This window comes from Cypionkella sp. (genome assembly GCF_028290025.1).
GTDB lineage: Bacteria > Pseudomonadota > Alphaproteobacteria > Rhodobacterales > Rhodobacteraceae > Cypionkella.
In genome coordinates this window covers 1-56,856 of sequence record NZ_JAQGKQ010000051.1, presented here as the reverse complement: position 1 = coordinate 56,856, position 56,856 = coordinate 1, and the positions used below count along the sequence as shown (strand labels likewise).

The window sequence follows — 56,856 nt, the reverse complement described above, 5'->3', positions numbered from 1 at the left end:
CGGTTGTGCTTATTCTGCTGCCGACCTATCTGGTGTTGAAGCAACCCAATCTTGGCACCGCGGTGATGCTGATTTTGGCCGGAGCGGGCGTGATGTTCGCTGCCGGCGTCAGCTTATGGTATTTCGGCGCGGTCACCGCCCTCGGCGGCGGCGGTATCACTGCAGTGATCATGTCGGAAGGCACGCCGTGGCAGTTGCTGCACGATTACCAATACAAGCGCATCCATACCTTTCTTGATCCATCCGCTGATCCGCTTGGCACTGGCTATAACATCATCCAAGCCAAGATCGCTTTGGGATCAGGTGGCTGGGCAGGCAAAGGCTTTATGCAGGGCACCCAAAGCCGGCTAAACTTTCTCCCAGAAAAGCACACCGACTTTATCTTCACCACCTTGGGCGAAGAGTTCGGCTTCATCGGCGCGATTTCGTTGCTGGCACTTTACACCCTCGTCTTGGTGTTCTGCATCATCGCCGCGATCCAGAATAAGGACCGCTTCAGCCAGCTGTTGATCGTCGGCGTGGCGATGAACTTCTTCCTGTATCTCGCGGTGAACCTTGCGATGGTGATGGGCATGGCTCCGGTGGTGGGCGTGCCGCTGCCGCTGCTGTCCTACGGCGGCTCGGCGACCCTGGTGATTTTGCTGGCCTTCGGCTTGGTGCAAAGCGCTATTGTGCATAGACCGAGGTAGCCCGATGAAACGCCACGTCCGCTTTGTAATAGCCTTTGTCATCGGTGCCGTCGTGGCGTTGCTGGTGCAACTCACGCCACTCTCGTTTGAATTGCGTGTGCTGGCAGCGGCGAACGCGTTTTTTGTCAGTTACTTGGTGATGATGCTCCACTTCGCTGTCACCACTACCCCGGATGAACTGCGCAATCATGCCGAACAAACCGATGCCGGAGCGGCGGCGATTTTGTTATTCGCCGTCGTTGCTGGCGCGATCAGCCTAACCTCTATCATTCTGGTGCTGAGTGCGCCCAATGATAGCAGCTCGGCGCGGTTTCTGGCGTTGGGCTCGGTGCCGCTGGGTTGGGCTGCGGTGCATGTGCTAGCAGCGTTCCACTACGCCTATCTGTTTTACCAGCCCCGCGACAAAGACGCCCCAGCTGGTTTGGATTTCCCCGGTTGCAAAGAGCCCGGCTCTTGGGATTTTTTGTATTTCTCCTTCGTCATCGGCATGACGGCACAGGTCAGCGACGTCACCACAACTTCGCCGGAGATGCGCAAAGTCGTGCTGTTGCATTCCGTAGGCTCATTCTTCTACAACACAATCATTCTGGCGCTGGCGGTGAATGCTGCGGTAACCGGTGCAAGCTGACGCAATTTTCTCAGGAGCCTGCGATGACCCTCACCGTGTTTTTTTCTGCCCCCGCCGTGTGGGAGGAATATCGCACCCTGCTGCCGCAACTGCTTGCCGATGCGGGCATTGACGCAGATGTTGTCATCGACGCCCCCGACCCTGCGATCGTAGACTACATCATCTACGCGCCCTCTGCCCCATTGCAGGATTTCACCCCGTTCACCAATTGCAAAGCCGTTCTAAGCCTGTGGGCCGGGGTCGAACGCATCGTCGGCAACCAAACCCTGACTCAACCTTTGTGCCGCATGGTCGATAACAGTCTGACCGAGGGCATGGTGGAATGGGTGGTAGGTCACGCCCTGCGGCATCATCTTGGCATGGACCGTCACATCATCAATCCCGACCATGTTTGGGACGCGACCTGCCCACCGCTGGCCCGCGAACGTAAGGTAGCGATGTTGGGTATGGGCGCGTTGGGCTCGGCCTGCGCCCAAGCCCTCGCCGCGTTGAACTTCCGCGTCGTGGGATGGAGCAGGACTGACAAAAAGGTGACCCCGGGCATCCCGGGTTATCATGGCGCTGAAGGACTAGAGAGCGCCTTGCGCAACGCCGATATCGTGGTGACTTTGCTGCCGAAAACCCCCGAAACCGAAAACCTGTTAAACGCCGAGCGGCTGGCGATGCTGAAGCCCGGCGCGTTCATCCTGAACCCCGGACGTGGGCCGCTGATTGACGACGAAGCCCTGATCGCGGCACTGGACTCGGGCCAAGTCGGCCACGCCACGCTTGACGTGTTCCGCATTGAGCCATTGCCGCAAGATCACCCGTTCTGGAGCCATCCCGGCGTCACCGTCACCCCGCATATCGCAGCCGATACCCGCGCAACCGGGGCTGCGAAAGTGTTGGTCGAAAACATCAAACGCGGCGAGGCTGGCCTGCCGCTTTTGCATGTGGTGGACCGCGTTTTCGGTTACTAACCAAACGGAAATCGCACCCTTGCGACGTTTCTGGTGGATCAGCACGGCAAGCGTCGGGAACAGGCAAGACCTATCCACGACACGCCGCCAGCCTAAAGTCAAAACAGGGGCCAGCATGACATATCTCTCCGGCGCATTTTTGATCATTATGGCCGGTGTGCTGTGGTCAACCCAAGGCTTGATCATCCGGCTGATCCCCGAGGCCGGACCTTGGGCGATCATGTTCTGGCGCTCTGCCGGGATGCTGCCTGTGCTCGGCATGTGGATAGCTTTCACCGCGCGCGGCAGTTTCTGGGGCGAAATACGCTCGGTAGGCTGGTCAGGAGTGCTCGGCGGCTGCGGCTTGGTCGCGGCGTTTGGTGGTGCGATCTATGCGTTTCAGACCACCAGCGTCGCCAATGCCGTGCTGCTGTTCGCGGCCTCACCGTTCTTTGCCGCAATTTTGGGCCGTGTTTTGCTGGGCGAATGGGTAAGCCCGCTGACATGGTTTGCGATTGTTCTGGCGGCTTTGGGCATTCTTGTAATGGTCGGCGGCGGACTGGCAGGCGGTGCGATGGACGGCAATATCGCGGCACTCGGATCAGCTTTGGGCTTTGCGATTTTCACAGTGGCTTTGCGCTGGGGCAAGCTCGCCAACATGATGCCTGCGGTGGCACTAGGCGGCCTGTTTTCGATGATCGCAGCTGCCGCAGCCCTTATTCTACTCGGCCAACCCGTGCTTGTCCCACTACCCGAAATCGCAATCTCCGCCCTGATGGGAGCCATAACGCTAACCGGCGGCATGTTGCTTTACACCCTCGGCAGCCGAGTCGTCCCCGCCGCACAATCAACCCTTTTGTCACTGGTTGAGGTTCTGCTGGCCCCAGTCTGGGTGTGGTTACTGCTGGATGAGACAGTATCGCGCGGCACCCTGATCGGCGGAGCCGTCCTGATGGCAGCGGTATTGCTGAACGCCTACGGCGGACGGTTTCAACGAGCACCCGCCACCGCGCCGCCCTCAGCGTTCAGCTAGGCGAAACGGACGCCCAAACATTGCAAAACACCGCTAAACCGTCTCACCGATGCCTGCGAAAAAACCTCGTCCGCGCGTACAACTCCTCCAGCCGTTTCATCCGGCCCTCGGTGACATCCCACGTCAAATCTTGCACCGCTGCCAGCAAAGTCTCAACCAACACCATCAGCGACACGTTGCTATCCCAAGCCGAGGGTGCCTCAATATGGCAGGCCAAGGTGTGCCGCGCATGGGTTGAGGCCGGGGAAATCCAGCGATCAGTGATCAGCACGATCTCCGCCCCGCGTTCCTTCGCCATTTCCGCCACTTGCAGCACGGCGTTTTCATAGCGGCGAATGTCGAACACCAACAGCACATCCCCCGCCTGCATATCCAATAACGCCGGTTGCCAAGTCGAAGAACTATCCGACAGCAGCGTCACCTGCGGCCGCACAATCGTCATCAGCGAGGTAAAGTAATCCGCCATCGAATGCGTAATTCGCCCGCCCATCGCAAACACATGCCGCGCAGGGTCGGCGAGCAACACCGCTGCGGCATCAAACCCCGCATGGTCGATCTGCCCCAAAGTGGCTTGCAAGTTCGCCATCACCGCATCGGCAAATCGGTTGAGGATATGACTATCCGGCACCCCGCCCGCCCAGCGATCATGCTTTGCCAAAGGCGAAATCAACATCGCCTCGACCTCGCCACGCAAAGCCGCCTGAAAATCGGGATAGCCCTTGTAGCCCAGCTTTTGCGCCAACCGCACCACCGTAGGTGTCGAGACCAAAGCAGCTTTCGCCAGAATAGTAATCGAGCCCAGCGCCGCCACCGGGTAATGCGACAGGATATGCGTTGCCAACTGCCGTTCGGCCCGCGTCAAATCCGGCATAGCGCCGCGCAGTTGCTCGTCCAGCGGCAGTGTCGCATCCATCGCAATCTCCCCCCGTGTCCTTCCAATGCTATCGCAGATTGTGCGATTTGGAAAAGATTGTATCAGCGCCGCCCCACAAGAAACATTCTTGACAGGAATGCCGCAAAGGGTGAGCCTGAACTCAATTAAGCGTCGTATCCGAGGCTGACTCGCGGGATACAACCCACAACGAAAGTCAAACCAACCGTGACACAACCCGAGCAGTTTTTGCCGGTCATTGAGAATGAAACGGCGACAAGCCGGATCATTTTGGTTTGCGAACACGCCTCAAACTTGATTCCCCCTGCCTACAACGATCTCGGCCTGACCCTCGCCCAGCGCCAAGCGCATATTGCTTGGGATCCCGGTGCTTTAGCCCTGTCGCGCAGGCTGGCACAGCGACTTGATGCGACCTTGATCCATGCCCCGGTCAGCCGTCTGGTCTACGATTGCAACCGCGCGCCAGATATGCCCGGTGCGATGCCAGCACGCTCAGAGGTTTACGACATTCCCGGCAATGCCACGATCTCGGCGTCCGAGCGGTTGGCCCGCACCGAAGCCGTCTATCTGCCGTGGGCTGCTGGCCTGCACGCCCTGATCGCCAAGCGCATCGCTTTGGGGCGTCACCCGGTGCTGATCACCATCCACTCTTTCACCCCGATCTTTCACGGCAAACCTCGCCACCTCGAATTTGGCGTGATCCATGATGCCGATCCGCATCTTGCCGTGGCCATCCTTGATGCCGCGCATAAACTCACCAGACTGCACGCCGATCTGAACGCGCCTTATTCGGCGGCGGATAATGTGACGCATACCTTGCGCCTGCAGGCGACACCTTACGGTTTGCCCAACGCGATGCTGGAAATTCGCAACGATCTGATCGCAGCACCCGCGTCGGTTAATGCGATGGCGGATCAACTCGCCCCAGTGCTGAACATGGGTCTGGTCGAGATACAGCGGCAGGCCAAGGCAAGCTGACGCCACAAGTGTACCGAAAGAATATCTCGCTGGGGCCTTAGCCCCAAAATGAAAAGACCCCGCAACAGACGGGGAAACCATCAGTGGAGATCCCGGATATGCCCGGCAATTTAACGCTCGAAGACTTGAAAACCGCAGTCAAGGCGGGTGAGATTGATACCGTTCTGGTGGCTGGCATCGACATGCAAGGCCGCCTGATGGGCAAGCGTTTTCACGCCGCGTTCTTTGTTGAAAGTGGCTGGCAGGAAACCCATTGCTGCAACTACCTGTTGACCGTCGATATGGAAATGAACACGGTGCAGGGCTATAAATCGTCAAGCTGGCAGACCGGATATGGCGACTATGTGTTGAAACCGGATATGTCAACGCTGCGCCATATTCCGTGGCTGCCGGGCACGGCTTTGGTGTTGGGCGACACGCTGGACCACCACGGCGTTGAAATCCCGCACTCCCCCCGCGCGATCCTGAAAAAGCAAGTCGCTCGCGCCCGCGCCTTGGGGTTCGAGCCGATGATGGCGACCGAACTGGAGTTTTACCTGTTCGAAAACTCCTACGAAAATCTGCGCGACGGCGGCTTGCGTGATCTGAAACCGGTCAGCAATTACAACGAAGATTACCACATCTTCCAGACCACCAAAGAAGAAGACGTGATGCGGGCGATCCGCAACGGGCTTTATGGTGCAGGCATCCCGATTGAGAACTCCAAAGGTGAAGCCGATGCGGGGCAAGAGGAAGTCAACTACCGCTACTCTGACGCTTTGGACACCGCCGACAACCATGTCATCGTCAAAAACGGCATCAAGGAAATCGCCTTCACCAAGGGCAAATCCGTGACCTTCATGGCGAAATACGATCACCGCAAGGCCGGGTCGTCCAGCCATATCCACCAAAGCCTGTGGACCAGCTACGGCGAGGCCAGCTTCTTTGACCACGACGACAAGCACGGCATGTCGGCGACGATGAAGCATTTTCTTGCCGGTCAACTCGCCCATGCGCAAGAAATCACCGCCTTCCTCGCGCCCTACGTCAACAGCTACAAACGCTTCACCGTCGGCATGTTTGCGCCCACCAAAGCCGTTTGGTCCGCTGATAACCGCACCGCAGGCTTCCGCGTCTGCGGCGTGCACACCAAGGCCGTGCGGGTCGAATGTCGCATCCCGGGCTCTGACGTGAACCCGTACCTCGCCTGCGCCGCCTTGCTAGCCGCAGGTCTGGCGGGCATTGAAGCCAAGATGGAGCTGGAGCCGGAAATGTCCGGCGATATGTATAACACCGCCGGCATCCGCGAAATCCCTCACAACTTGCGCGAAGCGGCAGCTTTGCTAAACACCTCCAAAATGCTGCGTGAAGCGTTTGGCGACGATGTGGTGGAGCACTACCACCACGCCGCTCAGTGGGAGATTTCGGAAACCGACCGCGTTGTGACCGATTTTGAAGTGCAACGCCTGCTCGAACGCGCGTAAAGCTGGGGCGGGCATCCCCCGCCCTCGCCGTGCTAGCCGAATATTTGGCAGAGTGAAACCTGCCCCTCAAGGAACGACAAGATGAAACCGATACAACTGATTTCGCCGGTCGACGGCTCGGTCTATGCCGAACGCATGCCGCTGTCGCTGGATGCAGCCAAAGCCGCCGCCGCCCGCGCGAAAGCTGCGCAAAAGGCGTGGGCCGCGCGTCCGCTTGCTGAACGCATCGCGCTGGTCAGAGCCGGTGTCGAAAAGCTGAACGCAATGAAAGACGTGGTGGTTGAGGAAATCGCTTGGCAAATGGGTCGCCCCACGCGCTTCGGCGGTGAGTTTGGCGGCGTCAACGCCCGCACCGAATATATGTCCGAAATCGCCGCCGAAACTCTCGCCCCGCAAATGGTTGAAGACAGCGATAAATTTCGCCGTTACATCGCCCGCGATGCCTTGGGTGTGGTCTTCATCGTCGCCCCGTGGAACTACCCCTACCTGACCTCGATCAACACCCTCGTCCCGGCCCTGATCGCAGGCAACACTGTCATTTTGAAACACGCGAGCCAAACCATGCTGGTCGGCGAGCGGATCGCCGAAGCCTTCCACGCAGGCGGCATCCCGGCAGATGTTTTCCAGAACGTCGTGCTAGATCATGCCACCACCGAGCATCTGATCGCCAACCGTGCCTTCAACTTCGTCAACTTCACTGGCTCTGTCGGCGGCGGTCAGGCGATGGAGCGTGCGGCGGCTGGCACCTTCACGCCTTTGGGCCTCGAACTCGGCGGCAAAGACCCCGGCTATGTTCGTGCCGATGCCAATCTAGACGCCGCTGTCGATACGCTGATGGACGGCGCGATGTATAACGCGGGCCAATGTTGCTGCGGTATTGAGCGGATCTATGTCCACGAATCCCTTTACGATGCCTTTGTCGAAAAAGCCGTTGCTTGGGTGAAAACTCTCAAACTTGGTAACCCCTTCGACGCCGATAGCACCCTCGGCCCGATGGCCAACAAACGTTTCGCCGCCGTGGTGCGCAGCCAAATCGCCGAAGCTATCGCTCAAGGTGCCAAGGCCCTGATCGACCCCGCCCTGTTCCCCGCCGATGATGGCGGCGCCTATCTTGCCCCGCAAATCCTCGTCAACGTCGATCACTCAATGCGGGTGATGATGGAGGAATCTTTCGGCCCGGTCGTTGGCATCATGAAGGTGAAAGACGACTCCGAAGCCCTCAAACTGATGAACGACAGCCCCTACGGCCTAACCGCCTCGGTCTGGACCGAAGATTATGAAACCGCCGAAGCCTTGGGCCAACAAATCGAAACTGGCACCGTATTCATGAACCGCGCCGATTATCTTGACCCGGCCCTGTGCTGGACTGGCTGCAAAGACACCGGGCGCGGCGGCTCGCTGTCTTATCTCGGCTTTCACTCGGTCACGCGGCCGAAATCCTACCATTTGAAGAAGGTGTGACCGATGACTTCTGTGCAATCCCATAGCGTTCCCAACCGGAACTGGTCCTACCCCACGGCAATCAAATTCGGCGTCGGCCGGATTTCCGAACTGGCCGAGCATTGCGCGGCCGCTGGCGTGAAAAAGCCGCTGTTCGTGACCGACAAGGCGCTCGCCTCGCTGCCGATCACCGCCGAGGCACTGGCGATCCTGAAGGCACATGGCCTTGGCACAGCGGTATTTTCGGAAGTTGACCCGAACCCGAATGAAACCAACATGGCCGATGGCATCGCCGTCTATCTCGCAGGTGGACATGACGGCGTGATCTGCTTTGGCGGCGGCTCTGCCCTCGACCTCGGCAAAATAATCGCCCTGATGGCACATCAGCGCAAAGATCTCAGCGTTTGGGATTTGGAAGACATCGACGATTGGTACACCCGCGCCGATGCGGGCAAAATCGCGCCAATCATCGCCGTGCCAACCACCGCTGGCACCGGTTCCGAGGTCGGTCGCGCGGGCGTTTTAACCAACTCGGTGACGCATAAGAAGAAGATCATCTTCCACCCGAAACTGCTGCCAGTCGTCACCATATGCGATCCGGCCCTGACCGTCGGGATGCCGAAATTCATCACCGCAGGCACCGGTATGGACGCCCTTGCGCACTGTCTGGAGGCGTATTCGTCCCCGTTCTACCACCCGATGAGCCAAGGCATCGCCTTGGAAGGTATGCGGCTGGTGTTTGAAAATCTGCCGAAAGTCTACGCCAACCCGAACGATCTCGACGCCCGCGCCCATATGATGTCGGCGGCGGCCATGGGGGCTACCGCGTTCCAAAAGGGTCTCGGCGCGATCCACTCGCTATCCCACCCGATCGGCGCGCTTTACGGCACGCACCACGGCACCACCAACGCCGTGGTCATGCCGATGGTGCTGGATATGAACCGCGCCGCGATTGAAGATCGCATCAACGCCGCTGCGGCTTATCTCGGCATCAAGGGCGGTTTCGACGGCTTCCGCGCCGCCGTGATGGATCTGCGCAAAACGCTGAACATCCCGGAAAACCTCACCGCGCTTGGCGTCACCAACCCCGATCTCGACCTGCTGACCGAGATGGCGTTGGAAGACCCGTCCTGTGGCGGTAACCCGGTGGTGATGACGGCCGAGAACACCCGTGCGCTGTTTGAAGCCTGCATGTAACTTGAAAAGCGGCGGTTTATGGCGATAACCGCATCAACCGCCGCTTCACTACGGACGCAAATATGACCCAGCACCTCTCCACCGAAATCGCCATCCTTGGGGCTGGAGTTGTCGGTCTGGCCATTGCAGAGGCTCTGACGGCGGAGGGTCGTGAGGTGATGCTGGTCGATCCAGGTCAGCCCGGCATGGGCGCAAGCTATGGCAACGCTGGAACCATCGCTGATTACGCGATGATGCCGGTCGGCAGCCCGGACGTTCTGCGCAACCTGCCGTCGTTGTTGCTGGATAAAAACTCCCCACTCGCCATTCGCCGCGCAGCCCTGCCCTCACTCATGCCGTGGCTCGCGCGGTTCGCGCTGCAATCCTTGCCCACAGCGACCCGTCGAAATGCGGCGGCGATTGCGGCGTTGGTGGCGGATGCTTGCCCCAGTTGGCTCGCGCTGGCCGACCGGATCGGTGGGGCTGCGATCATGCAGCATAAGGGGTGTTTGTATCTTTATGAGACCGCCGCTGCGTTCAAAGCCGCCGAGGCTGACATGGCGTTTCGGCGCACGCATGGCATCACGGTGGAACTGATCTCACCGCAGGCCCTTGCGCTGATGGAGCCGGGTTTGCCTGCGGTCGAAGGTGGCGCTGCGTTCTTTCCGAGGGCGGTGTTTCTGTCTGATCCGGGGTTGATGATGCAGACTCTCGCGGCGCATGTTGGCAAGCGGGCCGAGTTTGTGCGGGGTGAGGCGCGCAGTTTGATGCGGCAGTTTGATGGCATCGTGGTGGAGGGGCCGAACCTGCGGCTGCGGGCGCGAAAGGTGATCATCGCGGCGGGGGCGCATTCAAAAGCACTGGCGTTGCAGGCCGGGGATAAGGTGCCGCTGGATACGGAGCGGGGCTATCATGTCGAGTGGGACATGGCGGCACCCCGGCTGACCCGGCCTGCGTGTCCGACCTCACGCGGGTTCTATCTGTGCCCGATGAGTGGCCGTCTTCGGGTCGCGGGAACAGTGGAACTGGGCGGGCTGACGGCTTTGGCCTCGCCGCATCGGATCAAAAAACTAGTTGAGGGCGCGCGGGCGATCTTTCCTGATCTGGGCGAGCCTGATCGGGAGTGGATGGGGTTCCGCCCATCCATGCCGGAGTCGGTTCCGGTGATCGGGCCAAGCGGTTCGGGGGCGGATATTATCCATGCTTACGGGCATGGGCATATCGGCCTCACTCTGGCCCCGATCACGGCGAGATTGGTGGCGGATTTGGTGGCGGGTAGGCCAGCGGAGTTGGATTTGACGCCCTATCTGCCGGGACGGTTTTGAGGGGCGCCACGCGTGGGCAGTCTTCCAGTTGAACAATATCAATGGGTTACAAGCTCCACTTAAGGAAGCGTTAACACTTCAGCGTATTCGCCTCGCAAAAAGCCGCCCCGGTAAGGAGGCGGCTTTGCAGAAAAGCTGTTGGCTTAGTTGAAGTAGGTCGAAACGAACGGCTGCACTTCGTGCCAGCCTTCCCACATCATTTTCAGCGCCACATAGACGATGATCGCGAGGCCGACATAGGCAATCCAGCGATGCTTGTTCAACAGACGCGCGATGAACGTCGCGGCAAGACCCATCAGCGCGATCGACATCACAAGGCCGATGATCAATACGGTAGGATGATCCTTGGCGGCCCCGGCAACGGCGAGCACGTTATCAAGGCTCATCGAAATATCGGCGATAACGATCTGCCAAGCGGCCTGCGCGAAGGTTTTCGGCGGAGCACCGGAGGCAACGTTGCCATCCGCGTTCAAATCGCTGTCGGTCAGTGATTCCTCGGCCATGTTGTCATTGCCGTGGCCTTGGCGCAGCTCACGCCACATTTTCCAGCACACCCAGAGGAGCAAAATACCGCCCGCCAGCAGCAAACCAACAATCGCCAGCAAATGCGTGGTAATCAGAGCGAAGCCGATCCGCATCACGGTGGCGGCAATAATACCAACCAAAATCGCCTTGTTACGTTGATCTTTTGGCAAGCCCGCAGCGGCGAGACCGATCACGATGGCATTGTCGCCAGCCAAAACAAGGTCAATCCCCATGACCTGTAGCAGGGCGATAAAGCCCGGATAAGTGAAAATTTCCATGACCGTCCCGGTTGGTGTTGTTGTTGCGGGCTAAGTAAGGGCTTGGGGCAACGCTTTCAATGCGGTGATAGCATTTTTTGCTCTATCCGACACGTTCGCCGCGTTCATTCAAAATCATTTCGCCATCTTCTTTGTAAAGCGGGCCGGGCGGAAGCCGTTCCAGCAGGTCCAGAACCAGCTCTGACGGGCGACACAGCCGCGTGCCTTTCGGTGAACAGACCAAGGGGCGATTGACCAAAACCGGGTGCAGCAGCATGGCCGCCAAGATAGCCTCCTCACTGACACTTTCATCCATCAGGCCAAGTTCGGCGGCCGGGGATTTGCTGGTGCGCAAAGCTTGGCGCGGCGTCAGATCGGCTGCGGCAAACAGCGCCAAAAGCTGCTGGCGGGTCCAGCCGGTTTGCATATACTCGATCACCACCGGCTCCGTGCCGGATTTGCGGATGATGTCCAGCACATTGCGCGATGTGCCGCAGTCAGGATTGTGATGGATGACAATGCTCATGCGGTTTCCTTTGCTGAAAATAGCCAACCCGCCAGCAAGACTGCAAGGCCCGCACCGATAAGTTCTGCCACAATAAAGATCGGCACATCCTGGGGCCGAATACCAGCAAACGTATTGGTGAAAGCGCGGGCGATGGTGACTGCGGGGTTGGCGAACGAGGTCGATGCGGTGAACCAATAGGCCGAGGTGATGTAAAGCGCCACCAAGGCAGGAACGGCCTGCGGGCGGGCGCTTAAGCCTCCGAGTATGGTGACGATCAAACCGAAGGTTGCCACCAGTTCTGAAAAGGATTGCCCAGTGCCTTGTCTGATCTTGGTTGAGACTTCAAAAATCGGCAGATCGAACATCGCATGGGCGGCGAAGGCTCCGACAAGGCCACCCGCAATTTGAGCCATCATGTATCCGAGCGCAGTGGTCGGTGAGATTTGTCGCAACAGCGCGAAGACCATACTGACGGCAGGGTTGAAATGCGCGCCTGAAATCGGGCCAAGCAGCGAAATCAGCACGAACAACATCGCGCCAGTGGCCAAAGTATTACCCACAAGCGAAACCGCGTCGTCCGCAGAGAGCGTATCGGCCATGATGCCCGATCCGATAACGGTGCAGACAAGGGTAGCTGTGCCGAGAAACTCTGCAGCAAGGCGGCGCGGTAAATCTGGCGAAAGCATCAACGGCACCTCGGACAATTGGCTCAAGAGCCGACAAGTGTGACGATGCAATGGCCGAAGTTTGTAACGGAATTGTAAAGCCGCGCGTCGGCTTTCTACAACATCCCCGGCACGACCAAATCCGGTGGCCTATGTCCATCTGCAAACGTCTTAATGTTGATGATGACCTTTTCGCCCATCTCTATCCGGCCCTCAATGGTGGCGGAACCCATATGCGGCAGCAGCACGACGCTGGGATGGTCGCGTAAGGTTGGGTTGATCTCGGTGCCGTGTTCATAGACGTCGAGGCCCGCGCCGCCGATCTCGCCTGCCTTTAGCCCCCGCGCGAGGGCGTTTTCGTCGATCACCTCGCCGCGGGAGGTGTTGATGATCACCGCCGTTGGCTTCACCAGTTTCAGCCGACGCGCGTTCAGCAGGTGGAAGGTTGACGGCGTATGCGGGCAGTTCACCGAGATGATATCCATCCGGGCGATCATTTGATCGAGGCTTTCCCAATAGGTCGCCTCTAGTTCGGCCTCCACCTCTGGCCGCACACGTTTGCGGTTGTGGTAATGCACTTGCAGCCCAAAGGCGCGGGCGCGGCCGGCGACGGCTTGTCCGATGCGGCCCATACCGAGGATGCCCAAGCGGCGACCGCCCAAACGTCCGCCTAGATTGGCCATCGGCGACCAACCTTGCCAGCCGCCCGCCTGCATCGTCGCCAGCCCCTGCGGGATGCGGCGGGTGACAGACAGCATCAGCGCAAGCGTCATGTCGGCGGTATCTTCGGTCACTGTACCGGGGGTGTTTGAGACCAAAATCCCGCGTTGCCGGGCGGTGGCGACGTCGATATGATCAACGCCCGAGCCATAATTGGCGATCAGTTTCAGCTTGTCGCCTGCCTGCCCGATCAGCGCCGCATCAATCTGATCGGTGATCGTCGGCACCAGCACATCGCAACGGCGCAGCGCGCTCGCAAGCTCATCCCGGCTCATCGGAGTGTCAGGGTCGCGCAGATCTACGTCGAACAATTCCTTCATACGAGTCTCAACAGACTCCGGCAAACGTCGCGTCACGACAACGTTTAGGCGTGTTGCGGGCATGGAGGCCTCCCTGCACTTCCAAATCAGCGTATTGAGTGGCAAGGTGGCCTCAAGCGGGGCGACGCACAAGCCCCCGTATGTCATGGGGCGCGGTGGGATGAACAGGAAGCAGTTTTTGGCGGGGATGGCGGCGGCTTTGCTGGCCGGTTCGGCACAGGCGCAAGAAGAATTGCCGATAGCGCCTGCGGTCGATAGCAAAACCCCGCGCGATCCGAATAAGGGGCCGGTGACCAACCTGCCGCTGCCGCGTTACGTCAGCCTGAAGGGGCGAGAGGGTAATGTGCGGCGCGGTCCGGGGATGACGCACCGGATCGACTGGGTGTTCACCACCGCAGGGATGCCGTTGCGGATTACGGCGGAATATGATCGCTGGCGGCGGGTTGAAGATTATCAGGGCATGGGCGGCTGGATGCAGTTTAACCTGCTGTCAGGCTCGCGTTCGGTGCTGATCACGCAGGATATGGCGGAGTTTCGCGACAACCCGGATGGAGCCTCGCGGGTGTCGTTTCAGGCCGAGGTCGGGGTGATCGGCAAGCTGTTGGAGTGTAGTGCAGACTGGTGCCGGGTGAATGCGGGCGGTGAAAAGGGCTGGATTCTGAAATCGGCTTTATGGGGCGTCGATCCGGGCGAAATTATCGACTAGCGCTTGCGGGGGCGTTGCAGCGGCGTTAAGGCGCGGGCCAACATCAGCGAGGATCAGATGAGCGCACCCGATAATATGAGGCTGAACATCTCGGCGAGCCTCGCGTCGGTGGCGATTGCCGGGGTGATGGTGGCGCTGAAGCTTTGGGCGTTTGGCGCGACAGGGTCGCTGGCGGTTGCGGCATCGCTGGCCGATAGCGCGATTGATCTGATGGTGTCGCTGGGCGCGATGGCGGCGCTGATTTATGCAGCCAAACCCGCCGATGAGGATCACGCCTTTGGCCATAGCTCGGCTGAAGATCTGGCGGCGTTGGGGCAGGCGTTTTTCGTGCTGGTCTCGGCGGGGGTGATCACTTGGGCGGCGGTGACGCGACTGCTGACGCCGGGCGATGGGCATTTGGAGCGTGAGGGGCCGGGAATGGCCGTGATGGGCGTGTCCGTGGTGCTGACGCTGGGGCTGGTGTGGTGGCAGGGCCGCGTCGCCAAGCGCACTGGCAGTCGCGTGGTGGCGGCGGATCGGCTGCATTACATGGGGGATTTGCTGCCCAACATCGGCGCCTTTGTCTCATTATGGGCATCGCATAGTTTCGGTCTGGGCAGCATCGACTCGGTGGTGGCTCTGGGCGCTGCGGGCGTGTTGGTGATCGGGGCTGCGCGCATCGGCAAGGGCGCGTTTGACGCGCTGATGGACCGGACGGCGGATCCTACGATTGTGGACGGCATCGCAAAGATCGCGGCGGAATGGCCGGGCGTGCATGGCTACCACGACCTGAAAACCCGCACCGCTGGCAGCAGGGTCTTCGTCAACCTGCACATAGAGCTTGATGGCAGCCAGTCGCTGCATGAGGCTCATGCGATTGGTGCAAGCCTGCGGCGGGCGATTTTAGAGGCTTATCCGCAGACCGATGTGATCATCCACAAGGACGTCACGAAAGACGAACGCTGAGTTTGGCGCAGCTTGCAGACCGTTGTCTAACCTGCCCCAGTATCAACCTTCGCGGCACGCATTGGCCGCAAGCAACCGGCTTGGCCAACGTGCAGCCCAATTTATAACCGCAGGCGACGCAAAGATTTTATCTCGGTTTGCGCCAAAAGCGACGCCGTTGTGGCTATTGACGGCTTTGTGACCCGGCCTACTTCCACTAGGCTTACCTTAAGGTCACCCTAGGCGTTTGCGGCAGCTTTGTGGGCTCCACCGTTTCAGCTGGCCCGCACGGCTTGCAACCTCCGATACTCCGCTTCATATTAAAACGAATTACACAGCCGTATAACAAGAAAGCCGACATGCCGGATCACCGCCGCCCTTATCGTCGGGAAACTGAGGAACGCCGCCGCGAGGATCTGATCGCAGCGGCGCTTGATCTGGTTGCCGAAGGCGGACTGCACGCGGCGACCGTGCGTGCTATCGCCGACCGCGCCGGGGTGACCCCGGGCTTGATCCGGCATTATTTCACCTCGAAGGAAGAACTGACTCGCGTGGCTTATCGCCGCCTGATGCAACGGATGACGTCGGACAGTGCGGCGGTGCTGCTGGATGCGCCGGATGATCCGGTAGCGCGGCTGGCGAGCTTTGTGGCGGCCTCGGTCAGTGCTCCGGTCGCAGACCCGGTGGCGCTTGGCTTATGGGCGGCTTTTCTGCATGATGTGCGCCGCGATGCCTCGATGCGCGCGGTGCATACCGCGATGTATTTGGATTTTCGCGACATGCTACAAGGGCTGATTGCCGCCCTGCCCCGCGTCGCTTCGGATGCGCAGTTGCGCACAGAGGCTATTGCTTGCAACGGCGTAATTGACGGGCTTTGGATGGAAGGTTCCATCTTGGCCGAAGCCTTCGCCGTCGGCGAAATCATTGCCATCGCACTTTCCGCGACAGGCTCTATCCTGAATGTTGACCTAACTTCCGCCTACAAGCCAGATCGGAATATCCCATGAGATACGCAGCCATCACAGAACGTCTTGCCCATTTGGGTGGGGCGAAATGGGAGGTGCATGCGCGCGCCAAAGCCATGCAAGCCGCAGGCATCCCGGTTATTCAGCTAACGATTGGCGAGCCTGATGTAGCCACTCCAGCAGCATTGATTGCCGAAGCGCAGCGGTCAATGCGGGCCGGGCGTTTGGGCTATTCCAACGGGCGTGGCGAACTCGCGTTGCTCGAAGCCTTGGCGGCGCGCTATACGGTCCGCACCGGGCGGCCGATCTCTACCGAGCAGATCGCTTGCCTGCCCGGCACGCAAACGGCACTTTACACCGTGCTGCTCACCCTGACCGGCCCCGGCGATGAAGTGCTGGTCGGCGATCCGCTTTATGCGACCTACGAAGGGCTGATCGCCTCAACCGGGGCTACTGTTGTGCGGGTGCCGCTGCGGGCCGAAAACGGCTTTCGGATGCAGGCCGAAGATGTCGCCGCCCTGATCACGCCGCAAAGCCGGGTGCTGTTTTTGAACACGCCGCACAATCCGACCGGGGCAATCCTGACCACCGAAGATATCGCCGCACTTGGCGATTTGGCGAAACAGCATGATCTGTGGATCGTCAGCGACGAAGTTTATGAAGAACTGGTGTTCCAGGGCGGTCAATTCGCCTCACCCTTCGACAATGCAGATCTGGCGGATCGGGTGGTGGTCGCAGCCTCAATCTCAAAATCTCACGCAGCGCCGGGGTTTAGGTCAGGTTGGTGCGTTGGGCCAGAGGAGTTTTCGGCCCGCCTGTTGCCCGTCTCGGAAACCATGCTGTTCGGCAACCAACCGTTCATCGCCGATATGACCGCGATGGCGGTGTCGCAAACTTCAGAAGTGGCGCGCGGCATGGCGGAGCGCTTTGCCCGTCGCGCGGGGATGATTTATCAACGGTTGAACGGCGTGCATGGCCTGCGGGTGCATCGCCCGGACGCGGGCATGTTCACCGTGATCGACGTGAACGTGACGCAGTTAAGTGGTGAGGCTTTTGCAGGCGCGCTGCTGGCCGAGGAAAAGGTCGCGGTGATGCCGGGCGAAAGTTTCGGCGCGGCACTGGCGGGTTGGATCAGGGTCAGCCTGACGCAAGATGACAGCCAGATCGCCGAGGCTTGCGATCGCATCATCCGCTTTACCGCGCGCAAACAGGGAATAACGGCATGAAAACGGTTGGCGAACGTCTGGTTGAAGGTCTGGCGGCGCGCGGAGTTGAGGTGATTTTCGGCATCCCCGGCGTGCACACGGTTGAGATGTATCGCGGGCTGTCGGGCTCGCCGATACGCCATGTCACGGCGCGGCACGAGCAGGGCTGCGCCTTCATGGCCGACGGCTATGCGCGGGTGTCGGGCAAGCCGGGGGTGGCTTTGGTGATCACCGGGCCGGGGATTTTGAACGCGTTGACCGCGATGGGGCAAGCTGCAGCGGATTCGGTGCCGATGCTGGTGATCTCGGGTGTCAACCGGCGGGATTCACTGGGCTTGGGTCTGGGGATGCTGCACGAACTGCCCGATCAGGCGGCGATGGTGCGGCCTTTGTGCCCGACACGGCAAATCAAGGATGCGTCCGAGGTGGGTGAGGTTTTGGATTGGGCGTTTGCGACGATGGCAACCGGGCGTCCCGGCCCGGTGCATATCGAAGTGCCAACCGACGTGATGCCGCTGGAATGTGATGCTTTGGCTGCCCCCGCTCCGTTGCCCGTCGCGTCGCTGCCCGATCTGACGGCGGCGGTGGCAAAGCTGAATGCGGCGAAATCGGTGGTGATCTTGGCGGGTGGCGGTGCGCGCGGGCAAGAGGCCGCGTTACAGGCGTTGGCCGAAAAGCTCGATGCTCCAGTGATCCAGACGGTGAACGCGCGCGGCATGATGTATGCGCATCCGCTGGTGGTGCCCGCCTCGCCTTCGCTGGATGCACCCCGCGCGTTGATTGCGCAGGCGGATCAGGTGCTGGCGATTGGCACCGAGTTTGGCCCGACCGATTACGACATGTATGTGCGCGGCAATTTCCCGGATGTGTCGGGGATGATCCGGGTGGATATCTGCTCAAAGCAACTGGCGCGGCACAAGGCTGGGGTTGCGCTGCATGGCGATGCGGGGGCGGTGATGGCCGCGTTGCTTCCGCTGGTTGCGGTGAAGCAGGCGGACGGTGCGGCGCTGGCATCGAACGCTCGGAAAGCTGCGCGGGCGGAACTGGGCGAGTTGGATGTGCTGATGCCGGGGCGGTTGGAGATGGTGGAAACCATCCGCTCTGCCATGCCCGGCGCGCTGATCGTCGGTGACAGCACGCAGGCGGTCTATGCGGCGAACCTTTATTACGACCACGACCGCGCCGGCGGCTTTTTCAACGCGGCCACGGGATTTGGCGCTTTGGGCTTCGGTCCCGGTGCGGCGGTAGGTGCGGCTTTGGCGGCCCCCGGGGAGCAGGTGATCTGCCTGATCGGTGATGGCGGCTTGCAGTTCAGCCCCGGTGAGTTGCGCACGGCGGTCGATGAACGCCTACCGATCACCTATGTCGTCTGGAACAACGCAGCATTTGGCGAGATCGCCGATGCGATGCGCGGTGCCAACACCGAAGTGATCGGCTGCACGCCAAGCCCGCTGAATATGGAGCCGTTCGCCGCCGCCTGCGATCTGCCCTTCGCCAGCGTGGCACTAGATCCCGAAGAACTGCACGCCGCATTGATCCAACCGCACAACGGCCCAAGGATGATCGAAGTCCGCGTGGCACTGTAATTTCAGCATCAATTCCAAATGGGGCGCGCGACGGTCGCGCCCCTTTCTTTTGATCAAATTTCTTGGCATAAGGTCGCAAGCCACAAAAGGTGCCGCCCATGTCCGAAACTCTTATCGCGGGTATCCGCCCCGAACGCCTCGAAAAGCTGCGCGCGCGAGAGGCGAAACGCTTTGCACAAGGCCGCCCGAAAGCCCGCGCGGCGCTGGATGCGGGATCAGATGTGTTCCTTGACGGCGTGCCGCTGCATTGGATGAAAGACTGGCCGATGCCGCATCTGCCGTTGATCGCATCCGCCAAAGGCGCACGGATCACCGATATTGACGGTTACGAGATCGACGATTTCTGTCTCGGCGATACCGGCAGCATGTTCGGCCACTCGCCTGCGCCCGTCGCCAAAGCCATCCGCCGCCAAGCCTCGCGCGGGCTGACCTATATGCTGCCCTCGGAAGATGCATTAGAGGCGGGCCGCCTGCTGACCAAACGCTTCGGCGATTTCCGCTGGCAGATCGCCACCACCGCCACCGATGCCAACCGTTTCGCCATCCGCGTCGCCCGCGCGATTACTGGCCGCGCGAAGATATTGGTGTTCAACGGCTGTTATCACGGCACCGTTGATGATGTGATGGTGGAGCTTTCGGGTGGCATTACGCAAAACCGCGAAGGCTTGCTGGGGCAAATAGCCGACCTGACCCTCGGTGCTATAGCCTGCGAGTTCAATGACTTGAGCGCCGTTGAGGCCGCACTCGCCAAAGGTGACGTGGCCGCCATCCTGACCGAGCCTGTGATGACCAACTCCTGCATGGTCCTCCCCGACCCCGGCTTTCACGACGGGCTGCGGACGCTGTCGCTGAAATACGGCGCGCTGTTGATCATGGATGAGACGCATACGATCTCCACCGGGCTTGGCGGCTATACCGGCGTGCACGGCCTTGCGCCTGATATGTTTGTCGTCGGCAAATGCGTGGCAGGCGGGATGCCCACCGCCGTCTGGGGTCTGACCCCGGAAACCGCTGCGCGCTATGATGCTGCGAATTCGGCCCGCGCGCCGGGTCATTCCGGCATGGGCACCACGCTTTCGGCCAATCCGATGCAATTCGCCTGCCTGAAAGCCACCCTCGCCGACGTGATGACCGCGAAAAACTACGCTCATATGGAGACGCTCGCGCAACGCTTGGCGCAGGGTCTTGGCAAATCCATCGCCCGCCATAACGCGCCATGGCATGTCGTCCGCGTTGGTGCGCGGGTGGAGTTTATCTGCGCCCCCGGCCCGCTGCACAATGGCTCCGAAGCCGCCCTCGCCCACCAACCAAGCGTCGAATCCGCGCTGCATGTCGCTCTGCTCAACCGCGGCTGCCTGATCGCGCCGTTCCACAATATGATGCTGATCAGCCCCGCCACCAAGAAGCGCCAAGTCGATCGCCTGATCGCCGCCTTTGACGAAACCCTGTCCGAATTGTTTTGAGAGAGCCATGCCTGATTCCGTGACCAACACCACCAGCCCCTCTGGCTCTACCGTAACTGAGGCCGAAGCCTTCCTCGGCGCCCACCCCGAAATCGAAGCCTTTGATATCGTGCTGCATGATGCCAACGGTATCGGTCGTGGCAAGATTATTCGGCGGCATGAGCTGCTGAGCATGTTCAAATCCGGTCGGCATCTGCCGATCTCAATCTTAGGTTTGGATATCTGCGGCGAGGATGTGCATGAGACCGGGCTGATTTGGGATCAAGGCGACGGCGACCGTCGCGCTTGGCCGTTGCCCGGCACGCTACGCCCGATCCACGCCAGCAAACCGCCGCGCGGCGAAGTGCTGATGTGCGTCTATAACCTCGACGGCTCGCCGATGAGCTCTGACCCCCGCCACGCTCTGCAACGCCAAGTCGATGCCTTGGCCGCCGAGGGTCTGCACCCCGCAGGCGCGTTCGAGTTGGAGTTCTTTCTGCTGGCCAATGAGCGTGGCCCCGATGGCAAAATGGTCCCCGCCCGTGATGTGCTCGACGGTCGCCGCAACTCCAAAACTGACGTCTATTCGGTCGATCAGTTGCACGGCATGTTACCGCTGTTTAACGATGTCTACGCCGACGCCGCCAAAGCTGGCATCAAAGCCGAAACCCTGATTTCCGAATTTGCCCCCGGCCAATATGAGCTGACGCTGCACTACCGCGAAGATGTGATGCAGGCGGCGGATGATCTGGTGCGGCTGAAACGCATGGTGCGCTACCACGCCCGCCAACACGGTGTGACCGCTTGTTTCATGGCGAAACCGAACGAAGATTACGCCGGTTCGGGGATGCATTTCCACGTCTCAATGCTGAATGATGCGGGCAAAAACATCTTCATTGAGGCGGTGGAGGGCCAATACAACGACGCCATCCTGCACGCCATCGGCGGCCTGCGCGCCACAATGGCCGAGTCGATGTTGATCTTCGCACCGCACGCAAATTCATGGCGGCGCTTTGCCTCCAACTCCTACGCGCCCGTCAGCCCGACGTGGGGCGTCAACAACCGCTCCGTCGCCCTGCGCATCCCTGCAGGCGATATCCGCGCCCGCCGCGTTGAGCATCGCCCCGCAGGCGTCGATGCCAACGCCTACTTAGTTGCCGCAACCGTGCTGGCCGGAGTGCGCCACGGCATGAGCAACAAGATGGACCCGGGGCCGGAAACCACTGGCAACGGTTATACGGATACTTCCGATGCGCCACCGATCCCGGTCGATTGGAGATCAGCGATTGAGGCCGCGAAGGCGTCGGACTTCCTGAAAGCCGCCCTAGGTGAAGACATGCACCGCACCTTCACCGCGATCAAAGCCGCAGAATACGCGCGGGTGATGCGGACGGTGTCAGAGGTGGATTTCGACCTGTATCTGCATACGGTATAGCGTCCCGCTTAAGGTCATCCTCTCTGCTCAAATATCCCCGCCGGAGGCATCCTCCGCTTTGCGTCCGCGCGGCCCTAGCTTTGCCGGAACCGACATTCCCGCACGCAAACCGGATGCGCCGCGCGGATAGCTTGGGCGATCAGCGCCGGGATCTCTGGGCGCAGGCCGAGCGCGGGCAGCAAGGTTCCGCTGAAACCTGATCGCGCCAAGGCGGCGGGGATATCGGTGGTGACGTGGCCTCCGGCTGCGGCGAAGAACGGCAGGCAAATTGCGTCGGGGCCGAGGTTTGTGATCTCTGCCAGTTGAGGCGATTGGTCGATGAAGCCGACCCTGACGTCGCAGCCCAGCTCGTCGCGGATTTTGGCGGCGACGTGGCGGGCTATGTCAGACGGAACCGGGCTTTTGAACGAGCCATGCGCGGCCAGCAGGATCGGGCCTTTCCGTGTTTCTAGCGCCTCGGCGGCAACTTTGACGGCCAATTCATGCAAGGCGGGATCGCAGCCCAACGGCTCCAACACCTGCCAGCCGACCGCCCCCACAGTTTGCAGGCGGGCGGGGAGATGGGTGCGGGTGAACCAGCCACCCGCCATGAACAGCGGATACAGCAGGCCGCCCTGCCCCAGCTTCGTCACCACCCGCCCTAGCGCCTCGGGTTCGGCGAGGGTGGCGGAGGCTACGATTTGTCCAGGTAAATGCGCTTCGACTTTGGCGGCCAAGCCAGCCAGTTCCGCCGCTGCCGGAGCGGGGTCTGAGGGTTGGCCATGGGCTACTATAATGACGGGGGGCAAGGCGGCGGACATCGGGCTTCCTTTGTTGCGGATAGACTAGAGCAAGGTCAGCGCAGGGCAAGGGCTTTGGCCGGACATAGGGCCGCGTCCATGCGTGGACAAGGTCGGGCTTCATATGATTTCAATGGCTTATCTATGCCTCATTTAGACTTTGTTAATCTTCCGCCACCTGCTTGCCCCATCAAAACCCCACCGCCGCACTTGACACTCCGCCACCTTGAATGCCTGATACGACCGATCAAAACCGGGATTTCGATGACTGATATGCGGACAGATACGCGCTTGGGCGAGGTGCTGTCCTCTGCCCCTCCTGTGCTTACCGATGCCGAGGCGTTGAGCCTTGCGCGCCAGCATTTCGGCATCACGGGCGCGCTCAAACGGCTGACGTCCGAGCGCGATCTGAACATCCGCATCTCAACTGCGCAGCAAAGCTATGTCTTGAAACTCGCCAACCCCGCCGAGCCTGCCCAAGTCACCGATCTGCAAACCAAGGCGCTGCTGCGCCTCGAAACCTCCGGCCTCCCCGTGCCAAAAGTGATCCGCACCACCACCGGCGCGACCGAGGTTTTCACACTGCACGGCACCCTGCGGCTGCTGACCTACCTCGAAGGCACCCCGCAGCACTTGACGCCACGGACCCCGACGCAAGCCCGCGCAATGGCCACGATGGCGGCACGATTAACGCTGTCTTTACAAGGCTTTACGCATCCGGCAGCGGGCTATGTGCTGCAATGGGATATCAAGCAGGCCAGTGCTTTGCGGCCAATGCTTGCGACGGTTCCCGATGATTTGCAGGCGCTGGCGAGGGCAACTTTAGACCGTTTTGACGCGATTGCGCCCGAACTGCAAAGCCTGCGCTGGCAAGTCGTCCATAATGACCTGAACCCGCATAACGTGCTGGTATCGCCTGATAATTCTGATGTTATCGCGGGCGTTCTCGATTTTGGCGATATGGTGCATACGCCGTTGATTTGCGACGCGGCGATTGCGGCGTCTTATTGCATCGACCCCGCCCGCCCGCTGGAAAGCCTGCTCCATTTCGCCCGCGCTTATCATGCGATCTTGCCGCTTACCAAGCCAGAGGCGTTGCTGTTCCCTGACTTGGTGGCGACGCGGATGCTGACGACGATCACCATCGCCTCGGCCCGCGCCGCCCGCTACCCGGAGAACGCGCCCTATATCCTACGCAATGTCGCGACCGCGCGGCAAGGCTTAACCGCGCTGGCAACCATCCCGAGCCCTACCCTGCTTAACACCTTGGAGACATTATGAAAAACGACGGAACCATGGTGAACGCCTACGTGCCGGGCAAGGGCGATTTGTCGGATGCCGATCAGGCTTTGGTGGCGCGCAGGGCAAAAGCCTTGGGGCCAGCCTACCGCTTATTTTATGAAACTCCGGTGCATTTGGTGCGTGGTGAGGGCGTTTGGCTGTATGATGGCGACGGCAACGCTTATTTAGATACATATAATAATGTGGCTTCGGTGGGCCATTGTCACCCGGCAGTCGTCGCCGCGACCGCAAAGCAAGCGGCGATTTTATCGAGCCATACCCGCTATTTACACGAAGTGGTATTGGATTATGCCGAGCGGTTGCTCGCGACTTTTCCCACCGAATTAAGCCATGTGATGTTCACCTGCACCGGGTCTGAGGCGAACGATCTGGCGTTTCGGATTGCCCGCGCGCATACTGGCGGCACCGGGTTTATCGTGACGGAAAATGCTTATCACGGCGTGACTTACGCGATGGCGGGCATGTCGCCGAGCTTGGGTGACGGCGTGGCTTTGGGCGAGCATGTGCGCACCGTCCGCGCCCCCGATCCGCTGAGAATGGCGGGCGATTTGGGTGCTGCTTTTGCGGCGGAAGTGCAAGCCGCGATTGACGATATGCTGCGGCATGGCATCAAACCTGCCGGGCTGATTGTCGATACAATTTTCTCGTCGGATGGAGTTTTTGAGGGTCCAGCGGGGTTTTTGGCGCCTGCCGTGGCGGCAATTCGCGCCGCTGGTGGGGTGTTTATCGCCGACGAAGTGCAGCCGGGTTTTGGCCGTTGCGGCGATACGATGTGGGGGTTCCAGCGGCACGGGGTCGTACCGGATTTGGTGAGCCTCGGCAAGCCGATGGGCAACGGCTATCCTGTGGCAGGGCTGGTGATGCGGCCCGAAGTGATCGCAGCGTTTGGCGCAAAAGCCCGCTATTTCAATACCTTCGGCGGCAATGCTGTGGCTGCGGCAACCGCGATGGCGGTGCTGGAGGTGATTGAGGCCGAGGGTTTGCAAGAAAATGCGCGAGTGGTTGGCGGTTATTTCGCGGATGGATTGCGAGGGTTGGCTGGGCAATTTGATTGCCTCGGGCCATTGCGGGCAGCGGGGTTATTTCTCGGGCAAGAAATCATTTCGGGTGGGCCTTTGGACGCCGATGCTGCGAAAACCGCGAAGATCGTGAACGGGCTGCGCGAGGCGCGGGTGCTGATCTCGGCCACCGGGCCACGCTCAAATGTTCTGAAAATCAGGCCGCCCTTGGTGTTTTCAAAGGCCAATGTCGATACGTTTTTAGCGGCGTTCGAGGGGGTTTTGGCGCGAGTCTAGGCTGCTTTTGCTGTCTTGGTGCGATGAAACCTGGGCCTACAACTCGACCCAAAGCGGGTGATGATCTGAGGCGATCTCGGCGTTATCGGTCCACGCGCGGTGCAGATGCGGGGCTAAATCGCCCGTCACAAAGCAATGGTCCAACTGCCGCAAGCGCGTCTCTCCAGCGATAATTTTCTCATGCGTGTGAAGGGTTTGGCCCAAATGCGCGACGGCATTGGTCAGCCCGCCCGCATACAGAGCGCCCGGGTGATAGGGGGTTTGGCCGCTGATCCGGGCATGTTCGACGCTGCCGGGTTCGCAGTTGAAATCGCCCATCCAGATCGCGGTTTGCGGGCACGGCGGCTCGGGTTGGTTCTCGGTCCAGTTGCGGGAAGGCTCATCATCGCTGCCGCTCCACGGGCCACCGCTGCGGGCGGTATCGTGGTGAAGGTGCAAAAGATGGTCTATTTGGGCGAGGCGTTCGTCAACACCGACATGCGCGAGGTGGATGGACAGCACGCGGATCGGGCCGAGCGGGGTGACGATCAGCGCCTCCAACGCCGGGTTTTGGGTGTTGAGCGGGGTCAGCATCCGGCGCATCGGCAGCAGGTGCAAACGGCTCCACAAGATCGGCCAGCGCGAAAGGATCATGGTGCCGAACTGCCGGCGGCGATTGATCACTTGGGTGCCATCGGTAGTGGAGGCGTCCATGTCAAAGGCGGGGCCGTAGGCGGTATAGTAGTGCGGCAGAAGCTGTTCGAGGATGGCAGGCTGGTCGTCGTGATTGCTGCGCGACCAATGGCGTTCAACCTCTTGCAGAGCGATAATGTCGGCGCCGTCGATCACGCGGGCGGCGCGGGCGAGGTCATATTGGCCATCGCTGCCAAAGCCGTATTGGATGTTATAGCTGAGTAATTTCATCGGGCGAGACTAGCGGCGGTTCGTCGGGTTGGCTAGGCTCGGCGGCGTTAGGTGAAGGAGAATGGCATGGATATTCGCGCAGTGGCCGAGGCGGATCGCGCGGTTTGGGCGCAGCTTTACGCAGGTTATGCGGCGTTTTACGGCGTGGCGCAGACCGATGCGATGCGGCAAACGGTGTGGGGCTGGCTGATGGATGCGGACCATGGCGCCGAGGGGCTGGTGGCGGAAGTCGGCGGCGTGGTGGTGGGGATCGCGCATTTTCGCAGCTTCGCGCGGCCGTTGTCGGCGAGTGTCGGCGGGTTCCTCGATGATCTGTTTGTTGGGCCAGAAGCGCGCGGGACCGGGGCAGCGGAGGCTTTGGTGCAGGGCGTCGCGGATGTGGGGCGCAAGCGCGGTTGGACGTTGATCCGCTGGATTACGGCCGAAGATAACTACCGGGCGCGCGGGCTGTATGATCGGGTGGCCGAGAAGGCGAAATGGGTGACTTATGATATTAAGCTGTAAGGCTTTATTGAGGACTGTGACGGTTTGTTAAACACTGTGACAGGAAATTAACTCTGATTTGCTCAGATTGTGACAGGGCGTTAACCTTGTTGCACCACCCATGGCTGCGGGTAGCGGTATTCTTCTAGGTTGGCCGAGGTGCCTATGCGGTCGATTACGGCGAACAGGCCGGGGGCTTGCAGCGGGGTAAGCACGCCGTGCCAGGTGCCGCGGTGCAGGTTGATGGCTTGCGCGCCGTTGGTAAGGAAGGCGCGGGGTTTCTCGCTGGGGCTGGAAGCTACGATCACGAGGAACGGGTTTTGCGTCATCGGGATGAAGGCTTGGGAGCCTTCGGGGTGACGCTCGATCAGGTCGAACGTGTAGGGCAAGGCGCGCGGTGTGGCGTTGAAGATCGAGAGGCCGGGGCGGTTTTGCGGGTCGGTTTCGGGCGCGAAATCTAGGTGGGCGCGGTCGTGGTGGCGCTGGCATTGGCCGTCGTTGATCAGGCGGAAATCTCCGGTTGCCTCTACGACGTCGCCGAAGGGGGCGAAGGCTTCGGAAGTTAGGGGTTCGGGATGGATTTGACGCATGGTGGTCCTTTGGGCTGATGTTGAGCCGGGGGTTTCACACCCCCGGACCCCCGTGGGATAGTTGGGCAGAGAGGATGACAATTTTAGATAAGTTTTAGCAACTTACGGGGTGCTGAGCTTTGGTCGATGGCGAACTGGGGGTCTCACACCCCCAGACCCGGGTGGAGTATTTTCGCCAAGAAGAAGCAAGTTCTAGATAAGTTTTAAGTAGGTTTAGCGGGTTGGGCGATAGCCGCCGGGGCCGCGCAGGTTGGCGTGGCGGTTTACGTCTTTATAAAGCAGATAGCGGAATGGGCCGGGGCCGGCTGCGTAACAGGCTTGTGGGCAGTAGGCGCGCAGCCACATGAAATCGCCGGCTTCAACCTCGACCCAATCTTGGTTCAGTTTGTAAACGGCTTTGCCTTCAAGCACATAGAGGCCGTGCTCCATCACATGAGTTTCCTCAAACGGGATCACGCCGCCGGGTTGGAAGGTGACGATGTTGACATGGGCGTCGTAGCGCACGTCGGTTGGATCGACGAAACGCGTGGTGCCCCAGACGCCATTGGTGTCGGGCATCAGGCTGAGGGCGACGTCTTTTTCGTTGATCACGAAGGCCGGGGGAATTTCCACGCCGGGGGCGGGTTCATAGAGTTTGCGTATCCAGTGGAAGCGGGCTGGGGCGTTGCCTTCGGCGAGCAACCGCCATTTCGCACCCGGCGGGATGAACGCGTAGCCGCCTGCGTCTAGCTCGTATCCCATGCCGTCGATGGTCAGAGTGATCAGGCCGCCGGTGACGAACAGGAAGTGTTCTGCGCCGGTTTCAGGGTCAGGCGCATCGGAGCCGCCGCCGGGGGCCACTTCCATCACATATTGGCTGAAGGTTTCGGAAAAGCCCGACATTGGCCGCGCGATCAGCCAGAGTTTGGTGTGCCGCCAACCCGGCAGGCAACTGGTTAGAATGTCGGAAAAACAGCCCTTTGGGATGAAGGCATAGGCGTTGGTGAAGACCGCGCGCCCGGTCATCAATGTGGTTTGCGCGGGCAGGCCGCCGGGCGGGGCGTAATAGCTGGTCATGGCAGGATATCCTTTAGCCGCAGTTCGGCGATACGCTCAACTTGTTGGCAGGCGGTGATAAATTCGGTGGCGGTATCTTCGGCAGTGCGTACTGCAAAGGCTGCGAGGATGCTCGCTTTGGTGTTGTCGCGCACGGCGATGATGAAGGGGAAGCCGTGTTTGGCGACATAGGCGGTGTTCAGGCTTTCAAACTGGCTGCGCTCGTCGTCGGTAAGGGCGTCTAGTGCCGCCGCAGATTGCTCGAATGTGGACTCCGGCGTCAGGGCTTTGGCTGCAGCGAGTTTGCCTGCAAGGTCGGGGTGGGCTTTCAAAACATCCATGCGCTCGGAGGGAGTGGCCGAGCGAAACATCCGCGCCAAGGCGTTATGTATGCCTGCGGCGCTGTCATGCGCAGGCCCGAGTTCCAGATCGAAGGCGCGGTCGGCAATCCAAGGTGAATGTTCGAAAATGCTGCCAAAGCGGGTGACGAAGCGTTCGCGCGCCATTTGTGAAGGCCGCTCAAACCGCTTGTGCGGATGCGTTTTTGCCCAATGCTCGGCGATTTCGATGCGCTTGGGAAACCACACGTCTTTGTGCGATTTTGCATATTCTAGGAACCGCTTTAGCCCGGCGATTTTGCCGGGGCGACCGATCAGGCGACAGTGCAGGCCAATGGAAAACATCTTGGCGTGGCCCGCCTGACCCTCGGCATAAAGCACGTCGAAGCTGTCTTTGAGGTATTGGAAAAACTGCTGGCCTTCGATGTATCCCGGCGCTGTGGCGAAGCGCATATCGTTGGCTTCGAGCGTGTAGGGGATCACCAGTTGGTCGCGCTCGCCTACCTCGCGCCAATGAGGCAGATCGTCGTCGTAGGTGTCGGAAATCCAGTCGAACTGGCCGGTTTCAGCGGTGAGATCAATCGTGTTGACCGAACAGCGACCAGTATACCAACCACGCGGCGGCGCACCTACGACTTCGGTGTGCAGGCGGATGGCCTCGGCGATCTGGGCGCGTTCTTCCTCGATGGGCATGTCACGGTGATCGACCCATTTCAGGCCGTGGCTGGCGATTTCCCAGCCTGCGGATTTCATTGCGGCGACTTGCTCGGGGTTACGCGCCAAAGCGGTGGCGACGCCGAAAATTGTCACTGGCAGGCCCATGCCGGTGAACAACCGGTGCAGCCGCCAGAAGCCCGCGCGCGCGCCATAATCGTAGATCGACTCCATGTTCCAATGGCGCTGACCCGGCCAAGGTGCGGCACCAGCGATGTCAGAAAGAAACGCCTCACACTGGGCATCGCCGTGCAGGATGTTATTTTCGCCGCCCTCCTCGTAGTTCAGCACCAGCGATACGGCGATTTTCGCGCCTTGCGGCCAGGCGGCATCGGGCGCGTCTGGGCCGTGGCCTCGAAAATCGCGGGGGTAGCGGGACATGGGGTTCTCCTCGTTTGTTCGCAGACTATATCGAATAACGACGCTGGGTTTATCAAATAATCACGAAAGGAGTTTTGCGGCTTGGCACGGGCTACGCGGGCGGGCAAGCTGGCTAGAGTGGCGATTGGGCGCGGATATAGGGCGGCAGATATGGGCAAATTAACCACGCATGTTCTGGATACCGCAAAGGGCAAACCTGCGGCTGGGGTGAAGGTTACGCTCTATCGGATCAGTGGGATGAGCCATCTTAAGATCGCCGAGACCGTGACCAATGCCGATGGCCGCACCGATGCGCCTATGCTGGAGGGGGCGGCGCTGACGGCGGGGGTGTATGAGCTGGTGTTTTGCGCTGGCGAGTATCTGATGGCCACGGGTCAGGCGGCGGGCGATTTGTTGTTTCTGGATGAAATCCCGATCCGGTTTGGCGTGGCGGATGCCGAGGGGCATTACCATGTGCCGTTGCTGATCTCACCCTTCGCCTATTCGACCTATCGCGGCAGTTAAGCGGGCGGCCTTGCGGGGTGGGCATAGCGTCACCCCCTCAGCGGTGAGGCGACGGAATGCGCGCGGGATGGCGTATAAGCTTCAGGCGATTGAATAAGGGTTAGTTGGCGGCAGATGGCGCAAAGCAGCGAAGATATTGCCAGAATGTTGGGTGCAGCGCGGCCAAAACGGCGGCGTTGGCTTTGGCTGGTTCTATTGTTGGTGGCGTTGGGCGGCGCGGTTGGCTGGTATTATAACGCAGCTTCCGCCACGCCTGCGGTGCTGCGCTATACCACCGAGCCGGTTGCCAAGGGTGATCTGGTGGTGACGGTGACGGCGACGGGCACGGTGCAGCCGACCACGGAAGTGTTGGTGTCGTCGGAACTGTCGGGCACTTTGGCGACGGTGATGGTCGATTACAACGATGTGGTTAGCGTCGGCCAAGTGCTCGCGACGCTGGATGCCACTAAACTTTCAGCGCAGGTCGATAACGCACGCGCGCAACTTGCTTCAGCAAAAGCTCGGGTGACGCAGGCCGAGGCCAGCGCGCGTGAGGCTGCGGCGAATTTGGCGACGCAGCAAGAATTGGCCTCGCGCGGGGTCGCGACGCGCAAGGATATGGTTGGTTTTGAGGCGACGGATCAGCGCGCGCAGGCACAGGTCGAAATCGCCCGCGCCGATCTTACTTTGGCGCAAGCAAATCTGGCGCTGGCGAGTGCGGACCTTGCCAAAGCGGTGATCCGCAGCCCGATCAACGGCGTGGTTTTGGATCGCACTGCCGAGGCTGGGCAGATCGTCGCGGCTAATTTTGAGGCCCCAACCCTGTTCAAGCTCGCCGAAGATCTGGAGCGGATGGAGCTGTTGGTTGACGTTGATGAGGCTGACATTGGCAAGGTCTCAATCAACGATCCGGGCGAATTTACCGTCGATGCTTATCCGGGCCGCAGCTTTCCGGCGGTGATTACGCAAGTGCGTTTCGCGCCCGAAGCGACGAATGAAGTGGTGACCTATAAGGCGGTGCTTTCCGTCGCCAACCCGGATGGGCTGCTGCGTCCCGGCATGACGGCGACGGCGGCGATCACCGTTGATCAGGTTGCGGGCGCGTTGATGGTGCCGAATGCGGCTTTGCGTTATGCCCCGCCACGCGCGGCAGAGGAGCGAGGTGCCTCGGGTGGTTTGGTCGGGCTGATCATGCCACGCGGCGGTAATCGCGGCACGCCAGCTTTGGGCAGCGGCAAGTCGATCTGGCTGCTGCGCGGGCAGGTTCCGGTTGAAATCGCTGTGGAAATCGGCGCGAGCGATGGCCGCTATACCGTGGTGAGCGGCGATCTGGCTGAGGGCGACGCGGTGATCATTGATCAATCCGCCGGAAACAGCTGATGCAAAGCTCCGGTCTGGCCCCCGTTCAGCCGCTTATCCAGTTCTCCAATATCCATCGCAGTTATGGTGCGGGCGAGGCGGAAGTGCGCGCACTCGACGGTGTTGATATGACCATCCAGCGCGGTGAGTTCGTCGCCATCATGGGGCCGTCTGGGTCTGGAAAATCTACCGCGATGAACATTATCGGCTGTCTGGATCGGCCTTCGGCGGGGAAATATCTGTTTCAGGGCGTTGAGGTGCAGGATTTAGACCAAGACCGCCGCGCGTTGCTGCGCAGGCATTGCTTGGGCTTTGTGTTTCAGGGTTTCAACCTGCTCGCCCGACAATCGGCGCTGGAAAATGTCGAATTGCCATTGATCTACAAAGGCATGGCGAAATCGGAACGTGTTGCCCGTGCGCGGCTGGCGTTGCAAAAGGTCGGGCTAGAGGGCCGCGAGAACCACGACCCCTCGCAGCTTTCCGGTGGCCAGCAACAGCGGGTGGCGATTGCCCGGGCGCTTGCCAGTGATCCGATGGTGATCCTCGCCGACGAGCCGACGGGCAACCTCGACAGCCACCGCAGCCATGAGATTATGCAGCTTTTGCAGGCGCTTAACCGCGACGGCATCACCATTGTGATGGTGACGCATGAGGAAGACATCGCGGCCTATGCGCAACGCCTGCTGGTGTTCACCGATGGCAAACTCAGCCGCGATGAGGCCACGCCTGCGCCAATCTCACGGAGCGCGTAGGATGTTTTGGGAAAGCATAACCCTCGCATTCACCACCATCATCCGCAACAAATTGCGCACGTTTCTGACCGTGCTTGGCGTGGTGATTGGCGTCGCTGCTGTGATCGCGATGGTGACGATTGGGCAGGGGTCATCGGCGCAAGTCAACGCCAGCGTCTCGGCTTTGGGCACCAATGTGCTGACGGTGCGCCCCGGCACGCGCGGCTTTGGCCCGCCTGTCGGTGGCGGCGCGGCGGCCCCGCGCTTTAGCTTGAAGGATGCCGAAGTTTTGGCGACATTGCCCGAAGTGGGCTATGCCGCCCCGGTGGTCAGCTCCGGTCAGACCGTGGTGTTCGGCAATGCCAACGCGGCGACCCAAGTTTACGGCACCAATAATGACTACACGCGGGTGCAGAACTGGCCGCTGTCAGCGGGTCGCAGTTTTGAGCCGCACGAGGAAACCGCAGGTTCGGCGGTCTGCGTCATCGGGCAAACTGTGGCGAGCAAGCTGTTTGATCGTTCTGACCCCATCGGGCAGATCATTCGGGTGAAAAACGTCGCCTGCCCGGTGATCGGCGTGTTACAGGCGCGCGGCGCGGGCAGTTTCGGGCAGGATCAGGATGATCTGGTGCTGATGCCCGCCAAAACCGTGCAGCGGCGGCTGGAGGGCAATAACAACGTCGATTCCATCGCGGTGGCGCTGCGCAAATCGGTGTCGTCCGAGGACGGTATCAAGGCGGTGAGCCAAGTTCTGCGCGAGCGGCGGCGGATCGGGCTAACCCAAACCGACAATTTCAGCGTCAGCGATATGAAGGAACTGGCGAATATGCTCGGCGGCGTCAACGCGGTGCTGACCGGGCTTTTGTCGTCGGTGGCGGCGGTCAGCCTGTTGGTCGGCGGCATCGGCATTATGAACATCATGCTGGTGTCGGTCACCGAACGCACCCGCGAAATCGGTATACGACTGGCGGTGGGGGCGAGTGCGGGCCAAGTGCTGATGCAGTTTTTGGTCGAAGCCGTGGTGCTGTCGCTGTTAGGTGGTGCGGTTGGCATCGGCGTCGGGCTGGCGCTTGCCTATGGCGGCTCGGTTTTCATGGCGATCCCGTTCGCGCCATCGGGGGCGGTGGTGGCGCTGGCGTTCGGGTTTTCGGCGCTGGTCGGCGTGGTGTTCGGCTATTTCCCGGCACGCAGGGCGGCACGGCTAGACCCGATTGAGGCTTTGCGGCACCAGTGAGTGTTGCGGGTTGGCCCTAACAGCAGTTGATTTTGGTGCCCCACGCATCGCATCGCTGCGCCAAATCCTCCGGGAAAAGCTGATCGGTAAACACTTCGCTGATCTCACTCAACGACGCCAAGCGCGCCGGAGCAGAGCGCCCGAGTTTGGAATGATCGCAAACCAGAAACACCCGCCGCGCTTGCCGAATGATGGTTTTAGACACCCGCACCTCGGCCAGATCGAAGTCGAGCAAATCGCCGTCGCCGTCTAAAGCCGAGCTGCCGATGATCGCGTAATCGACCTTGAACTGCTCAAAGAATTGCGTGGTCAATTCGCCCACCAAACCGCCGTCTGATCGCCGGAACGCACCGCCCGCCACCATGATATCGCAACTGGGATTGGCCACTAAGATATTGGCGACGTTCATGTTATTGGTGATCACCGTGATGTTGCGATGTTGCAGCAACTCACGCGCGACAGCCTCGGTCGTGGTGCCCAGATTGATGATGATCGAGCAATTATCCGGGATCGCCGCCGCACAGGCTTTGGCAATCGCAGCCTTCGCGGCCTCGTTCATCACCCGGCGCTCGTCATAGCCCAGATTGGTCACGCCCGTGCGCGGCACCGCCCCGCCATGCACCCGGTCGAGCAGGCCAGAATCGGCGAGTTCGGTCAAATCGCGCCGGATGGTCTGCAAGGTCACATCGAAGCGTTGCGCCAAATCTTCAACCACCACGCGGCCATCGGCGCGGGCAATTTCGACAATCTCAGTCTGCCGAAAGCTTAAGGCCAAGGCGGCTTCCTTTCGCATGTAACGCCGGGATAAGCCGCATCTTTCGGCTAGTTTGTAACACGGTTCAAGGCCGAAACTTCGCCGCATCGCGGTAAAACTTGACGCCGCAGCGCAGCGCGAATTTGCGCGGTTTGGGGGATATCGCAGGTAAATCAACAGGGTTAGCGCAATCAATCCGCGAGAAATGTTCGCTTTATTTCAATTCGCACAAAAGCGAAAATAATAGTTGACCGGCCCCGGCGATTGCTTCAGCCTTTGCCTCGCTAGGGGAGGAGACCTAAGCTTGACCATGCAGCAGCGGCCGGAAACGGTCGATCTTTTCATCATCGGCGGCGGCATCAATGGCTGCGGCATTGCCCGCGATGCGGTCGGTCGCGGCTTGTCGGTGACGCTGGCTGAACAGGGTGATCTGGCGCAGGCAACCTCCTCGGCGAGCACGAAACTGTTCCACGGTGGCCTGCGCTATCTGGAGTATTTTGAGTTCCGTCTGGTGCGTGAAGCCCTTGACGAGCGCGAAACCCTGCTGGTCGCCATGCCGCACATTTCGTGGCCGATGCGCTTCGTTTTGCCCTACCACCCCGACATGCGGTTTGAGGGCGAAACCCCCACCGGCAAGCTGATGGCGCGGCTGATGCCGTGGATGAAGGGCCGCAGACCGGCTTGGCTGATCCGGCTTGGTTTGTTCATGTACGACACCCTCGGGGGCCGCAAAATCCTGCCCGCCACCCGCACGCTCGATCTGAAAACCGACCCCGCCGGAGCGCCTTTGCAAAAGCGGTTTGCCCATGCCTATGAATACTCCGATTGCTGGATTGAGGACGCCAAACTGGTGTCGCTGAACGCCCGCGATGCCGCCCAGCGCGGGGCTAATATCCACACCCGCACCCGTGTGATCAGTGCCGCGCGGGCTGGCGATCTGTGGCAGATCACCACGCAAGACGCGCAGGGCCAAACCAGCCACACCGCCCGCGCTTTGGTCAATGCCGGTGGCCCATGGGTCGAGGATATCATCCGCAACGTCGCCCGGATTAACTCGAGCGAAGGCGTGCGTCTGGTGCGCGGCTCTCACATTGTCACCCGCAAGCTTTACGATCACGACCGCTGCTATTTCTTCCAAGGCAGCGATGGCCGGATCATCTTCGCCATCCCCTATGAGCAAGATTTCACCCTGATCGGCACGACTGACAAAGATCACCAATCCGCCCCCGGTGACGCGCATTGCACCGATGAGGAACGTGACTATCTGCTTGATTTCGCAAGCCAATACTTCGCCAAACCCGTCACCCGCGATGATGTGGTCTGGACCTATTCCGGCGTCCGCCCGCTCTATAATGACGGCGCAAGTTCGGCCACTGCTGCGACCCGCGATTATGTGCTGTCGCTGGACCAGAACGGCGCGCCTTTGCTGAATGTGTTTGGCGGTAAAATTACCACCCACCGCCGTCTTGCTGAATCTGCGCTGGCGAAACTGGCACCGTTCTTCCCCAATGCCAAACCCGCTTGGACCGCTCGCGTCGCCCTGCCCGGTGGTGATTTTCCGCATACGGATGTGGCGAAACTGACCGCCAATCTTGCACAAAACTACCCTTTCCTGACCCCGGCTTGGGCCGCCAGATTGATCCGCGCTTACGGCTCCGAAGCTGCAATCCTGCTCGGCCAAGCCAGCCAAACCTCCGACCTCGGCCAAGACTTTGGTGCCACACTGACCGAGGCCGAAGTGCGCTGGCTGATCACCCATGAATTTGCCGTCGAGCCTGCCGATATCATCTGGCGGCGCACCAAACTTGGCCTGCGTTTGAACGATTCACAAATTGCACAACTTTCGGGCTTTATGTCGGCTATGCTAAGCCAAAGGGCGATCAGCCCTGCGGCGGAATGAGGGACTGGTATGTCGATTGAACTGCAATCCGTTTCGCGTGTGGTGAAGGGCCAAAGCTATATTCAGCCCACCAATCTGACGTTGGAGAATGGCACGATGAACGTGCTGCTCGGGCCGACTTTGTCGGGCAAAACCAGTTTGATGCGGCTGATGGCGGGGCTTGATCAGCCGACTGCGGGCAAGATTTTTTGGCAGGGCAAAGACGTTACCGGAATGCGCGTGCAGGATCGCAAGGTCGCGATGGTTTACCAGCAATTCATCAATTATCCGGGGATGAGCGTCTATGACAACATCGCCTCGCCGCTGCGGCTGATTGGTAAATCGACTGCGGAAATTGACCGTGCCGTGCGCGAAACTGCTGAAATGCTGAAAATCACCCCGATGCTACAACGCAAACCTTTGGAGCTTTCGGGTGGCCAACAGCAACGCTGCGCCTTGGCCCGCGCCTTGGTGAAAGAGGCGGGGCTGGTGCTGCTGGATGAGCCGCTTGCCAACCTCGACTACAAGCTGCGCGAGGAACTCCGCGCCGAGATCCCGCGTATATTTGAGAAATCCGGGGCCATCTTTGTCTATGCCACGACCGAGCCGGAGGAGGCTTTGCTGCTCGGCGGCAATACCGCGACTTTGTGGCAAGGCCATGTGACGCAATTCGGCCCGACGCCGCAAGTTTATCGCCACCCGGTCGATGCCACCACCGCCCGCGTGTTCAGCGATCCGCCGATGAATTTCCTCAGTTTCACCAAGCAGGGCAACAGCTTGCGCTTTGGTGGTCGCCACGCTGATGCGTTCAACACGCTTCCCGATGGTGCTTATACCGCTGGCTTCCGCGCCAATCATTTGAGCCTTCACAAACCCAGCGCCGATGCGATTGAACTGCCCTGCACCACGACCGCGTCTGAGATTACCGGCTCGGAAACCTTCCTGCATCTGCAACACGGGCCAGATCGTTGGGTGGCTTTGGTGCATGGCGTGCAGAGTTTGAACGCGGGTGATGAGGTCAGCCTTTGGCTCGACCCGGCGCATATTTATGTCTTTGACGGCGACGGGCGGCTGGCCTCGGCAGCCTCTTACGCGGTGGCTGCATAATGGCGCAAATCACCCTGAAAAACCTCGCACACAGCTACTCGGCCACGCCTACCAGCGACGCCGATTATGCGTTGAAGCAGATGGATCACGTTTGGCAGGATGGCGGGGCCTATGCGCTGCTCGGCTCGTCGGGTTGCGGTAAAACCACATTGCTCAACATCATTTCCGGGCTGCTGCGCCCGAGCCAAGGCCGGGTTTTGTTTGGCGACCGCGATGTGACAGACTCGGAAACCGCCGAGCGCAACATAGCGCAGGTGTTCCAGTTTCCGGTGGTTTACGACACCATGACCGTGCGCGAAAACCTTGCATTTCCTTTGCGAAATCGCGGCATGGACCCCGCTTATATCAAGGCGCGTGTGGCGGCGATTGCGCAGACCATTGGCATGGAGGCGACGTTAGATCGCAAGGCGCGCGGGCTGACTGCCGATGCCAAGCAGAAGATCAGTCTCGGTCGTGGCATGGTGCGCGAGGATGTGAATGCCATCCTGTTTGATGAGCCGCTGACGGTGATCGACCCGCATATGAAGTGGGAGTTGCGCACGCAGTTGAAGCAGTTGCACCGCGAGTTTGGCCATACGATGATTTATGTGACGCATGACCAGACCGAGGCTTTGACCTTCGCTGACAAAGTTGTGGTGATGTATGATGGCCGCGTCGTGCAAATGGGCACGCCGGAGGAGTTGTTTGAAACTCCCGCGCATACCTTTGTGGGCTATTTCATCGGCTCGCCGGGGATGAACCTGCTGAATGCGGCGGTGGTGGGCAATGTGGCCCACCTGCAGGGTGTTGATGTGGCGTTGGGCGCGGCTTATGCGCCGCAAACTGGCCGCACTCAGATCGGCATCCGCCCGGAATACTGCGCTTTGAGCGCAACCGAGGGCCTGCCGATCACCATCCGCCGCGTCGAAGACGTCGGCCGCCACCGCATCATTCGAGGCGAAGTCGCGGGCCAAGTGGTGAACGTAATCGCGGCTGAGGGGGCTGCGATTGGGGCCGACCAAACCCGCGTACGCTTCGAGCCCGCCCGGATAAACGTCTACGCCGACGACTGGCGCGTCCAAGGGGGGGCTGTGTGATGGAGAAGACCCAGAACAACAAAGCGTGGTTCCTTGTGCTGCCAGTGCTGATCGTGGTGGCGTTCTCTGCCGTGATCCCGCTGATGACGGTGGTGAATTATTCGGTGAACGACACCTTTGGTCAGAACGATTTCTTCTGGAACGGCCTTGGCTGGTTTGAGGAAATGATCTCCTCCGACAGGATGCACGCCGCTTTGGGTCGCCAAGTGCTGTTCTCGGCAATCATCCTTGCCATTGAGGTGCCGCTGGGGATTTTCGTGGCGCTCAACATGCCGAAAAAGGGCTTCTGGGCCAGCTTCTGCCTTGTCCTAATGGCCCTGCCGCTGCTGATCCCGTTCAACGTCGTCGGCACCATCTGGCAAATCTTCTGCCGCCCCGACATTGGTCTTCTCGGTCGCGGCCTGACCAACATCGGCATCGACTACAACTACACCAACGACGCGCTCGACGCTTGGATCACCATCATCGTGATGGACGTCTGGCACTGGACCTCGCTGGTCGCACTGCTGTGCTACGCGGGCCTTCAGTCGATCCCACAAGCCTATTACCAAGCCGCCAAGATCGACCAAGCGAGCCGCTGGTCTGTCTTCCGCTATATCGAGCTGCCGAAAATGTCCGGCGTGCTGCTGATCGCCGTGCTGTTGCGCTTCATGGACAGCTTCATGATCTACACCGAGCCGTTCGTGCTGACCGGCGGCGGCCCCGGCAATTCGACCACGTTCTTGTCGATCGACCTTGTGAAAATGGCCGTCGGACAGTTCGACCTCGGCCCCGCGGCCGCGTTCTCGATCATGTATTTCCTCGTGATCCTGCTGGTGAGCTGGGTGTTCTACACCGTGATGACCACCCTTGATGCGCAGGAGACGAAATGATGAAAAACCGCGCATCCCTGATCACCATGACGATCTACCTGCTGTTCCTGCTGATCCCGATTTACTGGCTGATCAATATGAGCCTAAAGACCAACACCGAGATCACCTCAACCTTCTCGCTGGTCCCGAACAAGCTGACCTTCGCCAATTACGTCACCATCCTGACCGATCCGTCGTGGTATATGGGCTACGTTAATTCGATGATCTATGTGGTGCTGAACACCCTCATCTCAATCACCGTGGCATTGCCCGCCGCCTACGCTTTCAGCCGCTACAACTTCATGGGCGATAAACATCTGTTCTTCTGGCTGCTGACCAACCGGATGTCACCGCCCGCCGTGTTCGCGCTGCCATTCTTCCAGCTTTACAGCTCCATCGGCCTGTTCGACACCCATATCGCCGTCGCCCTCGCGCATTGTCTGTTCAACGTCCCCCTCGCGGTGTGGATATTGGAGGGCTTCATGCGCGGCGTCCCGAAAGAGATCGACGAAACCGCCTATATCGACGGCTATTCGTTCCCGCGCTTCTTCATCCGCATCTTCATGCCGCTGGTGGCATCGGGCATCGGCGTGGCGGCGTTCTTCTGCTTCATGTTCTCATGGGTGGAGTTGCTGTTGTCGCGCACCCTCACTGCCGTGAACGCCAAATCCATCGCCGCCACCATGACCCGCACCGTGTCTGCATCAGGCATGGATTGGGGCGTCCTCGCGGCAGCCGGGGTGCTCACCATCATCCCCGGCGCCTTGGTGATCTACTTCGTGCGCAACTACATCGCCAAGGGCTTTGCCCTCGGGAGGGTTTGATATGAACGCCTCACGCTGGAACTCAATCTTCATCAGCCTGTTCGCCGCGATGGTCGCGCTGCTTGCGTTTCTCGTTTGGGCCACTCCGCGCAATGATGAAGGTTTCCAATGGTTTGATCCAATGATCCAAGGCGGCTGGATGGCTTGGACCTTCCCGGTCGCCTTGTTCTTCTACATCATCGCCGCATTGCTGATCACCTTCACACTGCTGGCGATCCGTTATCCTGAAACACCCCGTCGCGGCATACTGCGCATTGAAACCACGCGCGGCGACCGGCTGTTCATCACCCTACTCGGCTCGGCCTTCATCAACTTGGCTTGGCTGTTCTTCTTCGGCGCACCGCTGACTTGGGCGCTGATCCTCTGCCTGCTTTACGCTTTCGCGGTTTTTCGCTGGGTATAAGGCAGCAAACCACCCCGGTGAGCCATCGCCGGGCCATAACGACACGTCCAACAATTCTGGGAGGAATCGAATGAGACTGCGTACAACATCAACCGCCATGGCGCTTGCGCTGATGGCCTACGGTATGCCGGCGATGGCCGACATGGAGGCGGGCAAAGCTTTCCTTGATAAAGAAATCGGCGATATGTCCGTGCTGTCGCGCGCCGATCAAGAAGCCGAACTGCAATGGTTTGAAACCGCCGCAAAGCCTTATGCTGGCATGGAAATCAAGGTCGCCTCGGAAACCCTGACCACGCATGAATATGAGGCCAAAGTGCTGGCCCCGGCGTTCACCGCGCTGACTGGCATCAAAGTCACCCACGATCTGATCGGCGAAGGCGATGTCGTTGAAAAGCTGCAAACCCAAATGCAGTCGGGCGAAAATATTTATGACGCCTATATCAACGACTCGGACCTGATCGGCACCCACTGGCGCTATCAGCAGGCCCGCGATCTGACCGACTGGATGGCGAATGAAGGCAAAGCCGTCACCAACCCCGGCCTTGATCTGGCTGACTTTATCGGCACCAGCTTTACCACCGCACCGGATGGCAAACTGTATCAACTGCCCGACCAGCAGTTCGCCAACCTCTATTGGTTCCGCTACGATTGGTTCAACGATCAGAAAACCAAAGACGATTTCAAAGCCAAATACGGCTATGAATTGGGCGTTCCGATCAACTGGTCGGCTTACGAAGATATCGCGGAGTTCTTCACTGGACGCGATATGACCTATGCGGGCGGTCCAGCCAAAGTCTATGGCAACATGGATTACGGCAAGAAAGACCCAAGCTTGGGCTGGCGTTACACCGACGCGTGGATGTCGATGGCCGGTATGGGCGACAAGGGTGAGCCGAACGGTTTGCCAGTTGACGAATGGGGCGTCCGGGTTGACGAAAACTCACGGCCTGTAGGCTCTTGCGTTGCGCGTGGCGGTGCTACGAATGACGCAGCGGCGGTTTACGCGATCACCAAATCCATCGAATGGCTGCAAAAATACGCACCACCTTCGGCGGCTGGTATGGTGTTCGGTGAAGCTGGCCCCGTGCCTGCGCAGGGTGAAATCGCCCAGCAAGCGTTCTGGTATACCGCGTTCACTGCAGACATGGTGAAACCCGGCCTGCCAGTGATGAACGACGATGGCACGCCGAAATGGCGCATGGCACCGTCCCCGCACGGCGCTTACTGGTCAGAGGGCACCAAGGTTGGCTATCAAGATGTGGGTTCGTGGACATTGATGAAGTCCACCCCGGTCGATCACGCTCAGGCGGCTTGGCTTTACGCCCAGTTCGTCACCTCGAAAACTGTCGATATGAAGAAGTCTGATGTCGGTCTTACCTTCATCCGTCAATCGACCATTGACAGCCAGCACTTCACCGATCGCGCCCCGAAACTCGGTGGCCTGATCGAATTCTACCGCTCGCCAGCACGGATTGCATGGTCGCCTACCGGCACCAACATCCCAGATTATCCGAAAATGGCGCAGCTGTGGTGGCAGAACATCGGCGACGCTATGTCGGGTGAGAAAACCCCACAAGAGGCGCTGGATGCTTTGTGTGCCGAGCAAGAGAAAGTCTTGGGACGGCTTGAGAAGGCTGGAGTCCAAGGTGATATCGGCCCGAAACTGAACGAAGAAAAAGACCCGCAGGTCTGGCTGGACGAGCCGGGATCTCCGGTCGCCAAGCTGGAAAACGAGAAGCCGCAGGGTGAGACGATTGCCTATGACGAGCTGATCAAGTCTTGGCAGAAGTAACCTGATAGAGTGACGGAAGGGGGCGAGGTGCAAACCTCGCCCTTTTTCTTTAAGCCTCTGAACCTTTGAACTCTGAACCTTCGAAGGCCCAATTCGAGGGGCCACGAGCCGAAAGAAAACGCTCCGGGGGAGCGTTTTACGGTTCGTTGCGCATAAAGCCAAAGGCTGTTGAGCAAGGGGTGTTGGCCCAATCCGGAACTCAATAATCTGGCCGCGCCTGTCTGGGCTGGCGCATTTCACGCCTGCCAAGGGGCAGGCAGGCGCGGCCAGATTTGTCTTCGGCCAAATCTATCAAAACAAAAATAGTCGAAATTGCGGAAACACAATCCTTAACAATCCCCTAACGTCCCCAAAACCCTCTTGATATATAACAATAAAATCCCCGCCCACACGCGGCACCCAATCCCACTCTTGCACCCACCCGCAAGCTGGGCTCAACTGGTCCTCCAATCGGAAGGCCCGCCGCATGATCCCGCACCACCTCGCCCCACCCTACCGTTTCATCGCCTTCGATGTTGAGACCGCCAATCGCAATGCCCACAGCATCTGCCAGGTCGGCCTCGCCTGCGTCGATGATTGGGGCCAGATCGACACCTTCAGCCTGCTGGTCGACCCGGGCGAGCCGTTCTCGCATTTCAACACCCAACTGCACGGCATTGATGCCCGAAAGGTGCGCGGTGCCGCACGTTTCCCCGAGATCATCGCGGCCATTGCCCCGCTGATGCTGCACCAACCGATCGTGCAACACTCCTGCTTCGATCAACGCGCCGTAGCCGCCGCCTGCGACTGGCACGGGCTGGAAACCCCCAGCCTGCACTGGGTGAACAGCGTCACCATAGCGCGGCGCGCATGGCCGGAGTTTCGCGGCAACGGCGGGCATGGCTTGGGCCATCTGAAGAAAGTGCTGTCGCTGCAGTTCCAACACCACGACGCCGGCGAAGACGCCCGCGCCGCAGCGCAAGTCGTGCTTCACGCCGAGCAGAAAACCCAACGCGGCTTTGTCGAGATCATGGCAAAGCGCAGCGCGCCCATTGTGATTTTAAAGCCGTTGGTGGTCGAAGCCTAACCCAAGCGCCGCAACCATGTGCCGCCATCAGGGGCATCGAGCCCCCTCCTGCGGCGGCTACCGCGGCATTTCTGCACCCGGTCGAAAAGCCTCCCCGGCAGCGCCGTTCGAGGGGGCTCAATGCCGCTGCGGACGGCTCGTGGTGAGATCAACCGAGCTTACTCCGCCGCCAACCGCAACGCGTGAGGCTGACCACCGAACCGGCGCGCGGCTTCTCCTGCCAGATAGCTTACACGCCCCGCCACAATCGTCGCCTCGATCATCCGCGTCTCGGCTTGGATAATCACCATATCGGCGCGCAAGCCCGGCTCCAACATGCCACGATCCGCCAGCCGTAGTATCTCGGCGGGACGGCTCGACACCAGCGCCCAAGCCTGCGCCAAGCCCATCACGCCGCGATCCACCAGCGCCCATACCGCCAACGCCAAGGCAGGCATATTATCGCGCGAGGCGAGCACGTCACACAACCCGTCCGCCACCAAGGCCAAGGCCGAGACATTGCCCGACTGCCCGCGCCCCCGCAGCACATCCGGCGCGGCCATCACCACCGGGCTCATCATCGTATGCGCGGCAAGTGCGGCCCGGCGCGTCAGCGGAAACGCCGCGACACTGGCTCCGATCATGGCATAAAACGCCCGCGTCTCTCCATCAGGATCGTTCTGGCTGCCATAGAGCGCGCGCTCTGCATCAAAAGCCTCGGCCAAAGTGCAAAGACTGCGCGGCACCTCTTTGCTGCGGCTGGCGGCGGCTTCGATCGCACGGGTCAACTCATCGGTTGTTTTACCCAACGCCCGTGCCCAAACCGCAAAATCGGCGGGCGCGATGCGGGCCATGTGCAGGCCCTCTGACACATGATCCTCAAACACCACATAGCCGATCTGATGCCGCCGAACCGCCGCAATCAACCGAGCGGTTTCATCGACCAGATGGGTTTGGGCGCAGATTTGCAGCCGCAGATCGGTGAGAGCCTGCGGGCGATAGCTGTCGAGCGCTTGCATAAGTGCTTCGGCTTGATCTGGACCGCGCGGCCCATCCTCCCAGCTCCAGCCCTGCGCCAGATAGGCGGTGGTGATACCCTGCGCCGCTGCGGTGCGGTCAACTGCGGCGAGCGATGCGTCCAACGAGTCACCCGGCGCAACGCTGGCGGCGTGCATATCAATCATGCCGGGCAAAATCAGATAGCCCGAAAGGTCGACCTCGGCCAACGCGGACGGATCTATGCGACCTTCGGCCAAACCGATGCAACCTTCCTGCAGCGCGCCGTCGCGCAAGACATGCGCGCCCGTCAGGAGCAGCGGGGGCAGACGAAGCAGAGGCAAGGGCAGCGTCATCGCAGGCTCCGGCACGGGGGGAATGGCGGAGGTGATAACCCAGCTGCGCAACGGACATATGACAGATTCTGCCAGCGGTTGCAGCGTTGCACTTCGGCGACATCTCAGCCGAAAGCGTCACTAGAATTTTACATTGCCCGGTCTAGATGACCTGTCTGGTCGCCGCGCCGGACAGACCAGATAAAGTATGCCGGGACTTGAATGACGCGCCAAAGTTGCCCTCTCCGCCGCACCGCAGTGTGTGTCTTGCAGCATAAGCCGCGCCAGCTTTTTATGATTGGTGCGTTCTGAAATGTTGTTTGCCTATGCACCAGCGGCCGGTGGCTTGGCGCGGATCGAGCAACCGCTTGATCTTTCGGCAGCACTTTGGATTGATCTGTATCGACCGTTGTCGAACCAATCCGCCGATGTGACGCGGTTGGGCCTGGCGGTGCCGACGCTGGCGGATATGGAAGAAATCGAAATCTCAAACCGGCTGTATCGTGAGGCTGGCGCGGATTACATGACCGTGGTGCTGCCCGGTCTGTCGGAATCGCACAAGCCAATCTCGGGCCCGATTTGTTTCATTCTGTCGGCTGACCGTCTGATCACCGTGCGTTACCACGCGCCGCGTCCGTTTGAGACCTACCCCGAGCGCGCCGACAAAGTCGGCCCCGGATGTGATCGTCCCGAAAAACTATTTCTCGGCTTGATCGAAGAAATTATTGGGCGGATGGCGGATATTCTTGAGGGTATCGGACATGCGCTGGATGAGGTCGCTTCGGGGATTTACCAAGGCGGATCGAACGGTCTTCAGACCGACGCATTGCAGAGCGCTTTGGTGAAAGTCGGGCGTGAGGGTGATCTGCTCGGGCGCGTCCGGCTGGGTCTGCTGACGGTTGAGCGTGCACTCAGTTTCTTCGGTCAAACCCTGAGCGATCGGGCGGGCGGCGACGTGTTGCGGCCTTGGGTGAAGGGTCTGATGCGCGATCTGCAGGCGCTTGAGGTGCATACAGACTTTCTTGGTTCGCGTCTGGCGCTGACCTCGGATGCCACCTTGGGCATGATCAATTTATCGCAGAACGTCACCGTGCGGATCGTGTCGGTGGTGGCGGCTTTGTTCATGCCACCGACGTTGATCGCGAGTTTATATGGGATGAACTTTGCCCATATGCCGGAATTGGCGTGGCGGTTTGGCTATCCACTGGCCCTGCTTCTGATGCTGGCTTCGGCGAGCGGGACGTATTTGTTTTTCAAATGGAAGCGCTGGTTGTGATGCAGTGGGGGGTTTGTGGTGGAGGGACTTTGGGACGTCGCGCGTCACATGCGCCGGTACAGCAAATCAGACATGCAGCGCGCTGACACTGAGAGCGTTTCAGCGATGAGCTTCCCTTAAGACGATGCCGCAGGGTTTGCGCCGACAAATTGCCACGCCGCCAACTCTTCAGACCGCTCAAAAGTACGGGCATCTGTCGGGATCACTTTGTCCATCACGTTGATCATAGTCGAAGCAATGGAAGGCGCGCCAACTACAGCGTACTTATCGACCTTGGCCAAAGAGCGGAACTGCGATTTGAACGTTTCCATGTCAAAACCTGCGCCGGTTTCAACGCCTTCATATTGCTCAAAAATCAGCAGCATCGACACGGATGAATGCACGTCGAATGCATTGTTCATGGTCTCCGCCATTGCTTTTAAGTCTTCCGCTTGAACTTCATTACTGATGCGAAATGCATAGACGGAGGGATTGTCGACGGGGATTTGATTTATAGAGCCAGTGCGCAGCATCAGTTAAATCTCCTATCGCTGGACATTGATGAGTACTCTGCCGAGTGCGCGCGCCTGATTTTCACCGTCGAACTTTCGAGCCTAGGTGCATGGGCATTCGACCTGAACAGCCCCACCAAGGATACGGCGACGAGGATGCCGAAGGGGAGAAGCGCGGGTAGCAATGAGTCCAACATTCTCTGTCCTTTGCGGTTGGGGGGTGACCGTGGCTTGAAGCCGGGTTGTCGGTGACTGTGGCGCGATGTCTGTCGATTGAAGGCGTTCCGGATATTATCTTTGCCTTCAAAAGCACAAACTTCAGCGCACCGAAAAGGTTCCCTTTGGCAGTGTGGACTGGACATGCTAAGTGAGAATGCTCCGAGTGCGAAGCAGAGTACGCAAGTCGCCGCGCAGAAGCACCACCGCATTTTCGATGCCTACAAGCTCTCGCCATCCAGCGGGGATGCCCAAAAAACCTCTCTAGCGCGAACTGACGGCGCTGTAGGGATGCATTTTAGCTAATTTTTCGGAAAACAAATGTAACCGCCGCCGCTACGCGCATTAAGAGGTGCAATAAGCTGATTTTGGATGCCCCAAATCGCTTATTCCCTAACCAATAACTTAGGTTATTGGTGGCGAGAGAGAGACTTGAACTCTCGACCCCACGATTATGAGTCGTGTGCTCTAACCAACTGAGCTACCTCGCCACTGGCGCGGTGAGTAGTGGGGGCGGTGGGGGGCGTCAAGGGGTATTCTGGCCGAGTAGTTGGTTTTAGACGGAGGGTTTTGCTCGGCCGTCAGCACGGTGCCGTCCGCGAATGTGTTTCCTCGGTGGGAGGGATTAGTGTGCCTGTCGGTTAGGACTACCACATTTGGTAGCGACACAGCCAAATGGACTTCATTCGCGCTGCGGAGCGACCAAACCGCTATACAATCTCCCCGTTTAAAGCGGGGGTGGAGTGGGAGGTTACAGCATCGCCCCTTCCGGCACCGTATGCGCCACCCGGGGCCGACCTGAGGCTGTCACCGAGATTGTCGCCTCGACGAACATCGGCTGGCCTTCCACCGAGGCCGAGCGCAGATCGCGGGCTGAGGTGATGCGCAAGTCTTCGGCTCCGGCATGTTTGGCGCGGCGAACAGCCTCGATGGTTAGTGCCGCTTCGGTGGCAACCATCGCGGTTTCTGGATCGCTAAAGGTCTGCAAGCCGTCCGGCAGGTGAGCGGTAAAGCGACCCACGCCGGGGCTGGTGACAATCGCCGTGGCGCGCTGGCTGACCTGGCCGACCACAGCGCCGATGGCGTTGGCGACGCCAGCATGTTCGGGCAGTATCATCTCACAGCCCAGCCGCTTGCCGACAGCACCGTAGTAATAGGGGGCCGATGCGCCAAGTCCGATCACCGGGACGCCAAGCCGCGCGGTGAACTCGATCACGCCGCGGTGGCGGTTTAGCGCGGCTTTGGTCAAAGCGTGCCGCGCCAGCACTTCCGGGCTTTCGCCCCTGAACCCTGCGTCCTCGTCAAAGGCGGCTTCCAGCAGACACTCAACCGTCTGCGTGGTCAGTTGATCGACGATGGACTGTGCCAAGACTTTGGCATCATTAGAGAACCGCTCGCCCGAGCCATTGCGCCTGCGGCCCAAAAGCTCGACCGCCTTCGCCGCAGCGGGGCCATCCCATGCGTCAAGTCCACCGAGAACGTGGCTGGCATCCGACGGCGTCACCCCGGCGATCATCACCAAACCGCGCGCCACCAACCGCTCTAACGCTGCAACCTCTAGGCGGGTGGTTAGCACCTGCGACATCGGCATCGGTGCGGTGATGCGTTCCAGCACCGTCAACTCGCGCGGGCTGAGACCGCCGGTTTGCCCAGCCATCGGCACCACAAAGCGGCCGTCCATATCGCCAGCCCTGTCCGACGACAGCGCCCGATCCAAAGCCGCGTGGACCATCGCGTCATGCTCTGACGCCAGCAGCGACACCGGGATCAAGCGGCGCGGGCCTAGCCGCATACCGCCTGCGAGGCCCTCGGTGATCAGATGCACCTCTGAGTCGCCGCCCAAGCCGGTGGTGCGCATCGCGACCGCTTCAACCATGGTGCGAAAGCCACCAACCCGCGCGCCTTGCGGGTCAATCTCGGGCAGGCCATCGCGCAACAGCGCCACATCGGTGGTGGTGCCGCCGATATCAGACACCAGCGCATCTTTCGCACCGGTCAGCCAACGCGCGCCAACGATGCTGGCAGCGGGGCCGGAGAGGATGGTTTCAATCGGTCGCTCGCGCACCATCGCCGCCGAAATCAGCGCACCATCGCCACGCACCACCATCAGCGGCGCCGTGATGCCGATGGCCTCAAGATGCCGCTCACACGCCGCAACCAGCCGATCAATCATCCCGATCAGCCGCGCATTCAGTACAGCGGTAAGCGCCCTTTTCGGCCCGTTCAACTGCGCCGACAACTCGTGCGAGCAGGTGACTGGGCGGCCCGTCACGGCCCTGACCATATCGCGGATGGTGATTTCATGCACGGGGTTGCGAGTGGCAAAGCGCGCGGCGACGGCAAAGCCCATCACCTGTGGGCCGAGTTCTCGCAGGTGAGCCTCCAACGCGGCGAGGTCCAACGGGGCGACTTCGGTGCCTGCATGACTATGGCCGCCTGCGATCTTCACGACCGGATCGCCCTTCAGCGCCTCTATCAGCCCGCCACGTTCGAGGTCCCCGTCATCGAAGCCGACGAAAATCAAGGCGATGCGACCGCCCTGCCCTTCGACCAAAGCATTGGTCGCCAGAGTGGTGGACAGCGACACCAGCGCCACATCCTTGGCTGCCACCCCAGATTGAGCCAAAGCCGCATCAACAGCGCGACCAATGCCCAGCGCCAGATCGGCGCGGGTGGTCAGCGATTTCGCCTTACCGATCACCAGATCGGCAGCCTCATCCACGATCACCGCATCGGTATAAGTGCCACCGGTATCCACGCCCAGAAAATGCGCCATCTGACTTCCCGCTTGATTTCGCCTTAGCGATAGCGGTGCTGCGGGGTGAAGTCAGCCCTCTGCGCGACCTTTTCGGCCCATTCGCGGCAGAACTGGCTTGCGCTTGCGCCGACCTGCAATCGGAATACCCTCGGCCTCACGGTATTTCGCCACCGTGCGCCGGGCGATGGTCACGCCGGTGTCAATCGCCAAAGCCATCGCCAACGCCTCATCCGACAACGGCCGCGCTGGGTTTTCCGCAGCCACCAGCCGTGCCAGCCGCCCGCGCATAGCAGCCCCCGAGATCAGCGGCTGCCCATTGCCGCCCAACGCCGGGCTGAACATCTGCCGCAGCCACCACGTGCCGCGCGGGCTGTCGAGGCTTGCGCCTGCCACCACCCGGCTGATGGTGCTTTCGTGAAAGCCCAAAGCCTCTGCCAGTTCGGCCATGGTCATCGGTTGCAGCGCAATCGGGCCTTGGCGGATGGCCTCTTGCTGGCGCAGCAAAATCTCGCGCCCGACCAGCAGCAAGGTGGCGTTGCGAGCGTCCACCATGCGCTCCAACGCCTTGGCCGCCGTGAAGCCTGCGACCGAGCCTGCGTCTGATTTCTCGACCCGCAGCGTTGGCAAGGCGGAACGGTTCAGTGCAATGCTCCACCCGGTCGCCGTGGCTTTGACCACCAAATCGGGCTCGCGCGATTGTGCCGCAGAGATGCTGGCGAACTCTGCCCCCGGCTTGGGATTCATCGCCCGGATGATGCGAAACCGCTGTAACACCGCGGCCTCGCTGATGCCGCACACCTTGGCCAACTTTGCCAGATCCCCAGCGGCAAGCAGATCGAGATGCGACAAAACGGCGGCCATTTCGCTGTCCATCGCTTCGGCCTCGATCGCCTGCAAGCGCAGACAATCCGCGAGATTGCGCGCGAAAACCCCGGTGGGTTCAAACTGTTGCAGACGGCGCAACACGGCTTCGACCTCGGCCAAGCTGCTGCCGGTTTCGGCGACGATGATGCTTAACTCGGCCCCGAGCCAGCCCGAAGGCTCCAGCACTTCGGCCAAGGCGACGGCAATTTTGTTGTCGCGTGGGTTCAGCCTTAGCTTTTCGATCTCATCCATCACATGAGCGATCAGGCTGGGGCTGGTGTCTGCCGTCTCAGCCGCCAAGCCCAGACCGCCACCCGAGGATAAAACCCCCGCCCAGCGCGGCAGCCAATCTTGCAAGCTGGGTTGTGGCGGCGGTTCCAGCCGCAGATGCGGATTATCGGCCGCCTGCTCCTCCAGATAGCGCGTCAGCCCCGCCGCATCGGTGCGCAAAATAGCGATCGAGGCTTGCAGGCTGATGTTCAGCTCAAGCCGCTGGGTCTGGGTCAGGCCGATCCGCTGCTGGGGTGATCTCATATAGCAAGGTTAGCCGCAGTGATGGTATCGCACAACTGGCAGCAGTGTGGAGTTTGGGGGGTGGGCAAGCGCGGTTAGGTCGATATTCTCGCATAAACAACGCTATCGGAAAAAGTCTTTCAACTTTGCCAGCGGGCTGAGTTCGGCGGCGGGCTCGGCTTTGAGGGCTGCGGTGGGCGCGGGTTTGGTGGGCTTCTCGACACCGCTGGAAGATCGCGGCGGCACAACCCTTAGGGCCACTGCATTCATAAATTTCGCGGCGTCGCCTTCGGCTAAATATGGTGCGCCGTCAGAGATGCCGCGCAGAACGTCGTCAAGCCAGTCTTGATCAGACTTCGCAAAGTCGTGCAGCACATAGGCGGCCACGGCGTCTTTGTGGCCGGGGTGGCCGATGCCAAGCCGGACGCGGCCGTAGGCTTCACCCAAATGCGCATGGATCGAGCGCAGGCCGTTGTGGCCGGCATGGCCGCCGCCTTGCTTGACTCGGCATTTGCCGGGGGCCAAGTCCAGCTCGTCATGGAATACGGTGATGTCGGCGAGGTCGATCTTGTAAAAATCGACCGCCGCGCGGACAGATTGGCCAGACAGGTTCATAAAGGTTTCAGGTTTCAGCAGCACGATCTTTTCCGACCCCAAGCGCCCCTCAGACACCTGCCCCTGATAGCCGCGCCGCCACGGGGAAAATCCGTGATCGGCGGCGATCCGGTCCACCGCCATGAAGCCGATGTTATGACGATTGCCCGCATATTTCGCGCCGGGATTGCCGAGGCCCACAAAAAGTTTCATCGCGCCCCACCGATCTGCCGCTTGCTGGCTATAAATGCCCTCTGACGTCGAGGGATGCAAGACGTGCGGGCGGCCCCGGCTCCGGGCTATACATATCAACGATATAGCCCGGCGAGTTGACGGAAATCTTCATCTCGGCTCAAATTCCCCCTATCACCACGCGCTTGACTTGCCGTAGCACGGACTTCAGCTTAGCAACCAAGCCAGCCGAAACGGCCCCGATACGAAAGACCAGATAGGCGTGCGCATTACGGTTTTAGCTTCGATGCGAAATGAGGGGCCATTCATCGTCGAATGGCTTTGCTGGTATCGTATGCTAGGCTTCACCGATGCGGTGGTGGTGACGAACAACTGCACCGATCATTCGCCGCAACTGCTGGATGCGCTGCAAAAGGCCCGGTTGGTGCACCATATTCGCCACGACGTGGAGCCCGGAAAACGCATCACACGCGCCAAGTTGCAAGCCGCTGCCAACCACAAATCGCTTCGGCGGGCGGATTGGTTGATGATCTGCGATGTCGATGAGTTTCTGGTGATCCATCGTGGCGAGGGCCTGATTGGCGATCTGATTGACGTGACCTCAAGCGCGCCTGCATATCTCGGCATGTCGTTGAATTGGCGGGTGTTCGGCACCTCGGGGCGCAAGACATTTGAGGATCGCCCAGTGCATCGCCAGTTTACGACTGCACATGCAGTCACCGATCGTTCGTCCCGATTTGTGAAGTCGATCTTCCGGATGCCGCGCTATTTCAGCCATCTGGCCGAACATACGCCGCGCGGTTTTGATTTTCATCGCGCCGAGCAGAAGCGCGGCAAAAGCGGCGGGATATGGGTGAATGCCAATGGCGAGAAACTGCCGAGTTGGGCGCCGCTGAAGACCCATCTGACATTGATGCCGCAAGCGTTGGTCAGCCACGAGGTCGCGCAGATCAACCATTACATGCTGCGCTCTGTCGAAACTTACCGGCTGAAGCGCGGCACCAAATCTCCGGTGGCGCTGGGCGATCGCTACCGCCCGCGCTATTTCCGCAATGCTGATGCTGGGCGCGAGATGGACATTTCGGCGTTCCGTTATTCAGCACGGTTCGATGCATTGCATGAGCAGGTTATGGCGATGCCTGATGTGGCGCGACTACATGCTTTGAGTTGCGCCGACCATGTGCGTGCGATTGCCGAGAAGGCGGGCAAGCGGGCTGAAGATGACCCGAGGTATGTAAGGTTCATGCAGCGAGCAGAGGCATTGGCGGATGAGGCTTTGACGACTGCGGCTGAACGACTGCCGCCAGAAACTTGAGGCCGACGCTCTGCGGGGCAAGAGCAGCCGGCCGCACATCATAGGGCAGCGGCTGGTCGCCGGGTGGGCGCGACAACCGATGTTCTGCGCGGTTTATGCATCAGCGTCCTCCCCAGCCATTCAACTGGCCCGGTCGCAAAAAGCCCACCCGAGCGGGCGGACCCCTCTCGGCGATTGCCAAGACAATCACCTGCCGGGCAATGAGGCGCTGCCCTACGGCGCAAGCGCCTTGATTTCGGGCTGTGCGTGCGCTCGTTGATGCTGAAAAGCGACAAGCGGCAGGTATTTGAAGCCAGTTTTGTTTGCGATCAATCTGGCACCGTAAGCGCCGCGCGCAACGCAAAAGGCGCAGAGGTTTCCCCCTGCGCCTTCTGTTTCAATCTCGCAAATGCTTACGCAGCGGCTTCTTCTTCGCCCGCTTCAACATACCCAGCCGGAGCCGAGACGTTGGCGATGACGAAGTTACGGTCGATGCTGGCTTTGGTGCCTTCTGGCAGAACCACATCGTTGATGTGGATCACATCGCCCATGTTTTTGCCGGTGAGGTCCACAGTGATGTGGTCCGGGATATCGCCAGCAAGAACGTTCAACTCGACGTCATTGCGCACAATGGTCAAGGTGCCGCCCTTTTTCAGACCCGGAGACGCTTCATGGTTGATGAAGGTCACGTGAATGAACAGGTTGATGCGGTTTTCGTCGTGCAGGCGCATCAGGTCGATATGCGTCGGCTGGTCTTTGACCACGTCACGCTGCACAGCGCGGCAGATCACATGCACGTCCGGCTGACCTTCAACTTTGAGGTTGAACAGCGACGACAGGAAGCGACCGGCTTTCAAGCGCTTCAGCAGGGCGTTGTAAGGGATCTTGATCGCAAGGGGTGCAACGTTATCGCCATAGACGATACCGGGAACGAAGCCATCACGACGTGATTGACGAGCGGCCCCCTTGCCTGTCCCCGTACGTGCTTCGGCGTGAAGATCTAGGATCTCGCGTGCCATATTGTTTCTCCATATATATATCCGCCAACGTTCAAGGGTGCATGGCGCGATTGCGGGCCTATAGCGGGGAATCACCGTCAAGGAAAGCTGGAATATCGGCAACCACGCCGGCCGAAATATTCGCTCTGGCGGCTGTGACGCGTTCGGTGTCGGAGGTGGGATAGTCTTTGCGGGCGGGGCGGGCTATCTCGCCAGAGCTTGCAGGAGAATTTTATGACCGCCCTCACCACCCTCCGCATCGCCCGCCCTGCCGTGGCGGCGTTCGCCGCGATGGGCGTGCTGTGGGGGTCGTTCGCGGCTGACCTGCCCGATATCAAGACCATGTTGGACATCGACGAGTCTCATCTTGGGGCCTTGATGTTTATGACGCCGATTGCCGCTGTCTGCGCGATGCTGGTGGCTCCGCGCTTGGGCGTGGCGTTTGGGCGCCGCGCGATGTTGATCTCGTGCCTGTTGATGTGTTTGGCGTTTACGCTGCCGGGGCAGACCTCGGCATTGTGGCTGTTCCCGTTTGCGATGATGGCTTGTGGCGCGGGCACGGGCCTTACCGATGTTTTGATGAACGCACGGGTGGCGACGATTGAGACGCAAAGCGGGCGACCTCTGATGAACCTGTGCCATGCGGCCTATAGTTTTGGCTATGCGGGTGGCGCGATTGCGACCGGGGCTTTGCGCAGCGCGGGTTGGTCGCCAGCTTGGGTGTTGTGCAGCATGGCTTTACTGGCGGGGACGCTGGCGCTCGCGGCCTATGAACGGGACGGCCGGATTGAGGGGCTGGCGCGGCCCAAGGGCAAGGGCGCTGCGCATCTCGGTTGGGTGCCAGTGATCGGTGGCGCGATGGTGCTGATCGCGTTCCTGACCGAAAACGCCGCCGAGAATTGGTCAGCGTTGCATATTGAGAAAAACTTGGGCGGAAGTCCTGCCGATGGTGCGATGGGGCCTGCGGTGATGGCGATCACCATGGGCGTGGCGCGGTTGTTTGGGCAAGGGTTGGCGAGCCGTATCCCTGCGGTATGGCTGCTGACCGGGGGTGCAGCGATCTCGGCGGCCGGTGCGTTGGGGGCGGCGCTGGCCGTGACGCCCGCGATGGCTTATGCCGGGTTCATCGTGATGGGGATCGGGTCGAGCGTGATTGCGCCGACGGTGTTCTCATTGGTCGGGCAGCGGGCCAACCCTGCGGCGCGGGCGCGGGCAGTGGCACGGGCCACGCTGCTTGGTTATTTCGGCTATTTCTTCGGCCCGCCCGCGATTGGATTCATTGCAGGACATTTCGGGCTGCGCTTCGCCTTTGTCTGCGCGGCGGTGTTGCTGGCGGGCATCCCAGTGCTGGCGCGGGTGTTGTTGCGGCGGTAGCGGGCGGTGGGGTTACACCCACTCGCCCTCAAAATCCTTCGGCACCAGAACGTGTTCGCGGCTGATTTGGGCCGCTTTTTGCACACCACAAAGCGCCATCGAGATATCGAGTTCCCTCTGGATCACCTCTAGCGCCTTCGTCACACCCGCCTGCCCCATCGCACCCAAGCCATAGATGAAACTGCGGCCGATGAAGGTGGATTTCGCACCCATCGCGAGGGCTTTCAGCACGTCTTGGCCCGAGCGGATACCGCCATCCATATAAACCTCGGTCTGATCGCCGACGGCTCTTACGATCGATGGCAGCACACGGATCGACGACAAAGCGCCGTCCAACTGCCGCCCACCGTGGTTCGAGACGATCATCGCATCGGCGCCAACATCGGCGGCCATGCGGGCATCGTCGGCGTCGAGGATGCCTTTCAGGATCAACTTGCCGCCCCATTGGTCGCGGATGCGCTTGACCTTGCCCCAGTCGAGCATCGGGTCAAACTGCTCATTCGCCCATTTGGTGAGGTCCGCCAGATCGGTAACGCCCTTCACATGGCCGACAATGTTGCGGAAGGTGCGGCGGGGCGTGCGGGCCATCGCCAGCGACCAAGCCGGTTTGGTGGCCATATTGATCATATTTGGAATGGTCAGACGCGGCGGGCTGGTTAGGCCGTTTTTCATATCTTTGTGACGCTGGCCAAGGATTTGCAGATCAAGCGTCAGCACAAGCGCCGAGCATTTCGCAGCGCGGGCGCGTTCGATGATCGCATCAACGAAATCCTCGTCTTTCATCACGTAAAGCTGGAACCAGAACGGCGTCGGGCTGTGCTCGGCGATGTCTTCGATGGAACAGATCGACATGGTGGACAGCGTGAACGGCACGCCAAAAGCGGCAGCAGCGCGGGCGGCTTTGATCTCACCATCCGGCCATTGCATACCTGTGGAGCCCACCGGTGACAGCGCCACCGGCATCGCGACCGGGCTGCCGAGCATTGTCACTTCGGTGCTGCGGCCAGTCAGATCGCGCGCAACCCTTTGGCGCAGGCGGATTTTCGCGAAATCGGTGGTGTTTTCGGTGAAGGTCTGCTCGGTATACGAACCACTTTCGCAGTAATCATAAAACATCTTCGGGGTGCGCTTTTTGTAAAGCTGCTTCAGATCGTCGATGCATGTGATCACGGGGGGCATGGGCAAGCCTTTTCACTGAAATTGGTCATGGATGATTACCAATTTCGGGGAAATCTCGCAATGGCTATTGCGCCGCGTGTAGGTCGCAGGCGAAGCGGCGATCCAGCGCGACGCGAACATTGGTCAGCGAATAGGTCTGTGGACGCCTGCATCTGCGGCCGGGGGTTTCACACCCCCGGACCCCCGTGGGATATTTATGAGCAGACGAAACAATTTTAGATAAGTTTTTTGCGAATGTTGCGGGTTATGCGGCGTGCGCTCCTGCGGCAAGTTTGGCGACGAAGGCGAGCACTTCTGCGACAGGTTTGCCGGTGCTGATTTCCTTCACGATGGCAGAGCCCACCACGCAGCCATCAGCGACGGATGCGATGGCTTTTGCGGCCTCGGGGGTGTTGATGCCGAAGCCGACTATTACCGGCAAAGTGGTGGAGCGTTTGATGCGGGCAACTTCGGGGCCGACCTCGGTGGCTTCGGCGGCGGCAGCACCCGTGATACCGGTGACCGAAACGTAATAGACAAAGCCGGAGGTGTTTTGCAGGACTTTCGGCAGGCGTTTGGCATCGGTCGTGGGGGTGGCGAGGCGGATGAAGTTCAGGCC

At 60.2% G+C, this 56,856-nt stretch carries 53 protein-coding genes and 1 tRNA gene (1 of these 54 only partly in view); 34 read left to right on the top strand and 20 right to left on the bottom strand.

What is annotated here, in order from left to right; translation table 11 throughout:
* From rodA to JWS10_RS07990, 4 genes are all read left to right on the top strand, one after another.
* On the top strand, positions 1-689 hold the 3' portion of the coding sequence (gene rodA / locus JWS10_RS08005; RefSeq protein ID WP_299475503.1) for a rod shape-determining protein RodA. 451 nt of this gene lie to the left of the window's left edge; only the last 689 of its 1,140 coding nucleotides appear in the window; its start codon lies off the left edge, out of view; it ends in the stop codon at positions 687-689.
* A 4-nt stretch (positions 690-693) separates the two neighbouring features.
* Positions 694-1,317: a DUF1345 domain-containing protein gene (locus tag JWS10_RS08000; protein WP_299506152.1), complete on the top strand. Its 624-nt coding sequence runs from the start codon at positions 694-696 to the stop codon at positions 1,315-1,317.
* A gap of 23 nt (positions 1,318-1,340) precedes the next feature.
* On the top strand, positions 1,341-2,276 hold the full coding sequence (locus JWS10_RS07995; RefSeq protein WP_299506150.1) for a glyoxylate/hydroxypyruvate reductase A: 936 nt from the start codon (positions 1,341-1,343) through the stop codon (positions 2,274-2,276).
* 115 nt (positions 2,277-2,391) lie between these two features.
* Positions 2,392-3,288 (top strand): DMT family transporter, encoded by an 897-nt coding sequence (locus JWS10_RS07990; RefSeq protein ID WP_299506148.1) that lies wholly within the window; start codon positions 2,392-2,394, stop codon positions 3,286-3,288.
* A gap of 43 nt (positions 3,289-3,331) precedes the next feature.
* Here the strand turns inward: JWS10_RS07990 and JWS10_RS07985 are convergent, their stop codons facing one another.
* The gene (locus JWS10_RS07985; protein WP_299506146.1) at positions 3,332-4,201 is read right to left on the bottom strand and encodes a MurR/RpiR family transcriptional regulator; all 870 of its coding nucleotides are present in this window, start codon (positions 4,199-4,201) and stop codon (positions 3,332-3,334) included.
* 186 nt (positions 4,202-4,387) lie between these two features.
* Here JWS10_RS07985 and JWS10_RS07980 point away from each other — a divergent pair, with 186 nt between their 5' ends.
* The 5 genes from JWS10_RS07980 (at position 4,388) to JWS10_RS07960 (ending at position 10,562) form a co-directional block, all read left to right on the top strand.
* The gene (locus tag JWS10_RS07980; RefSeq protein WP_299506144.1) at positions 4,388-5,158 is read left to right on the top strand and encodes an N-formylglutamate amidohydrolase; all 771 of its coding nucleotides are present in this window, start codon (positions 4,388-4,390) and stop codon (positions 5,156-5,158) included.
* A gap of 98 nt (positions 5,159-5,256) precedes the next feature.
* A complete protein-coding gene (locus tag JWS10_RS07975; RefSeq protein ID WP_299506141.1) occupies positions 5,257-6,621 on the top strand; it encodes a glutamine synthetase family protein in 1,365 nt (454 codons plus the stop codon).
* A gap of 81 nt (positions 6,622-6,702) precedes the next feature.
* On the top strand, positions 6,703-8,082 hold the full coding sequence (locus JWS10_RS07970; protein WP_299506139.1) for an aldehyde dehydrogenase family protein: 1,380 nt from the start codon (positions 6,703-6,705) through the stop codon (positions 8,080-8,082).
* Between the two features lie 3 nt (positions 8,083-8,085).
* Positions 8,086-9,258 carry an iron-containing alcohol dehydrogenase gene (locus JWS10_RS07965; RefSeq protein WP_299506137.1) on the top strand — a complete coding sequence of 391 codons (1,173 nt, stop codon included), beginning with the start codon at positions 8,086-8,088 and terminating at the stop codon, positions 9,256-9,258.
* A gap of 62 nt (positions 9,259-9,320) precedes the next feature.
* Positions 9,321-10,562 carry an FAD-dependent oxidoreductase gene (locus JWS10_RS07960; protein ID WP_299506135.1) on the top strand — a complete coding sequence of 414 codons (1,242 nt, stop codon included), beginning with the start codon at positions 9,321-9,323 and terminating at the stop codon, positions 10,560-10,562.
* Positions 10,563-10,705: 143 nt separating this feature from the next.
* On the opposite strand, the gene JWS10_RS07955 is transcribed toward JWS10_RS07960, so the two are convergent.
* The 4 genes from JWS10_RS07955 to JWS10_RS07940 all read right to left on the bottom strand — a co-directional run bounded on the left by JWS10_RS07955 (position 10,706) and on the right by JWS10_RS07940 (position 13,620).
* Positions 10,706-11,365 carry a TerC family protein gene (locus JWS10_RS07955; protein ID WP_299473522.1) on the bottom strand — a complete coding sequence of 220 codons (660 nt, stop codon included), beginning with the start codon at positions 11,363-11,365 and terminating at the stop codon, positions 10,706-10,708.
* Positions 11,366-11,447: 82 nt separating this feature from the next.
* Entirely contained in the window at positions 11,448-11,870 is a 423-nt protein-coding gene (locus tag JWS10_RS07950; RefSeq protein WP_299506133.1) for an arsenate reductase family protein, read from the bottom strand.
* Positions 11,867-12,538: an MIP/aquaporin family protein gene (locus JWS10_RS07945; RefSeq protein WP_299506131.1), complete on the bottom strand. Its 672-nt coding sequence runs from the start codon at positions 12,536-12,538 to the stop codon at positions 11,867-11,869. Before JWS10_RS07945 ends, JWS10_RS07950 begins: the two co-directional genes overlap by 4 nt.
* A gap of 95 nt (positions 12,539-12,633) precedes the next feature.
* A complete protein-coding gene (locus tag JWS10_RS07940; RefSeq protein ID WP_299506128.1) occupies positions 12,634-13,620 on the bottom strand; it encodes a D-glycerate dehydrogenase in 987 nt (328 codons plus the stop codon).
* A gap of 97 nt (positions 13,621-13,717) precedes the next feature.
* On the opposite strand from JWS10_RS07940, the gene JWS10_RS07935 reads away from it, so the two are divergent.
* The 7 genes from JWS10_RS07935 to JWS10_RS07905 all read left to right on the top strand — a co-directional run bounded on the left by JWS10_RS07935 (position 13,718) and on the right by JWS10_RS07905 (position 21,820).
* Positions 13,718-14,263 carry an SH3 domain-containing protein gene (locus JWS10_RS07935; protein ID WP_299506125.1) on the top strand — a complete coding sequence of 182 codons (546 nt, stop codon included), beginning with the start codon at positions 13,718-13,720 and terminating at the stop codon, positions 14,261-14,263.
* Positions 14,264-14,320: 57 nt separating this feature from the next.
* On the top strand, positions 14,321-15,208 hold the full coding sequence (locus tag JWS10_RS07930; protein ID WP_299481405.1) for a cation diffusion facilitator family transporter: 888 nt from the start codon (positions 14,321-14,323) through the stop codon (positions 15,206-15,208).
* A gap of 338 nt (positions 15,209-15,546) precedes the next feature.
* Positions 15,547-16,194: a TetR family transcriptional regulator C-terminal domain-containing protein gene (locus tag JWS10_RS07925; RefSeq protein WP_299506122.1), complete on the top strand. Its 648-nt coding sequence runs from the start codon at positions 15,547-15,549 to the stop codon at positions 16,192-16,194.
* Entirely contained in the window at positions 16,191-17,378 is a 1,188-nt protein-coding gene (locus JWS10_RS07920; protein WP_299506119.1) for a pyridoxal phosphate-dependent aminotransferase, read from the top strand. The genes JWS10_RS07925 and JWS10_RS07920 overlap by 4 nt, the downstream gene beginning before the upstream one ends.
* The gene (locus JWS10_RS07915; RefSeq protein WP_299506117.1) at positions 17,375-18,943 is read left to right on the top strand and encodes a 5-guanidino-2-oxopentanoate decarboxylase; all 1,569 of its coding nucleotides are present in this window, start codon (positions 17,375-17,377) and stop codon (positions 18,941-18,943) included. Before JWS10_RS07920 ends, JWS10_RS07915 begins: the two co-directional genes overlap by 4 nt.
* Positions 18,944-19,041: 98 nt before the next feature.
* Complete coding sequence (locus JWS10_RS07910; RefSeq protein ID WP_299506115.1) at positions 19,042-20,406, top strand: aspartate aminotransferase family protein; 1,365 nt, start codon at positions 19,042-19,044, stop codon at positions 20,404-20,406.
* Between the two features lie 19 nt (positions 20,407-20,425).
* Positions 20,426-21,820, top strand: a complete 1,395-nt coding sequence (locus tag JWS10_RS07905) for a glutamine synthetase family protein (RefSeq protein WP_366943522.1) — start codon at positions 20,426-20,428, stop codon at positions 21,818-21,820.
* Between the two features lie 74 nt (positions 21,821-21,894).
* Here JWS10_RS07905 and JWS10_RS07900 read toward each other — a convergent pair whose 3' ends face one another.
* On the bottom strand, positions 21,895-22,620 hold the full coding sequence (locus JWS10_RS07900; protein ID WP_299506110.1) for a sirohydrochlorin chelatase: 726 nt from the start codon (positions 22,618-22,620) through the stop codon (positions 21,895-21,897).
* A gap of 243 nt (positions 22,621-22,863) precedes the next feature.
* Here JWS10_RS07900 and JWS10_RS07895 point away from each other — a divergent pair, with 243 nt between their 5' ends.
* Both JWS10_RS07895 and JWS10_RS07890 read left to right on the top strand, forming a co-directional pair.
* Positions 22,864-23,880 carry a phosphotransferase gene (locus JWS10_RS07895; protein WP_299506108.1) on the top strand — a complete coding sequence of 339 codons (1,017 nt, stop codon included), beginning with the start codon at positions 22,864-22,866 and terminating at the stop codon, positions 23,878-23,880.
* Positions 23,877-25,196 (top strand): aminotransferase class III-fold pyridoxal phosphate-dependent enzyme, encoded by a 1,320-nt coding sequence (locus JWS10_RS07890; RefSeq protein WP_299506106.1) that lies wholly within the window; start codon positions 23,877-23,879, stop codon positions 25,194-25,196. The genes JWS10_RS07895 and JWS10_RS07890 overlap by 4 nt, the downstream gene beginning before the upstream one ends.
* Positions 25,197-25,232: 36 nt before the next feature.
* Here the strand turns inward: JWS10_RS07890 and JWS10_RS07885 are convergent, their stop codons facing one another.
* Positions 25,233-26,099: an endonuclease/exonuclease/phosphatase family protein gene (locus JWS10_RS07885; protein ID WP_299506103.1), complete on the bottom strand. Its 867-nt coding sequence runs from the start codon at positions 26,097-26,099 to the stop codon at positions 25,233-25,235.
* Between the two features lie 66 nt (positions 26,100-26,165).
* Here JWS10_RS07885 and JWS10_RS07880 point away from each other — a divergent pair, with 66 nt between their 5' ends.
* On the top strand, positions 26,166-26,603 hold the full coding sequence (locus JWS10_RS07880) for a GNAT family N-acetyltransferase (protein ID WP_299506101.1): 438 nt from the start codon (positions 26,166-26,168) through the stop codon (positions 26,601-26,603).
* 80 nt (positions 26,604-26,683) lie between these two features.
* On the opposite strand, the gene JWS10_RS07875 is transcribed toward JWS10_RS07880, so the two are convergent.
* The 3 genes from JWS10_RS07875 to puuE all read right to left on the bottom strand — a co-directional run bounded on the left by JWS10_RS07875 (position 26,684) and on the right by puuE (position 29,640).
* Positions 26,684-27,172, bottom strand: coding sequence for an ureidoglycolate lyase (locus JWS10_RS07875; RefSeq protein ID WP_299506099.1), 489 nt, complete (start codon positions 27,170-27,172; stop codon positions 26,684-26,686).
* Between the two features lie 213 nt (positions 27,173-27,385).
* Positions 27,386-28,228 carry a bifunctional allantoicase/(S)-ureidoglycine aminohydrolase gene (locus JWS10_RS07870; protein ID WP_299506097.1) on the bottom strand — a complete coding sequence of 281 codons (843 nt, stop codon included), beginning with the start codon at positions 28,226-28,228 and terminating at the stop codon, positions 27,386-27,388.
* Complete coding sequence (puuE, locus tag JWS10_RS07865) at positions 28,225-29,640, bottom strand: allantoinase PuuE (RefSeq protein WP_299506095.1); 1,416 nt, start codon at positions 29,638-29,640, stop codon at positions 28,225-28,227. Before puuE ends, JWS10_RS07870 begins: the two co-directional genes overlap by 4 nt.
* A 150-nt stretch (positions 29,641-29,790) precedes the next feature.
* On the opposite strand from puuE, the gene uraH reads away from it, so the two are divergent.
* The 4 genes from uraH (at position 29,791) to JWS10_RS07845 (ending at position 33,447) form a co-directional block, all read left to right on the top strand.
* Complete coding sequence (uraH, locus tag JWS10_RS07860; RefSeq protein ID WP_299506093.1) at positions 29,791-30,144, top strand: hydroxyisourate hydrolase; 354 nt, start codon at positions 29,791-29,793, stop codon at positions 30,142-30,144.
* 114 nt (positions 30,145-30,258) lie between these two features.
* The gene (locus JWS10_RS07855; RefSeq protein ID WP_299506091.1) at positions 30,259-31,503 is read left to right on the top strand and encodes an efflux RND transporter periplasmic adaptor subunit; all 1,245 of its coding nucleotides are present in this window, start codon (positions 30,259-30,261) and stop codon (positions 31,501-31,503) included.
* Positions 31,503-32,234 (top strand): ABC transporter ATP-binding protein, encoded by a 732-nt coding sequence (locus tag JWS10_RS07850; protein WP_299506089.1) that lies wholly within the window; start codon positions 31,503-31,505, stop codon positions 32,232-32,234. Before JWS10_RS07855 ends, JWS10_RS07850 begins: the two co-directional genes overlap by 1 nt.
* Before the next feature lies 1 nt (position 32,235).
* Entirely contained in the window at positions 32,236-33,447 is a 1,212-nt protein-coding gene (locus JWS10_RS07845) for an ABC transporter permease (RefSeq protein ID WP_299506087.1), read from the top strand.
* Positions 33,448-33,463: 16 nt separating this feature from the next.
* Here the strand turns inward: JWS10_RS07845 and JWS10_RS07840 are convergent, their stop codons facing one another.
* On the bottom strand, positions 33,464-34,222 hold the full coding sequence (locus JWS10_RS07840) for a DeoR/GlpR family DNA-binding transcription regulator (protein ID WP_299475211.1): 759 nt from the start codon (positions 34,220-34,222) through the stop codon (positions 33,464-33,466).
* Positions 34,223-34,511: 289 nt separating this feature from the next.
* On the opposite strand from JWS10_RS07840, the gene glpD reads away from it, so the two are divergent.
* The 8 genes from glpD to JWS10_RS07800 all read left to right on the top strand — a co-directional run bounded on the left by glpD (position 34,512) and on the right by JWS10_RS07800 (position 43,199).
* Positions 34,512-36,101: a glycerol-3-phosphate dehydrogenase gene (glpD, locus tag JWS10_RS07835; protein WP_299506211.1), complete on the top strand. Its 1,590-nt coding sequence runs from the start codon at positions 34,512-34,514 to the stop codon at positions 36,099-36,101.
* A 9-nt stretch (positions 36,102-36,110) separates the two neighbouring features.
* Positions 36,111-37,187, top strand: a complete 1,077-nt coding sequence (locus JWS10_RS07830; RefSeq protein WP_299506085.1) for an ABC transporter ATP-binding protein — start codon at positions 36,111-36,113, stop codon at positions 37,185-37,187.
* Complete coding sequence (locus JWS10_RS07825; RefSeq protein WP_299506083.1) at positions 37,187-38,263, top strand: ABC transporter ATP-binding protein; 1,077 nt, start codon at positions 37,187-37,189, stop codon at positions 38,261-38,263. Before JWS10_RS07830 ends, JWS10_RS07825 begins: the two co-directional genes overlap by 1 nt.
* A complete protein-coding gene (locus JWS10_RS07820; RefSeq protein WP_299475636.1) occupies positions 38,263-39,135 on the top strand; it encodes a carbohydrate ABC transporter permease in 873 nt (290 codons plus the stop codon). Before JWS10_RS07825 ends, JWS10_RS07820 begins: the two co-directional genes overlap by 1 nt.
* A complete protein-coding gene (locus JWS10_RS07815; protein ID WP_299506209.1) occupies positions 39,135-39,938 on the top strand; it encodes a carbohydrate ABC transporter permease in 804 nt (267 codons plus the stop codon). Before JWS10_RS07820 ends, JWS10_RS07815 begins: the two co-directional genes overlap by 1 nt.
* Position 39,939: 1 nt before the next feature.
* Entirely contained in the window at positions 39,940-40,341 is a 402-nt protein-coding gene (locus JWS10_RS07810; RefSeq protein ID WP_299506081.1) for a DUF2160 domain-containing protein, read from the top strand.
* 70 nt (positions 40,342-40,411) lie between these two features.
* Positions 40,412-42,133 carry an ABC transporter substrate-binding protein gene (locus tag JWS10_RS07805; protein ID WP_299506079.1) on the top strand — a complete coding sequence of 574 codons (1,722 nt, stop codon included), beginning with the start codon at positions 40,412-40,414 and terminating at the stop codon, positions 42,131-42,133.
* A 466-nt stretch (positions 42,134-42,599) separates the two neighbouring features.
* Positions 42,600-43,199: an exonuclease domain-containing protein gene (locus tag JWS10_RS07800; RefSeq protein ID WP_299506077.1), complete on the top strand. Its 600-nt coding sequence runs from the start codon at positions 42,600-42,602 to the stop codon at positions 43,197-43,199.
* A gap of 158 nt (positions 43,200-43,357) precedes the next feature.
* On the opposite strand, the gene JWS10_RS07795 is transcribed toward JWS10_RS07800, so the two are convergent.
* Complete coding sequence (locus JWS10_RS07795) at positions 43,358-44,530, bottom strand: alpha-D-ribose 1-methylphosphonate 5-triphosphate diphosphatase (protein ID WP_299506075.1); 1,173 nt, start codon at positions 44,528-44,530, stop codon at positions 43,358-43,360.
* Between the two features lie 292 nt (positions 44,531-44,822).
* On the opposite strand from JWS10_RS07795, the gene JWS10_RS07790 reads away from it, so the two are divergent.
* The gene (locus JWS10_RS07790; RefSeq protein ID WP_299506073.1) at positions 44,823-45,785 is read left to right on the top strand and encodes a magnesium transporter CorA family protein; all 963 of its coding nucleotides are present in this window, start codon (positions 44,823-44,825) and stop codon (positions 45,783-45,785) included.
* Between the two features lie 116 nt (positions 45,786-45,901).
* Here the strand turns inward: JWS10_RS07790 and JWS10_RS07785 are convergent, their stop codons facing one another.
* The 5 genes from JWS10_RS07785 to pth all read right to left on the bottom strand — a co-directional run bounded on the left by JWS10_RS07785 (position 45,902) and on the right by pth (position 51,434).
* Positions 45,902-46,297: an STAS/SEC14 domain-containing protein gene (locus JWS10_RS07785; RefSeq protein WP_299506071.1), complete on the bottom strand. Its 396-nt coding sequence runs from the start codon at positions 46,295-46,297 to the stop codon at positions 45,902-45,904.
* 609 nt (positions 46,298-46,906) lie between these two features.
* A tRNA-Met gene (locus JWS10_RS07780) sits at positions 46,907-46,983 on the bottom strand.
* Positions 46,984-47,243: 260 nt separating this feature from the next.
* Complete coding sequence (locus JWS10_RS07775) at positions 47,244-49,268, bottom strand: hydantoinase/oxoprolinase family protein (protein WP_299506069.1); 2,025 nt, start codon at positions 49,266-49,268, stop codon at positions 47,244-47,246.
* Positions 49,269-49,319: 51 nt separating this feature from the next.
* Positions 49,320-50,648, bottom strand: a complete 1,329-nt coding sequence (gene rpoN / locus JWS10_RS07770; RefSeq protein WP_299506067.1) for an RNA polymerase factor sigma-54 — start codon at positions 50,646-50,648, stop codon at positions 49,320-49,322.
* 102 nt (positions 50,649-50,750) lie between these two features.
* On the bottom strand, positions 50,751-51,434 hold the full coding sequence (gene pth / locus JWS10_RS07765; protein WP_299506065.1) for an aminoacyl-tRNA hydrolase: 684 nt from the start codon (positions 51,432-51,434) through the stop codon (positions 50,751-50,753).
* Between the two features lie 241 nt (positions 51,435-51,675).
* Here pth and JWS10_RS07760 point away from each other — a divergent pair, with 241 nt between their 5' ends.
* Positions 51,676-52,728 carry a glycosyltransferase family 2 protein gene (locus JWS10_RS07760; protein WP_299506063.1) on the top strand — a complete coding sequence of 351 codons (1,053 nt, stop codon included), beginning with the start codon at positions 51,676-51,678 and terminating at the stop codon, positions 52,726-52,728.
* Positions 52,729-53,120: 392 nt separating this feature from the next.
* On the opposite strand, the gene JWS10_RS07755 is transcribed toward JWS10_RS07760, so the two are convergent.
* Entirely contained in the window at positions 53,121-53,726 is a 606-nt protein-coding gene (locus JWS10_RS07755; protein ID WP_299506061.1) for a 50S ribosomal protein L25/general stress protein Ctc, read from the bottom strand.
* Positions 53,727-53,939: 213 nt separating this feature from the next.
* On the opposite strand from JWS10_RS07755, the gene JWS10_RS07750 reads away from it, so the two are divergent.
* Positions 53,940-55,079 carry an MFS transporter gene (locus JWS10_RS07750; RefSeq protein ID WP_299506060.1) on the top strand — a complete coding sequence of 380 codons (1,140 nt, stop codon included), beginning with the start codon at positions 53,940-53,942 and terminating at the stop codon, positions 55,077-55,079.
* A gap of 12 nt (positions 55,080-55,091) precedes the next feature.
* Here the strand turns inward: JWS10_RS07750 and JWS10_RS07745 are convergent, their stop codons facing one another.
* Positions 55,092-56,258 carry an alpha-hydroxy acid oxidase gene (locus JWS10_RS07745; protein ID WP_299506058.1) on the bottom strand — a complete coding sequence of 389 codons (1,167 nt, stop codon included), beginning with the start codon at positions 56,256-56,258 and terminating at the stop codon, positions 55,092-55,094.
* Between the two features lie 244 nt (positions 56,259-56,502).
* A partial coding sequence (locus tag JWS10_RS07740) for a tryptophan synthase subunit alpha (RefSeq protein WP_299506056.1) occupies positions 56,503-56,856 on the bottom strand: 354 nt, incomplete at its 5' end.

Coding starts and splice junctions, on each gene's coding strand:
- JWS10_RS08000 (WP_299506152.1), top strand. CDS start 694: ATGAAACGCCACGTCCGCTTTGTAATAGCCTTTGTCATCGGTGCCGTC.
- JWS10_RS07995 (WP_299506150.1), top strand. CDS start 1,341: ATGACCCTCACCGTGTTTTTTTCTGCCCCCGCCGTGTGGGAGGAATAT.
- JWS10_RS07990 (WP_299506148.1), top strand. CDS start 2,392: ATGACATATCTCTCCGGCGCATTTTTGATCATTATGGCCGGTGTGCTG.
- JWS10_RS07985 (WP_299506146.1), bottom strand. CDS start 4,201: ATGGATGCGACACTGCCGCTGGACGAGCAACTGCGCGGCGCTATGCCG.
- JWS10_RS07975 (WP_299506141.1), top strand. CDS start 5,257: ATGCCCGGCAATTTAACGCTCGAAGACTTGAAAACCGCAGTCAAGGCG.
- JWS10_RS07970 (WP_299506139.1), top strand. CDS start 6,703: ATGAAACCGATACAACTGATTTCGCCGGTCGACGGCTCGGTCTATGCC.
- JWS10_RS07965 (WP_299506137.1), top strand. CDS start 8,086: ATGACTTCTGTGCAATCCCATAGCGTTCCCAACCGGAACTGGTCCTAC.
- JWS10_RS07960 (WP_299506135.1), top strand. CDS start 9,321: ATGACCCAGCACCTCTCCACCGAAATCGCCATCCTTGGGGCTGGAGTT.
- JWS10_RS07955 (WP_299473522.1), bottom strand. CDS start 11,365: ATGGAAATTTTCACTTATCCGGGCTTTATCGCCCTGCTACAGGTCATG.
- JWS10_RS07950 (WP_299506133.1), bottom strand. CDS start 11,870: ATGAGCATTGTCATCCATCACAATCCTGACTGCGGCACATCGCGCAAT.
- JWS10_RS07945 (WP_299506131.1), bottom strand. CDS start 12,538: ATGCTTTCGCCAGATTTACCGCGCCGCCTTGCTGCAGAGTTTCTCGGC.
- JWS10_RS07940 (WP_299506128.1), bottom strand. CDS start 13,620: ATGCCCGCAACACGCCTAAACGTTGTCGTGACGCGACGTTTGCCGGAG.
- JWS10_RS07935 (WP_299506125.1), top strand. CDS start 13,718: ATGAACAGGAAGCAGTTTTTGGCGGGGATGGCGGCGGCTTTGCTGGCC.
- JWS10_RS07930 (WP_299481405.1), top strand. CDS start 14,321: ATGAGCGCACCCGATAATATGAGGCTGAACATCTCGGCGAGCCTCGCG.
- JWS10_RS07925 (WP_299506122.1), top strand. CDS start 15,547: ATGCCGGATCACCGCCGCCCTTATCGTCGGGAAACTGAGGAACGCCGC.
- JWS10_RS07920 (WP_299506119.1), top strand. CDS start 16,191: ATGAGATACGCAGCCATCACAGAACGTCTTGCCCATTTGGGTGGGGCG.
- JWS10_RS07915 (WP_299506117.1), top strand. CDS start 17,375: ATGAAAACGGTTGGCGAACGTCTGGTTGAAGGTCTGGCGGCGCGCGGA.
- JWS10_RS07910 (WP_299506115.1), top strand. CDS start 19,042: ATGTCCGAAACTCTTATCGCGGGTATCCGCCCCGAACGCCTCGAAAAG.
- JWS10_RS07900 (WP_299506110.1), bottom strand. CDS start 22,620: ATGTCCGCCGCCTTGCCCCCCGTCATTATAGTAGCCCATGGCCAACCC.
- JWS10_RS07895 (WP_299506108.1), top strand. CDS start 22,864: ATGACTGATATGCGGACAGATACGCGCTTGGGCGAGGTGCTGTCCTCT.
- JWS10_RS07890 (WP_299506106.1), top strand. CDS start 23,877: ATGAAAAACGACGGAACCATGGTGAACGCCTACGTGCCGGGCAAGGGC.
- JWS10_RS07885 (WP_299506103.1), bottom strand. CDS start 26,099: ATGAAATTACTCAGCTATAACATCCAATACGGCTTTGGCAGCGATGGC.
- JWS10_RS07880 (WP_299506101.1), top strand. CDS start 26,166: ATGGATATTCGCGCAGTGGCCGAGGCGGATCGCGCGGTTTGGGCGCAG.
- JWS10_RS07875 (WP_299506099.1), bottom strand. CDS start 27,172: ATGCGTCAAATCCATCCCGAACCCCTAACTTCCGAAGCCTTCGCCCCC.
- JWS10_RS07870 (WP_299506097.1), bottom strand. CDS start 28,228: ATGACCAGCTATTACGCCCCGCCCGGCGGCCTGCCCGCGCAAACCACA.
- puuE (WP_299506095.1), bottom strand. CDS start 29,640: ATGTCCCGCTACCCCCGCGATTTTCGAGGCCACGGCCCAGACGCGCCC.
- uraH (WP_299506093.1), top strand. CDS start 29,791: ATGGGCAAATTAACCACGCATGTTCTGGATACCGCAAAGGGCAAACCT.
- JWS10_RS07855 (WP_299506091.1), top strand. CDS start 30,259: ATGGCGCAAAGCAGCGAAGATATTGCCAGAATGTTGGGTGCAGCGCGG.
- JWS10_RS07850 (WP_299506089.1), top strand. CDS start 31,503: ATGCAAAGCTCCGGTCTGGCCCCCGTTCAGCCGCTTATCCAGTTCTCC.
- JWS10_RS07845 (WP_299506087.1), top strand. CDS start 32,236: ATGTTTTGGGAAAGCATAACCCTCGCATTCACCACCATCATCCGCAAC.
- glpD (WP_299506211.1), top strand. CDS start 34,512: ATGCAGCAGCGGCCGGAAACGGTCGATCTTTTCATCATCGGCGGCGGC.
- JWS10_RS07830 (WP_299506085.1), top strand. CDS start 36,111: ATGTCGATTGAACTGCAATCCGTTTCGCGTGTGGTGAAGGGCCAAAGC.
- JWS10_RS07825 (WP_299506083.1), top strand. CDS start 37,187: ATGGCGCAAATCACCCTGAAAAACCTCGCACACAGCTACTCGGCCACG.
- JWS10_RS07820 (WP_299475636.1), top strand. CDS start 38,263: ATGGAGAAGACCCAGAACAACAAAGCGTGGTTCCTTGTGCTGCCAGTG.
- JWS10_RS07815 (WP_299506209.1), top strand. CDS start 39,135: ATGAAAAACCGCGCATCCCTGATCACCATGACGATCTACCTGCTGTTC.
- JWS10_RS07810 (WP_299506081.1), top strand. CDS start 39,940: ATGAACGCCTCACGCTGGAACTCAATCTTCATCAGCCTGTTCGCCGCG.
- JWS10_RS07805 (WP_299506079.1), top strand. CDS start 40,412: ATGAGACTGCGTACAACATCAACCGCCATGGCGCTTGCGCTGATGGCC.
- JWS10_RS07800 (WP_299506077.1), top strand. CDS start 42,600: ATGATCCCGCACCACCTCGCCCCACCCTACCGTTTCATCGCCTTCGAT.
- JWS10_RS07795 (WP_299506075.1), bottom strand. CDS start 44,530: ATGACGCTGCCCTTGCCTCTGCTTCGTCTGCCCCCGCTGCTCCTGACG.
- JWS10_RS07790 (WP_299506073.1), top strand. CDS start 44,823: ATGTTGTTTGCCTATGCACCAGCGGCCGGTGGCTTGGCGCGGATCGAG.
- JWS10_RS07785 (WP_299506071.1), bottom strand. CDS start 46,297: ATGCTGCGCACTGGCTCTATAAATCAAATCCCCGTCGACAATCCCTCC.
- JWS10_RS07775 (WP_299506069.1), bottom strand. CDS start 49,268: ATGGCGCATTTTCTGGGCGTGGATACCGGTGGCACTTATACCGATGCG.
- rpoN (WP_299506067.1), bottom strand. CDS start 50,648: ATGAGATCACCCCAGCAGCGGATCGGCCTGACCCAGACCCAGCGGCTT.
- pth (WP_299506065.1), bottom strand. CDS start 51,434: ATGAAACTTTTTGTGGGCCTCGGCAATCCCGGCGCGAAATATGCGGGC.
- JWS10_RS07755 (WP_299506061.1), bottom strand. CDS start 53,726: ATGGCACGCGAGATCCTAGATCTTCACGCCGAAGCACGTACGGGGACA.
- JWS10_RS07750 (WP_299506060.1), top strand. CDS start 53,940: ATGACCGCCCTCACCACCCTCCGCATCGCCCGCCCTGCCGTGGCGGCG.
- JWS10_RS07745 (WP_299506058.1), bottom strand. CDS start 56,258: ATGCCCCCCGTGATCACATGCATCGACGATCTGAAGCAGCTTTACAAA.